General features: G+C 32.1%; 36 protein-coding genes, 2 pseudogenes, 1 riboswitch and 1 other annotated feature (1 of these 40 cut by a window edge). Of the genes and pseudogenes, 16 read left to right on the forward strand and 22 right to left on the reverse strand.

Annotated elements, in window-relative coordinates:
- The 3 genes from COE53_RS13970 to COE53_RS13980 all read right to left on the reverse strand — a co-directional run.
- On the reverse strand, positions 1-135 hold the 5' portion of the coding sequence (locus COE53_RS13970; RefSeq protein WP_069032735.1) for an FMN-dependent NADH-azoreductase. The gene continues 501 nt to the left of window position 1, outside the view; the window shows 135 of its 636 coding nt (coding positions 1-135); it begins with the start codon at positions 133-135; its stop codon lies off the left edge, out of view.
- A gap of 162 nt (positions 136-297) precedes the next feature.
- Positions 298-909, reverse strand: a complete 612-nt coding sequence (locus tag COE53_RS13975; RefSeq protein WP_069032734.1) for an acetate uptake transporter — start codon at positions 907-909, stop codon at positions 298-300.
- A gap of 133 nt (positions 910-1,042) precedes the next feature.
- Positions 1,043-1,924, reverse strand: a complete 882-nt coding sequence (locus tag COE53_RS13980; RefSeq protein WP_069032733.1) for a radical SAM/SPASM domain-containing protein — start codon at positions 1,922-1,924, stop codon at positions 1,043-1,045.
- A gap of 291 nt (positions 1,925-2,215) precedes the next feature.
- Here COE53_RS13980 and COE53_RS24575 point away from each other — a divergent pair, with 291 nt between their 5' ends.
- The 4 genes from COE53_RS24575 (at position 2,216) to COE53_RS13995 (ending at position 5,385) form a co-directional block, all read left to right on the forward strand.
- Positions 2,216-2,320 (forward strand): putative holin-like toxin, encoded by a 105-nt coding sequence (locus COE53_RS24575; RefSeq protein WP_483295410.1) that lies wholly within the window; start codon positions 2,216-2,218, stop codon positions 2,318-2,320.
- Between the two features lie 638 nt (positions 2,321-2,958).
- Positions 2,959-3,218: a binding site (T-box leader), on the forward strand.
- Between the two features lie 65 nt (positions 3,219-3,283).
- A complete protein-coding gene (locus COE53_RS13985) occupies positions 3,284-4,060 on the forward strand; it encodes an amino acid ABC transporter substrate-binding protein (protein ID WP_098948298.1) in 777 nt (258 codons plus the stop codon).
- A 16-nt stretch (positions 4,061-4,076) separates the two neighbouring features.
- Complete coding sequence (locus tag COE53_RS13990) at positions 4,077-4,718, forward strand: amino acid ABC transporter permease (protein ID WP_069032731.1); 642 nt, start codon at positions 4,077-4,079, stop codon at positions 4,716-4,718.
- Between the two features lie 13 nt (positions 4,719-4,731).
- The gene (locus COE53_RS13995) at positions 4,732-5,385 is read left to right on the forward strand and encodes an amino acid ABC transporter ATP-binding protein (RefSeq protein ID WP_025569212.1); all 654 of its coding nucleotides are present in this window, start codon (positions 4,732-4,734) and stop codon (positions 5,383-5,385) included.
- A gap of 495 nt (positions 5,386-5,880) precedes the next feature.
- On the opposite strand, the gene COE53_RS14000 is transcribed toward COE53_RS13995, so the two are convergent.
- The 5 genes from COE53_RS14000 to COE53_RS14020 form a co-directional block, all read right to left on the reverse strand.
- Positions 5,881-6,897, reverse strand: a complete 1,017-nt coding sequence (locus tag COE53_RS14000) for a cytochrome d ubiquinol oxidase subunit II (RefSeq protein WP_025569211.1) — start codon at positions 6,895-6,897, stop codon at positions 5,881-5,883.
- 112 nt (positions 6,898-7,009) lie between these two features.
- A complete protein-coding gene (locus COE53_RS14005) occupies positions 7,010-8,341 on the reverse strand; it encodes a cytochrome ubiquinol oxidase subunit I (protein WP_069032729.1) in 1,332 nt (443 codons plus the stop codon).
- A 400-nt stretch (positions 8,342-8,741) separates the two neighbouring features.
- The gene (locus COE53_RS14010) at positions 8,742-10,070 is read right to left on the reverse strand and encodes an MATE family efflux transporter (protein ID WP_084006785.1); all 1,329 of its coding nucleotides are present in this window, start codon (positions 10,068-10,070) and stop codon (positions 8,742-8,744) included.
- A gap of 59 nt (positions 10,071-10,129) precedes the next feature.
- Entirely contained in the window at positions 10,130-10,498 is a 369-nt protein-coding gene (locus COE53_RS14015; protein WP_025569229.1) for a GIY-YIG nuclease family protein, read from the reverse strand.
- Positions 10,499-10,518: 20 nt separating this feature from the next.
- Entirely contained in the window at positions 10,519-11,274 is a 756-nt protein-coding gene (locus COE53_RS14020; protein WP_069032728.1) for a DUF2087 domain-containing protein, read from the reverse strand.
- A 576-nt stretch (positions 11,275-11,850) separates the two neighbouring features.
- Here COE53_RS14020 and COE53_RS14025 point away from each other — a divergent pair.
- Complete coding sequence (locus COE53_RS14025) at positions 11,851-13,146, forward strand: polysaccharide deacetylase family protein (RefSeq protein ID WP_069032727.1); 1,296 nt, start codon at positions 11,851-11,853, stop codon at positions 13,144-13,146.
- A gap of 84 nt (positions 13,147-13,230) precedes the next feature.
- Here the strand turns inward: COE53_RS14025 and COE53_RS14030 are convergent, their stop codons facing one another.
- Positions 13,231-13,797 carry a GNAT family N-acetyltransferase gene (locus tag COE53_RS14030; protein WP_025569232.1) on the reverse strand — a complete coding sequence of 189 codons (567 nt, stop codon included), beginning with the start codon at positions 13,795-13,797 and terminating at the stop codon, positions 13,231-13,233.
- Between the two features lie 452 nt (positions 13,798-14,249).
- Between COE53_RS14030 and COE53_RS14035 the strand changes: the two genes are divergently transcribed.
- From COE53_RS14035 to COE53_RS14045, 3 genes are all read left to right on the forward strand, one after another.
- Positions 14,250-14,735 carry an RNA polymerase sigma factor SigV gene (locus COE53_RS14035; RefSeq protein WP_029715399.1) on the forward strand — a complete coding sequence of 162 codons (486 nt, stop codon included), beginning with the start codon at positions 14,250-14,252 and terminating at the stop codon, positions 14,733-14,735.
- A 24-nt stretch (positions 14,736-14,759) separates the two neighbouring features.
- On the forward strand, positions 14,760-15,632 hold the full coding sequence (rsiV, locus tag COE53_RS14040) for an anti-sigma-V factor RsiV (RefSeq protein WP_069032726.1): 873 nt from the start codon (positions 14,760-14,762) through the stop codon (positions 15,630-15,632).
- Positions 15,633-15,873: 241 nt separating this feature from the next.
- A complete protein-coding gene (locus COE53_RS14045; RefSeq protein ID WP_098948299.1) occupies positions 15,874-17,919 on the forward strand; it encodes an acyltransferase family protein in 2,046 nt (681 codons plus the stop codon).
- Between the two features lie 659 nt (positions 17,920-18,578).
- Here the strand turns inward: COE53_RS14045 and COE53_RS14050 are convergent.
- Positions 18,579-22,733 (reverse strand): S8 family serine peptidase, encoded by a 4,155-nt coding sequence (locus tag COE53_RS14050; RefSeq protein WP_098948300.1) that lies wholly within the window; start codon positions 22,731-22,733, stop codon positions 18,579-18,581.
- Between the two features lie 375 nt (positions 22,734-23,108).
- On the opposite strand from COE53_RS14050, the gene COE53_RS14055 reads away from it, so the two are divergent.
- The gene (locus COE53_RS14055; protein ID WP_025568692.1) at positions 23,109-24,329 is read left to right on the forward strand and encodes a helix-turn-helix domain-containing protein; all 1,221 of its coding nucleotides are present in this window, start codon (positions 23,109-23,111) and stop codon (positions 24,327-24,329) included.
- 52 nt (positions 24,330-24,381) lie between these two features.
- Here COE53_RS14055 and COE53_RS14060 read toward each other — a convergent pair whose 3' ends face one another.
- From COE53_RS14060 to COE53_RS14085, 6 genes are all read right to left on the reverse strand, one after another.
- Positions 24,382-25,161, reverse strand: coding sequence for a M15 family metallopeptidase (locus tag COE53_RS14060; protein ID WP_069032792.1), 780 nt, complete (start codon positions 25,159-25,161; stop codon positions 24,382-24,384).
- A 675-nt stretch (positions 25,162-25,836) separates the two neighbouring features.
- Positions 25,837-27,411, reverse strand: a complete 1,575-nt coding sequence (locus COE53_RS14065; RefSeq protein WP_025568690.1) for a SagB family peptide dehydrogenase — start codon at positions 27,409-27,411, stop codon at positions 25,837-25,839.
- A gap of 25 nt (positions 27,412-27,436) precedes the next feature.
- A complete protein-coding gene (locus COE53_RS14070) occupies positions 27,437-29,380 on the reverse strand; it encodes a TOMM precursor leader peptide-binding protein (RefSeq protein WP_098948301.1) in 1,944 nt (647 codons plus the stop codon).
- The gene (locus COE53_RS14075; protein ID WP_098948302.1) at positions 29,377-31,323 is read right to left on the reverse strand and encodes a putative thiazole-containing bacteriocin maturation protein; all 1,947 of its coding nucleotides are present in this window, start codon (positions 31,321-31,323) and stop codon (positions 29,377-29,379) included. Before COE53_RS14075 ends, COE53_RS14070 begins: the two co-directional genes overlap by 4 nt.
- A gap of 175 nt (positions 31,324-31,498) precedes the next feature.
- Entirely contained in the window at positions 31,499-31,726 is a 228-nt protein-coding gene (locus tag COE53_RS14080; protein ID WP_025568686.1) for a heterocycloanthracin/sonorensin family bacteriocin, read from the reverse strand.
- Between the two features lie 280 nt (positions 31,727-32,006).
- A complete protein-coding gene (locus COE53_RS14085; RefSeq protein ID WP_025568685.1) occupies positions 32,007-32,489 on the reverse strand; it encodes a hypothetical protein in 483 nt (160 codons plus the stop codon).
- Positions 32,490-32,875: 386 nt separating this feature from the next.
- Here COE53_RS14085 and COE53_RS14090 point away from each other — a divergent pair, with 386 nt between their 5' ends.
- From COE53_RS14090 to COE53_RS14100, 3 genes are all read left to right on the forward strand, one after another.
- Positions 32,876-34,309 (forward strand): BglG family transcription antiterminator, encoded by a 1,434-nt coding sequence (locus tag COE53_RS14090; RefSeq protein WP_098948303.1) that lies wholly within the window; start codon positions 32,876-32,878, stop codon positions 34,307-34,309.
- A gap of 34 nt (positions 34,310-34,343) precedes the next feature.
- A complete protein-coding gene (locus COE53_RS14095) occupies positions 34,344-34,910 on the forward strand; it encodes an HD-GYP domain-containing protein (RefSeq protein ID WP_025568683.1) in 567 nt (188 codons plus the stop codon).
- A gap of 73 nt (positions 34,911-34,983) precedes the next feature.
- Positions 34,984-35,085, forward strand: a riboswitch (purine riboswitch).
- Between the two features lie 102 nt (positions 35,086-35,187).
- Positions 35,188-35,775 (forward strand): xanthine phosphoribosyltransferase, encoded by a 588-nt coding sequence (locus COE53_RS14100; RefSeq protein ID WP_025568682.1) that lies wholly within the window; start codon positions 35,188-35,190, stop codon positions 35,773-35,775.
- Positions 35,776-35,833: 58 nt separating this feature from the next.
- Here COE53_RS14100 and COE53_RS14105 read toward each other — a convergent pair.
- A pseudogene (locus COE53_RS14105) lies at positions 35,834-36,190 on the reverse strand (iron chelate uptake ABC transporter family permease subunit); the annotation flags it as partial.
- Positions 36,181-36,438: pseudogene (locus COE53_RS14110) on the reverse strand (ATP-binding cassette domain-containing protein); the annotation flags it as partial. The pseudogenes COE53_RS14110 and COE53_RS14105, both read right to left, overlap by 10 nt.
- A 202-nt stretch (positions 36,439-36,640) precedes the next feature.
- Between COE53_RS14110 and COE53_RS14115 the strand changes: the two are divergent.
- Both COE53_RS14115 and COE53_RS14120 read left to right on the forward strand, forming a co-directional pair.
- Positions 36,641-37,690 carry an NAD(P)/FAD-dependent oxidoreductase gene (locus COE53_RS14115; RefSeq protein ID WP_069032720.1) on the forward strand — a complete coding sequence of 350 codons (1,050 nt, stop codon included), beginning with the start codon at positions 36,641-36,643 and terminating at the stop codon, positions 37,688-37,690.
- A gap of 68 nt (positions 37,691-37,758) precedes the next feature.
- Positions 37,759-38,421, forward strand: coding sequence for an HAD family hydrolase (locus COE53_RS14120; protein ID WP_025568677.1), 663 nt, complete (start codon positions 37,759-37,761; stop codon positions 38,419-38,421).
- A 176-nt stretch (positions 38,422-38,597) separates the two neighbouring features.
- Here the strand turns inward: COE53_RS14120 and COE53_RS14125 are convergent, their stop codons facing one another.
- The 3 genes from COE53_RS14125 to COE53_RS14135 form a co-directional block, all read right to left on the reverse strand.
- A complete protein-coding gene (locus COE53_RS14125; protein ID WP_069032718.1) occupies positions 38,598-39,992 on the reverse strand; it encodes an amino acid permease in 1,395 nt (464 codons plus the stop codon).
- A gap of 154 nt (positions 39,993-40,146) precedes the next feature.
- Entirely contained in the window at positions 40,147-41,451 is a 1,305-nt protein-coding gene (gene gabT, locus COE53_RS14130) for a 4-aminobutyrate--2-oxoglutarate transaminase (protein WP_069032717.1), read from the reverse strand.
- Positions 41,452-41,674: 223 nt separating this feature from the next.
- Positions 41,675-43,096 (reverse strand): aldehyde dehydrogenase family protein, encoded by a 1,422-nt coding sequence (locus COE53_RS14135; RefSeq protein WP_098948304.1) that lies wholly within the window; start codon positions 43,094-43,096, stop codon positions 41,675-41,677.
- Between the two features lie 448 nt (positions 43,097-43,544).
- Between COE53_RS14135 and COE53_RS14140 the strand changes: the two genes are divergently transcribed.
- Complete coding sequence (locus COE53_RS14140) at positions 43,545-44,555, forward strand: LacI family DNA-binding transcriptional regulator (RefSeq protein ID WP_069032715.1); 1,011 nt, start codon at positions 43,545-43,547, stop codon at positions 44,553-44,555.
- Between the two features lie 181 nt (positions 44,556-44,736).
- Here the strand turns inward: COE53_RS14140 and COE53_RS14145 are convergent, their stop codons facing one another.
- Positions 44,737-45,282: a hypothetical protein gene (locus tag COE53_RS14145; protein WP_069032714.1), complete on the reverse strand. Its 546-nt coding sequence runs from the start codon at positions 45,280-45,282 to the stop codon at positions 44,737-44,739.
- Between the two features lie 312 nt (positions 45,283-45,594).
- Here COE53_RS14145 and COE53_RS14150 point away from each other — a divergent pair, with 312 nt between their 5' ends.
- Positions 45,595-45,945 (forward strand): hypothetical protein, encoded by a 351-nt coding sequence (locus COE53_RS14150; protein ID WP_069032713.1) that lies wholly within the window; start codon positions 45,595-45,597, stop codon positions 45,943-45,945.
- Positions 45,946-46,391 lie beyond the last annotated feature (446 nt).

Genomic DNA, 46,391 nt, shown 5'->3' on the forward strand with positions numbered 1-46,391 from the left:
ATAAAGGTCAATATGTACTACTTGATCATTAGGATGTGCAGCTTTATAACTCTCGATAAAAGCATCACCAACCGCCATACTGTACGAAGTAGACTTATCGTGAGGATGTGCTGTGATATACAATAGTGTCGTCAAACGTATTTCCACCTTTCATTCTTTAACTTATTAAAAGCACGATATTATCATCTGTCATTTCTAACTAAACAATACAAATATTTATAAAAAAAACCTTTACTCGAGTGGTAAAGGTTTTTGTGTTTAGACAAAGTCCAAAATATTTAATTTAAAACTGAATTATTATTTCGCTTTAAATATCCCAAAAGGTTTCCCTACAGGTAAAAATTCTCTTCCAAAGTGACTATTTAAAACAGCTGCAGCCGATCCATAAAATGACATAATTGCTATTCCTAATTCACTATATGCTGCAAAAGTATGTGTAGCTTCTTCCATAAAGCCTAATGTACTTAATGATAACCCAATAAATAAACAATCAATTAATACAAAAATAATAAATAATACCTTATGAGTTTCCATTGCACCGATTGTCATAAAAATTGAAAAGATTAAATATCCTACAAAAGCAAAACCAAGTTGCTTAACATCAGCCGCTTTCATTAATGCTTCTCCAAAAACACCTAATTGGATTAACCAAGTAGTACCAACAGCTAACCAAAAGAATGCATATGCTCCAAATGCTGTTGCTCCAAATACATTATTATGTTTAAAATCCTGGATACTCGCAAATAATTGTGCAATAGCACCTAAAAAAATCGCCCACGGTAATACTAATGAAACACCATCAGTAATTCCTAATTTTTGTGTTGAGGCAACAAGCGTTACCATCGCTAAACCGAATAAACCAATTGCAGATGGATCTGCAGTAGTTATTTTAATTTGTTGTTCTTTCATTGATGTAAATCCTCCTAAAATTTTAAACAGACTAAACTATACTACTATAAAATTTTAGGGATTAATATAGCTTTTTTTCGCTTTTAAATAAGAAAGCACTTTCTTTTAAAAAGAAAGCGCTTTTTACCAAAAATTACTTTTTATGTCGTTTTGCATAACCGCATCTTTTGCATAATTCTTCCACTGCACATCGCCTTGAGAAACCATCATAGATTGCTCGTGCACGCTCAGAATTTAAAATATCTTCTAATGATGTCTCATAAATATTCCCTAATGGAATCTTCCCTTCGCTATCTAAACAACATGGTACTACTGTTCCATCAACTAATACACCGATCTGATCTCTTAAACCATAGCAGAATACATTTTCATCGATGATATCATTACCCATGTCTGGCCATTGGAACTTTTCTGCCATATTTAAATAAATTTTATCGCGCAGTTTAATATTATGTGTTTCCTGAAGTCTTTCACTTAAAGAAAAATCTAAATTTAATTTTTCCTCAAGTAAATTTAATATATCAATATTCAATGAGTTACTTGCTCTTAATTCTTCACTATCCATATTCCAAAGCCTAATTGCACAAATCATATCGCTTTTTTCATTCGCTTCATTAATGAAATTCGTAATATTTTCAATGTAATCGTGCAAATCCTTCGTTAAATCATTCGCCTCAAAACTATGAAGTGAAAAATTGATTTGTCTTAAACCTTTGGATTCAATTAATAAATCCTTTACCTTATTAATTAACGTACCATTCGTTGTTATGTTAACCTTCAAACCATTTTCATGGCTAATATCCAAAAATCTACCGAGCTTTGTATTTAAAAAGGGCTCACCCATCAAATGAAAATAAATATGATCCGTATAAGGTTTAACCGAATTTACAACATGAGTAAATGCTTTCTCATCCAAAAACTTCAACGGTCTCTCCAACGTTGGGCTCGGACAAAAATTACACTTCAAATTACATATATTTGTAATCTCTATATAAACTTTCTTAAATTTTCTCATTCTACTCTCCTAATTTAATTTATCTATATCCACATATCTCGTTCTAAAAAAACTCTAATCCTATCATACAATAATTTTTAAGATATTAATATTTCAACACTCTGTTCAATTTTTACCAACCGAACAGAATTGTAATCATTCTAAAACTTCATGAAATTGTTTAAATTTTATAATTATAGATTCAGTTTAATCTTAATTATTTTATTATAATTAAACTAGGCAATTGAATAGCATAGGGGAATTGGTTTTATCTTCTTTTCTACGCATTTTTGTAGAAAGGAGGTGCTGCCAATGCAAACACTTGAAATACTTACTCTAATCTTCATCGCAATGACTTTTGTCGTTGCATTGATCCAATTAGTAGTTAGTATTATAAACGCAACAAAAAAGAAATAGCCCCTATGCTTTTGCTCGGCATGGGCTACTTCTTAGAACTTACAAGATAAAACCATCTCGGCTTATTAAGTTGCCTAGAACGGGTGTAACAGCACTCGTTCTTTTTTAATATATGTTTATTATATCATACGATTCTTTAGATATACTTTGAGCGCATGAATTTTTTGTTAAATATAAGAAAATTCTTATATCGCTTTTCGTTGCATTGATCCAATTAGTAGTTAGTATTATAAACGCAACAAAAAAGAAATAGCCCCTATACTTTGACTGGGCATGGGCTACTTCTTAGAAAATTTCATAGATAAAACCATCTCGGCTTATTTAATTGCCTAGAACAAGTGTTACAGCACTCGTCCTTAATGATAATTTATCATAGTTTTTAATCGAAATTTATAAAGTATATGTTATTTGTGTGAATTGATAATATTTTACAATTCCAATCAGTTTTATTAGTATTCAATCGACAATTTTCCATATTTCCCGAGAAATTTCCTACCCAAGTTTTGACAAAATCAAAGTTTTTTTAAATAAAATTTGTTGACAGTTGTTTGTAATCTGTAATATTATTTGTTCATCGCAAAACAAACTAGTTTGATTTTATAAAAATTACAGCATTGAACATATTTGAAAATTTAATTTTAAAAGCATTGATGAGAAATAGTAAAAGTATTAAGTTCTTAAACAGAGAGTTCCCGGTTGGTGCGAGGGGCGTAAGACAATATTTTGAACACATCTCTGAGCTGAGCACCGAACCCTTTTTGGTAGTAGACTGTTTCCGGATTCCCTGCACCCGTTATCGTGCTAGAGTATAGCTTAATTGCTGCACTTGAAGAGGTTGGTATCGTGAGGTATCAATAAATAGAGGTGGAACCACGTGAGTAATACTCCCGTCCTCTAGCTATTCATATAGCTAGAGGTCGGGAGTTTTTTGTTTTTCAAGAATATTTTAAGGGAGAGAGTAAAATGAATAAAAAATTAATGTCAGCATTTATCATTTGTATGATTTCAATATTAGTTGTAACTGGTTGTGGAAAAGAAAAACGAAATGCAAACGAAGTAGTTATTGGATTAGATGATACTTTTGTACCTATGGGCTTTAAAGATGATAAAGGTAAGGTTGTAGGCTTTGATATTGATTTAGCAAAAGAAGTATTTAAACGTGAAAATATGAAAGTAACTTTCCAACCAATTGATTGGTCAATGAAAGAGACTGAATTAAAATCAGGAAATATTGATGCAATTTGGAACGGCTATTCAATTACAGATGAGCGTAAGAAAAAAGTAAACTTCTCAGATGCATATTTAAAAAATAGACAAGTTATTATCACCCTAGCAAATTCAAAAATAAAAACAAAATCAGATTTAAAAGGTAAAAATGTTGGGATTCAAGAAGGATCAAGTTCTTTAGATGCAGTTAATAAAGAGAAAAACTTAGTAAAATCATTTAACGGTAGTAAACCAGTATTATATGAAAATAACAACCAAGCTTTAATGGACTTAGAATCAAAACGTGTAGATGTGGTTGTAGCGGATGAAACATTAGCTAGATATTACATGAACAAAAGAGGCCAAAACAAATACAAAATTTTAGAAGATAACTTTGGTGAAGAAGAGTATGGAATTGGCGTTAGAAAAGATGATTCTGATTTACTTAAAAAAATTAACAAACAAATTAGTGCTATGAAAAAAGATGGTACTTACGACAAAATTTATAAAAAATGGTTCGGTACATTGAAATAAAAAGGAGCTTACGATCATGGAACAAATTACATCTTTATTACCTTCCATGCTTGATGGATTAAAAGTAACGCTAGAGGTTTTCTTAATTACTCTAGCGTTAGCAATTCCACTTGGAATCATCATTGCACTTGGAAGACTTTCAAATATTACAGCAATCAAATCAATTATTAGTTCTTATATTTTATTAATGCGTGGTACACCTCTACTTTTACAATTAATCTTTATCTTTTTTGGTTTACCATTAGTCGGAATTGTCTTTGACCGTTTTACAACAGTTATTATTGCATTTGTACTGAATTATGCAGCTTATTTTGGTGAAATATTCAGAGCTGGTATTCAATCAGTTGATAAAGGTCAATATGAAGCAGCAGAGGTTTTAGGCTTGAGTCGCAGTCAAACTTTTAAAAGAATTATTCTGCCTCAAATGACAAAGAAAGTATTACCTCCTGTTTCAAACGAAGTAATTACTCTTATAAAAGATTCAGCTCTTGTATATGTTGTTGGTCTTGATGATATGCTTCGTGTAGCTAAAATCGCATCTAATACAAGCGCATCACTACTGCCTCTTGTTTTCGTTGGTATTATTTATCTACTATTAACAGCAATATTAACAAATTTATTTAAACGATTAGAAAATCGATATTCATATTATAAATAAGGAGAGACTAAATATGTTAAAAGTAAATAACTTAACAAAACAGTTTAATAAACAAACCGTATTAAATGAAGTCTCTTTTGAAGTTAATAAAGGAGAAATCGTTACTCTACTAGGACAATCAGGAGCAGGTAAAACGACAATACTTCGTTGTATAAATGGCTTAGAAAACTTCGATGGCGGATCAATTGAAATAGATGGTCAAATGATAAAATCTAAAAAAGATCTTTTAAAAGTAAGAAAAAACGTCGGACTGGTTTTTCAAAACTATAATTTATTCCCACATAAAACAGTAATTGAAAATATTATTGAAGCCCCTACTCTTGTACTAGGTATGAATAAAGAAGAAGCTAAAAAAAGAGCAATAGATTTATTAAAACAAGTTGGTCTTAGTGATAAAGCAAATTCATTACCAAACGAGTTATCCGGTGGCCAGCAGCAACGTGTAGCGATCGCTAGAGCTTGTGCACTAGAGCCAAAAATTCTTTGCTTTGATGAACCTACTTCAGCACTAGATCCTGAACTAACGAACGGAATAGCAGAGATTATGAAAAAATTAGCAAAAGAAGGTATGAGCATTCTAGTCATTACTCATGACATGGAATTCGCAAATAATGTTTCAACTCGTACGCTACTTGTAAAAGAAGGAAAAGTTTTAGAAAGTGCATGAATGTAGCGGGAACAAGGTTATATTTTAAACTATTTGCTTAGATTCACCCTTTTTACTAATAAAACTTTATAATACAAACGTATTACTATGTAAAATCGACTTCATTTTAGGTGAATTTAGCATGTTATTTGCAGATTCACCTTTTTTATTTGCAGTTTTGACATTTTTAATTGCAGTTTCACTTAATTTAACTGTAGTTTTGCCTTTTTTATTTGCAGTACCATCCGTTTATTTGAAGTTTTCCTTTTTTTAATTGCAGTTTCACCTTTTTTATTTGCAACCTTTCCCTTATTAAAGTTTCCAACAGCCTATTTAGCGATTTATCAACATAGAAAAAGACGCCTAAATAAAAAATGTTGGCGCCCCCACTCTACTCATTATTCAATGAAAAAATTTACTAATAAAAGATAATCCCATAATAAAAGCTACAATAAAACACAAAAGCACAAGCCGCTTTTCATGTTTATTAGAAGAGTGCATTTCATCTCCCCCACTTTACTTTTTGCCTTGAACATACTCTGCATCAAATAAAAATAGTTTAAATAGGAACAATAGCGATGGAACTAATAGTAGTAACCCTAAGACAAATACAGTTACTAGCATGGTACCGGATGTTTGATTAGTGTATCCATTGTATATCGTAATATATGGATCTAATATATATGGCAAGTGCGCCGCCCCGTAGCCGAAAAAAGCAAAGAAGAATTGGAGCATTACAAATATAAAGGCTGTACCGTAATTTCGTTTTAGTAAAATTAATGAAGATGCTATTAAAAAACAAATTAATGATAATAAAAACATCCACCAATAATGATTAACTATATTTTGATAAAACCTATTATTATTATCTCTTAATCCAACAAAAACAAGAAAACTTGATAGGATTGTTGGAGCGGTCCAATATAAAGCATATTGTCTTAATATTTCCAGCGCACTTTCATCTTTCGCTTTACTTGCGTAATAGGTTAAAAATGTTGCACTAATATATAAGACTGAGATGATTGCAATGATTACTACACTCCAAGAGTATAAACTTGTTAATAAGTTTTTAGCTAAAAATTGAACGACTCCGTTTTTTTCAACTATATACCCTCCTCCAGAAATGGTCAGAACCGTACAAAGTGAAGCGGGAATCAATAGGCCAGTCGCTCCATATAAAAATAAATAAACCTTGTTTTTCTTTGATCCATAGTTAGAAAATGCATAAAATGAACCTCTAATTGCCAATAGGACTAGTGAAATACTCCCTGGGATTAAAAGAGCCGTTCCATAGTAAAATGCAACACTTGGAAAGAAACCTATAATGCCAACAAAGAAAAATACAAAAAATACATTCGTTATCTCCCAAACAGGTGATAAATATCTACTAATCAAATTATTTATTAAGTGATCTTTTTTCGTTACTTTTCCATAATAAGCAAAGAATCCAGCACCGAAGTCAATTGATGCTATAATGATATATCCATATAGAAATATCCATAAAACGATTATTCCTAATAACTCAATATTCAATGTTCACCCTCCAATTCATGGCTTTGTTCAAATTCAAGTAATACTCTTTCAAGCTACAACATTTACTTATTCGTAACTTACCGAGAGTTTTTTGATTGAAATTTATCAGAGCCTATTTTTTTAAACGATATTGAAGTTCATCTTCGGGTGGATTATGGATGAACATTTTTCGAATAACGATTGTACAAAAGACTCCTAAAAAAACATACAATACAAAAAATAACCAAAACATACTACCTAGTCCTTGGGCAGTTGTAGCTCCCTCTGAAACCTTCATATATCCTCTTAATATCCATGGTTGGCGGCCAATTTCAGCAATCATCCATCCAAGTTCGATATTGATCATCGCTAATGGGCCAGTCAGCGCTAGTCCACGTAAAAGCCATTTATTATGCATCCAATTTTTCTTTTTAATAGAAAACACAACAAATATGAAGGTCATCGAAATAATTAAGCCGACAAATGTCATCTTAATATCAAATAAATAATGTATGAACAAAGGTGGCGTCTCATCTTTTGGAAATTCATTTAAACCAGTTACTGGTGCATTAAAATCTGAGAAAGATAAAAAGCTTAACAGTTTAGGAATTCGAATTTCATATTTTACTTCATGTGTTTTATCATCTAGTGTTCCGAATAAGACAAAATCTGCGCCTCTTTCTGTCTCAAAATGCCATTCAATTGCTGCTAGTTTTTCTGGTTGATATTTAGCAAGGAATTTTGCTGAAACATCTCCTGTTACCCCTGTTAAAACTGCAAAAATTAATCCTAATGTTGCTGCTAATCGAAGCCCTTTTCGTGTGTATTCCGTATTCTTCCCTCTCAATAATTGAATAGCGGCAATTGACGTTAAAATAAGAGCAGATGCAACATATGCAGTAACAATTACATGTAATGTTTTAGAAGGAGCAGCTGGATTAAACATAGCGGCAATCGGATCGACAGTTTTAATTATTCCATTTTTCAAAGTAAAACCTTGTGGAGTATTCATAAACGCATTTACCGTAGTGATAAAAAATGCCGACAAAGTTGAACCTAATATAACAGGTAAAATGATCAACCAATGGTAAATAGGTTTTTTAAATCGGTCCCAAGTGTATAAATAAATCCCTAGGAATATTGCTTCAAAAAAGAAAGCGAATGTTTCCATAAACAATGGAAAACTAATTGCTTGACCCGCGATTCTCATAAAGCTCGGCCATAATAAGGATAGTTGTAGACCAATACATGTTCCAGTTACTACTCCAACTGCAACGGTAATTGTGTAACCTCTTGCCCATCTTCTTGCCATTAATGTGTAATGTGGATCCTTTTTTAAGATTCCTAACCCTTCTGCAATTGCGATCATTAAGGGTATTCCTACACCAATTGTTGCAAAAATAATGTGAAATACTAGTGTCATACTTGTTAGTAATCTACTGAGTGTGACATTATCCAAGTCCATTACGAATCCCCCCTATAATGTAATATCTTATTGTCTAATGTAATTAATTATTCTAATCAAACGACCGATAATGTTACGATTTTATGAACACAATCAGTAAAATTGCATTTTAATTTGTATCTATAAAAGTATGTTCCTATAACAATAAAGGTATACGGTATTTCTGAAGGGAAAACAAATAACCACAAGGAATCCCCTTGTGGCTTCAGACTGTTGACAAACGCTCGCTTTCTTCGTTACTTCGCCTGTCTGCGGTGCTCATTACCGTTTAGGGTAACTCCGCTCCTCACCAGGCTTCGCGCCTCGAAAGACAAGCGCTTGCAATCAGTCTGAAAATCAAGTTTAAAGTACTTTGTCTACACACTGTAACCACAAGGAATTCCCTTGTGGTTTTTTCAAATTAATTGACTAAACGGACTATACGTTTCTTTCTCCATGAAAATTTATAATATAAAAAGTTTAATCCAAGCCCAACTATAAAAGCTGCCGGGTAACCAAACCAAATTCCTTTCATTCCGAGACTTGTGTAATGAGATAAAAGATAGGCTACAGGTACTTCAATACACCATATTACAAATATACTAATAAGAGTTGGCCACAGTACTGCTCCACTAGCTCGCATTGTAGACGATAAAATAAATGAATGTCCGAGTATTAAATATCCCCATAACGTAATCATTAATAAACTATTCGCAATTTGTACAGTACTATCATTCGTTAGAAATAAACTTAAAATAGGCTTTGAGAAAAAATAAGTGAGTAATACTACTATGCCACCTAGCACATAGTTAAGTAATAATCCTATTTTAATAACTTGGTTTAATCGATTAACCTGATTTGCTCCTATTGACTGAGCAGCAAAAATTGATACTGCGATTCCAATACAAATAGATGGCATTTGAACATAACTTACTAACTGATTTACTACCCCATAGGATGCAGTAGCATCTGAGCCATATTGATTAACAAAAGTAATAACGGCAATCTCAGAAATCGAAAGAAATACCATATTAATACTGGTTGGAATACCTAGTTTTAAAATTAGTTTTAAAAGTTTTGGGTCCATCTTCAAATAGTTTCTTATTGAAGTATCAAGTCGTAGGGGATGATTGGTTTTGTGTAAGTATATGAATAGAACTATACTTGTCAGAACCGTTGAACCTACTGATGCATATGCTGCCCCATATATTCCTAACTTCGGTATACCTACCCAACCAAATACTAATGGCGGTAAAAGTGCAACATTTAAAACTGTACTTAATATAAGAAAATAAAATGGTGTTTTCGAATCTCCAATACCTCTCATTAGAGTTGTATATACCATATAGATAAATAGCACGGGAATCGACCAAAATAAAATAGAAGCATAATGTGTACTTACATGAAGAATATTTTCAGGAGTTCCTATTAAACTCAAAAGTTTTTCAATAAAAATATTGCCGATTATCGCAAGTACTACAGAGAGGATAAGAGTAAAAGTAAGAGTCGTTCCAACAATAGCTTTTACTTTTTCTTCAAGCTTTGCACCATGTGCCTGACCGATTAAAATTGAACTACCAGAGCCAATTCCAATAATAAATGATACTAAAAAGAAAAAGATCGGAAAGAAAGCTGAAATTGCAGCTAAAGCATTTTCCCCTAACCAATTTCCTACTATAATCATGCTAAAAACCTGGCCAATAGACTGCATAATATTACTTAAAAGTAATGGAATTAAAAACATAATCATTGGGCGTAATAAAGTAAATTTTACTTTTTTTTGCTCCTGAGGATTAATCTCTGATGTAATCAAGTTTGATCACCCTTGCTACTATATGTGTTATATCCTCTTTCACCATATGGTTGAAGTTTTTCTAACCATTTTTCCTCTAGTCTTTTTAGATCTCCCTTTATACCTAATGGACTAATATCTTCTTCCTTTAAAATTTCTAATTCCTCAAATATAAATGACTCTTTACCATATTCATTCCATTCTTGTTGCAGAGCTTTATTTGTACAAGACCCTGCCTCTAATTCAAATTTCTTTCCATTAATTGTTTTTAAATTTTTAGTACTTACTATAAATACTTTTTGATTTTTTATATTTTTAATTTGATAAATACCTGCTTGAACTTTCGTTTCTTTATATTGCATTTTTAATTCTTTTTTTCTACTCATTTTTACCAACCTTTCTTTTCCTAAGCTTTTAACCAATAACTACTTCCATCCGACTTTCGATCAATAAAGCCATATTCAATTAAGTATCTTCTTAACACGACATAATCAGGGTAAATAGCTGTCAGAACTTCATTAATCTCTTTTTCTGTATAAGTTTTATTTGGTGAAAATCTTTTAACGATTTCTCTTAGAACAACAAGTTTTTGCTTTTCTTTTAAAGGAAATTTTTTTAATGATCCATCTATGCCTTCTGGAAAGTATTTTTTTAAGGTTTTTTCCATTTCATCTTCCGTAATGTTATAGCGTTCATCGACCATTTTTGCTGTTTTATGAAGTGGTAAAAAACTTGGCGCATGCTGATCCTTTTCTTTTAAAAGCTCCATCATGACAAGAAATAATTTTGCTTGTCTTTCCTTTTCCTTTAAAACAAACCGATGATTCCTAATCGTAGAAGCGCTTCCGATACCAGTTTCTTTTTGAATATCTGTATCACTCTTCCCTTGATAAAAAAGACGTAGAAGATGATTTTGATGCTCAGTTAATCCTGTTAGCTTTTTATCCAGTTGGATTAAATAATCGAAAACAGAGTCATGACTTTGATCTATATGAACTTTCATGTATTTTTCGGCTTCATATAAAATGCCTGAATCTTGATAGATAATTCCTTTTTCAATTCTTTTACTACATAGTAAACATAAATAATGATTTTCCTCTTCGATATATCCTTGTTTTAATTCTTCTATATCGGCATTCCAAAAAACATCTAAATTTTCCACTTAATAAACACAACCCTTTTTTGTTTATTACTTACCAAACATTAATTATAAATGTTTATTTATTTACAAACATAATATGTTATTGTTTGCAAAATGTCAATTTTACTAATCAATAACTTAAGTTGTTTATACTTATATAATTCATAAAATAAAGTATGTCTAAAACGTCCATTTAAAATGTTGGAACAGTTAATTTACAAAAAAAAGCACCTAAAAGGTACTTTTTTCCTAATAAGGTGCCATTTCAATCAATTAAAAATTTTAAATTGATTCTTTCTATCCTTTTCAACCTTATTCTCTTATTCCATAGGGACTAATTTCAAATCTTCAATTGACAATTTATTACAGTACTTTACAATTAAAATGTAAGGTAAATTTAATATTCGACACATTTTAATCGAATTAAAAAAACTGTCCTCAATAGGGATAATCTTTACTAATTATTTTCCTTTTAGATTAATATATTTTAAGAAAAACCGTTGAAATAGGTATGACAAAAGGTATATTTTTACGTCAGTCTTTAACGTTTAAGAATAAACGCAAATGAGTAATTTCTTTATAAGATCGGAGGAAGTTATGTCAATTTACAATGAAAAACTAATTGAGCTTTTATCAATCGAACAAAAATTCGATAAATCCTTTTTGCATATCAAACTATTATTTAATCAAGAAATAGAACTTCATTGGGAAATTGACAACGAAACGGCCAATCTTATGAAATCAAAAATTATTTTTGATGATAACTATAAGTTTAGCCTTTCTTTATGTAGTAATTTGGATGAAGATAAAAATCAGTTTACTAGTTTTGTAACTAAATCAAACAATAATGAGAGTGAAAAAATCTACTTTCCTTGTTCAGAAGAGTTTCATCTTCAACTTCACTCCATAAAAAATATGAAAGATCTTAGGATTTTAATAGATCTACCATATTTATCAATTAGTCGATCCAGTTCAAAAAAAGAAAAGAGTAATTCAAAACGTTATAAACTTTATGGTTGGCTTACTGTTGCTGCTATTAGTATTCTATCGATTAGTTTAATAGCTTATAAGAGTCAAACTTGTAAATCAGAATCTTTATTTTGCGGAAAAAAACCAGCAAAAGCTGAAAGTGTTTCAAAGGCACAAACGATAAAAACTCCAGCGAAACAAATAAAACCAAATCAGGATAAACAAGATCCAAATAAAACTGCTATTAAAAATGTATCTCAACCGAATGTGCACACAAATGAACCAGATGTTAGATATGCAATTAAGCAAGAACCTAATAAACCCGTTCAATCTATTTATCCGACTGTAAAATTAAACAATGTAGTTAGCTATAGTATCCCACAAGGTAGTGTAGCCATTACTTTTGATGACGGCCCCTCAAAGTATTCGAAGGAAATAGTAAATGTTTTAAAAAAATATAAAGTTGGCGCTACTTTTTTCTACATCGGAGATAACGTTGTAAGATATCCTGAAAATGTACAATATGCATATTCTAACGGGTACTCAGTTGGAAGCCACTCCATGCACCACGATGACTTCATAAAACTATCTTATAAAAATCAAGAAGATGATCTGGTTAGAACAAATAACTTAATAAAAAATATTACAAAACAAGAAACAACCCTTTTCAGACCACCATACGGTGCAAAAAACCAAGCAACTATTGAATTAATGCAAAAACATCAATTTAAAATGGTTTTATGGGATAAAGATACTGAAGATTGGAAGAACCGCAATACAAATACAATTATAAATTACGTTAAAAGCCACACTGAATCTGGAAGTATCATTCTACTTCACGAAACGAAACCTTCTTTAGATGCTTTACCACAAATTATTGAATATCTTCAATCAAAAAATTTAAAAATTGTAAGTTTAAATTAGAAAAGTAGTCGCTAATAGCGACTACTTTTTTATTCAAACGTTTGTTTAAACTTTAAACCATTTGCTTCTCTATTTTTCAAGCTATTATTTAGAGTAATACTTTTCATTCGTTAATTCAAAAGTATATGAATGTATATCTTCTTCATTAGTTGTTCCCCTATTTACCAAGCCTTTATTAATAAATTTATTTCTCTCTAAAATTTGGATTGATTTTTGATTTTCTGACTGAACAATTCCTTCAATGACTTGTAAATGAAGTGTATTAAATCCATATGCTAACACTGCTTTTAATGCCTCTTGCATGATTCCTTTTCCTTGAAGCTCTGGTGAAAGTTCATATCCAACTTCCCCTTTCGATTGCTCAACCGAAAAATTCCACAAGCAAATTGTACCGATTAATTGATCACTTTCTTTAAAAGTAATTCCCCAAAGAACCCAATCATTACGTTCAATTCCTTCATTAATCATTTTTATATATTGAAGTGCTTCATCTACTTCTTTTGCGATCGGTCTGTTAATATATTGGGACACTTTTTTATTTGAACGTAATGCAAATATTTCATATTGATCTTCATTATTCATTTGTCTTAAAACTAATCGGTTCGTGTTTATTTTTGGAAATGGGTTAAAACTATAGTGTTCTTTAATCATATATCCTCCAACTAAGTTAGTAAGATTAGTACAGTTTGCAGACTCTTATTTCTATTATCTATAATCTCAATATGTAAATAAATAGCTATTTTACCCACTTGATTCATTTGTACTATCAGCAATTTCAAATAAACCGACTATTAAAGAGCAAAATTTTAAGATTTTTTGCTTTTTTTGTTTTGGTTCTTTTTATGCTTTATAACGCCAGTTGCTTAGAACAGAAGTACTCCTTGGCTCTTTTTTTTGATTAATTGTCTATAGTTTGTTTACGAATAGGTATGCCATCTGTATACTACTAACTTAGGCCAAATTTCCATTAAACGGTTAGGCTAATTTTATAGTAAAAATTTCCTTAAATATTTTTTACTTTTTATAAAACTTTTTCGAATAGGTATACGTCTTTTATAATGTGTACCTTCTTAGATACGTATCTCAAAAAAGGAGCTCTTTAAATGAAGGGGAAGTCTAACTTAGAAAAGGAACTTGTAGATTTTATTATTAATAATAAAGATGATTTTTATCGGTTAGCTTATAGCTACGTTAAAAACTCAGAAGATGCGGTGGATATATTACAAGATTCTATTCATAAAGCCATTTCCTCAAAAGATAAATTAAAAAATGAACAATCTTTAAAAAGTTGGTTTTATAGAATTGTAGTAAATACATCATTAGATTTTTTAAGAAAACAAAAAAAAGTAACTGTAATGGATGAAGAAACGATTGAGTTATATTCTTCAGGACAGGATGATAATTATACAGATATTGATTTAGAAAGATCATTAGAATCTTTACCTACTAAATATCGGGCTGTAATTGTCCTCAGATATTTCGAAGACTTAAAGATTGAAGAAGTTGCTGAAATTTTACAGGAGAGTCCAAATACAATCAAAACTCGTTTATATAAAGCTTTAGAAATACTCCGGATTAAAATGAAATGAATTTATTTTTGGGAGGCCAATTAGTTGGATAAAAAATTAGAAAAATTAAGATCGGACTATAAAAATGTCCCTATCCCTGATAATTTGGACATTATTGTTAAAAAAGCAATTAAACGTTCCATACAAAAAAGATTCCCTCTAAAGTCAATTACAGGTTTTTTTACTGCTGCGCTATTTGTTTTATCAATTAATACTAGTTCGACTTTTGCAAAGACATTATCAAATGTTCCAATACTTGGAAATGTTGTTAATGTACTAACTTTTACTGAATATACTGTAGATGAGCCAACCTATAAGGCAGATTTAAAAGTCCCAGCCGTTAAAAATTTAAAAAATAAAGATTTAGAGCAAAGCTTAAACAAAAAATACTTAGAAGAAAATAAGAAGCTATATGATCAATTTATGAAAGAAACAGAATCTGTAAAAAAAGATTCTGGTGCACACTTAGGAATTGATAGTGGTTATGAAGTTAAAACAGATAATGAGGACATATTGTCGATTGAAAGATATGTTGTTAATACTGCTGCTTCTTCCTCAACAACTATGAAATTTGACACAATTGACAAGAAAAAGGAAATTTTATTGTCATTACCTATTCTTTTTAAAGATAAATCATATGTAAAAATAATTAGTGAAAACATTAAAGAACAAATGAAAGAGCAGATGAAAAAAGATGGAAGTAAGGTATACTGGATACCGGAGGCAAATCTTGACTATTCAATCGATCCTTTCGTAAGCATTAAAGACAATCAAAATTTTTATATAAATAAAGATCATAAGCTTGTTATTTCATTTGATAAATATGAAGTTGCCCCTGGTTATATGGGTGTTGTTGAATTTACAATTCCAACTGACGTTCTTTCAAAAGTTTTAGTTGGGCATCATTATATTAGATAACTTTTAAACAAACGAATAAAAGAGCCACTCTTAATTGATTAGATTTGGCTCTCTTTTAAAAATACTTTAACAAAAAGCCAAATATATAAAGAAGGCTGACATAAATAGTTAAATTAGGGGAAGGGGAAATTAGTAATGAACTTCGCGGTTCAGACGGTTAAGAAATTAAATTTTATAAAAGCTCAACATTTGTTCGAAAAAGAAATCGTTTATGAGGTGTTTAAACGAAGAGGTTCTGCTTATGTCTAATACTAATAAACCGTTTCGTTATATGGCTGGATTAGACGGGCTTAGAGCATTAGCAGTTTTATCGGTCATTGCATATCACTTAAATTTTCCTTGGGCTTCTGGTGGGTTCCTAGGTGTAACAGTATTCTTTGTACTCTCAGGTTATTTGATTACTGATTTATTAATTGCCGAGTGGAGTACAAATCAAAGGATCGACTTAAAAAGTTTTTGGTACCGCCGCGCAAAAAGGCTTTTACCAGGAATGTTCACCTTACTACTAATCGTCATTGCATTTATTTCATTATTCAAATCATCAATGATCGGAAATTTAAAACAAGATTCTGTAGCTGCAATATTTTATTACAGTAATTGGTGGTATATTTTCCATCATCTTTCGTACTTTGAGTCTTATGCAAATCCATCAATATTAAATCATTTTTGGTCGTTAGCAGTTGAAGAGCAATTTTATATTATTTGGCCAATTCTTACTTTATTAGGCTTAAAATATATTAAAAATAAAGATCGCCTATTTTTATATACAATAGTTGGTGCAATCATTTCTGCATTACTGATGGCTATATTATTCCATCCGGGTAGTGATCCTAGTAGGGTCTATTACGGTACTGATACGAGAGCTTTTTCTTTATTAATAGGAGCATCATTAGCATTAGTATGGCCTAGCCGAAAACTTACAAATAATGTTACAACCTCTGGAAAGATTTTAATTGATCTAGTTGGGATTACGGGTTTACTTATTTTTCTACTTATGGTCGGTAAAACAAATCAATATGATAGTTTCCTTTATCGCGGAGGAATGTTCCTATTGTCTATTTCTGCTGCAATGCTAATCGCAGCACTCGCTCACCCTACAAGTAAGATTGGTAGATTTCTAGCAATGAGACCGTTAAAATGGATCGGATTACGTTCATATGGAATCTATTTATGGCAGTACCCTGTAATTATTTTATTATCCCCTAAGGTTAACACTGGCGATATTTCACTTTTTAGAGCAATTTGTCAAATTACATTAATATTTGTTCTTGCAGCACTTTCCTATCACTATATTGAAGATCCAATTAGAAAAGGTAAACTAGGTATACTTTGGAAGAACTTCCTAGCAGGAAATATTAATTTAAAAGAATTCTTTTATAAACATATTGTTATCATAAGCACGTTTATTTTACTATCTGGTATCGCAAGCTTTGGACTATCTGTTCTTCCTGATGCCAAAGATGTAAAAGCAAGCTCAGAAATTGAATCAGTTCAATCCGTATCAAAGCAATCATCTGAAACTGTTAAAAACGATACTAAAAAACCTCCTTCAACAACTATAGTTGATCACGATAAACAGGTAACTAAGCCAATTCAGCAAAATGATGATGAAAAAACAGTAAATAATGAAGTAAAAACAGAAGAAAATAAAGATGTAAAAACAGAAAATAAAGATGAAAAGCCAGTTACTGACAATACAAATAAGCAAAATAATAATGGTCAAACAACTGAAGATTCTAAACCAGGTGTAAATAACAATCAAACTCCAAATACTAATAATAATAAACCTGCTGAAACGAATAAGCCGGTTGTTTCAAACAATAGTGTATTTATTATAGGAGATTCTATCGTTATTAATTCAATTCCTGAACTTAAAAAAACATATCCATCTCTTTCGGTTAATGCTAAAATTGGAAGACAATTTACTGAAGCATCTGCAATTATTCAACAAGCAAAAAGCACAAATTCGCTTGGGAGTACTGTTGTCATAGAGCTAGGTACAAACGGTCCGTTTACCGTAAAACAAATGTCTTCTCTTATAGAGTTAATTGGAAAAGATCGAAAAATTTTATTTGTTAACACGCGAGTACCTAGACCTTGGGAATCGTTTGTTAATAAAACTTTAAGGGAAGGTTCAAGTAAATACCCAAATACTAGAGTTGTAGACTGGTATAGTGCTAGCGCCAATCATAATTCATATTTTTCTCCGGATGGCGTTCATTTAAAACCAGATGGTGCAAAAGTATTTGCGTCATTACTAATAAATGCTATTGAATCTTGGAAGTAACGCCGGTTGAATTAGAAACATGGTAAAAGAACACAAGTCAAACTTGAAGTGCACCCCGAATGTTAGGGGTGCATTTTTTTATAACTAAATTTAAATAATCTAATTAAAACAGAGAAAAGCCACAAGGTAAATTCCTTGTGGCTTTCACGCTGTTGAAAAACAACCTTCAATTAAATTACCAAATTTTCGTAAAGGGGTAGAGTGATGTTGATTTCCANNGTCTCAGCCTTCCCGCTAATCCCATAGGAGTCGAGCATCCCTCCGTTCCAATCAACTTATTCATAAAAAAAAGTCTGCAATAAATTCTAATCAAGAAGCCTTTACTTAGAGTTATCTAACAGTTGTTTATAAATCAGTTTGTAGGTCGATTTATATCGAATATTAATTAAACTAAACAAATCAATTGAACTTATTTTTCTAAAAATTAGCTCTTAATTTTTTACTTCTGAAAAAATCTTTTTTAGTGTTATTGGAATCATAAAATTAATCAAACATATTAACATTTAAATACATTAAAAGATCATCCAAAAAATGATAACTTCTTCATTAATATATGTTCATTTAATGTCCGTTTTCCCTATTGACAATTTTATATTTCAACATTCTAAAAGCCACAAGGTAAATTCCTTGTGGCTTTTTATCGGAAAAGTTCTTGCACTCTAGTTAAATTTCTTTTTTAATTCTTCTAACGTTAATTTACCTGCTTTTTCAACTGGTTTAATAGATGTTGGGAAAAATGGGTTTGTTGTCATGAAGTTCTTTTCAACATAATTGAAGTCCTGGATATCAACTACTCCATCTTTATTTAGATCTTCCTTCAACTTATCGCCAGTTTCCTGAGCTTTATTTGCAATAAGCTTTGCATCATAAATGTCGATTACATTGTCACCATTAATATCTCCTGCTGCTGCAGTATCAGTATAAGCGAAATAGTCTATACCTTGAACTTTTCCATCTATTACTTTACTTAATTTAATTTTTCTACTATATTGATAGTGTCCTGGAATGTTAACTACGAATGTATAATCATCCTCAGTTGCTGGTATATCAAAGATCGTCATATAGCCATTTTCTGAAATATCAGCTTTATATTGTTTACCGTTTTTATCTACAACATATGCTTTTACACCTAACGTCGAATAATCTAAATCGTAGTTATAAAAGTTAACTGCTTCACCGTGGAAATACCCTTCTAAAACTGAATGTTGGGCGATGAATTTAAAGCGATTAGCATATGTCGGTAACTTAACCTTATTACCTTCATTTGTTTGATATGTTGACTCTTGATAATAAAAGCCACTTTCCCTCATATAGTTAAGGTCGCTCACAACCTTTAAATTAATATCTAATAAATCAATATTCCCATTAATTTTTACTGGTAAATTCGTCTTTTTATCCTTAATATCAATTGAAAATGTCGTAATACTTGACCAAGTATCCTTTGTTATTTGTGGTTTTCCAATGCGTATACTCCAATTATTTTTCTTCATTAACTCATCTAATTGTTTCGATTGCTTTACACTCATAACTTTGTAATAGTTTGGTATATTTATTGTCGCATTGGCACTTGTTAAGTCCTTTGCATTGTGAATCGTAAATGTACTTGTAAACTCTGAACCTAAAGTAACTTCCTTAGAATCTGTATTAATTGTTGAATATCGCTCACCTTTATTCATAATCGTAAAATCTGGGAAAACCGGATTTCCTGCTGATGCATAATCATAAGTATAAATTGCTACGTTCGTAGGATAATTTGCGTACTCTTCTGGTAATACACCAAATTTAAAGTCACCATTTTTAGTTGGGAAAAATTGTGCTGTCGGCCATGAAGAATCCTGATAAGCATAAACTGAGTTTGCTTCCTGAGTTAAATCATGTCCCCTACTTTTTAGATAATCAATTGTATCGTCGTATACATTACCGTGGACCCAGTAAGCTTTGTAGTCTTTACCATCCATTGGGTTTGTTTCGGTTGTCAAATCTGCATCGGAAATTTCATTAATGCCTGTCTTTTTATCAAATACTACTTTTGGAGGTGTATTATCAATTACCATATCATTGTCTACTTTATAGGTTTTTCCATCTGCATCTGTACCAATATAAGAAACAATATATTTGCCCTCATCCAATGATTCATACTCTAAAGATAATGGCTTATTTGGGTCACCTGTAAATAATTTTACATCACCTGAAAAGCCGTACATGATTAAGTAGTCTGTATCAACATTTGCACCATCTAAATCGAAAGTACCATACAGACCAATTGGCTTGCCAGATAGATCGCTAACAACGACATCGATTTTTTTCATTTCACTGTTTAATCTTATTGTAACTGGTGTAAAAGGTAGAATATCAGGATGGAAGTTACTTAAGTCACTTGTAATTGCATTTTTAAAGAAATCAACCTTTGCAAAGCCACTTGTCGTATATCTCACGTGGAATGGTATTTGGTACTCTTGTGTCTTTGATTCATTTTCTACATAAATATATCCTTCATATATGCCAAACTCAGCAGATTTTGGTATTGTTACTTTGGCATTTATATTGACACTCTCATTCCCATTAACAGTTACTTTTGAAGGTAAATCAAGTTTTACACTATTTTTACTAGCATCCTTTGAAACGTCATCGATCGTTAAAAATTCTACTCTTGTATGATATGTTTCATTATTATTACTTAAATTTTTAATACTAATTGATGTTGTTCGATTTTGTTCCTCACTTGTTTGTGTAATACTTCCGAAAGGTAATGAACCTGATACATCATCAATTTGATTTTTAAACCCATTTTCATCTAATGTGTACGTTTTATTTTGTACTTCTACTAAAGTCGTGTTATGAACTGCCTCATAAGCATCTACTCGTCCAGCTCCAACTTCGTTTACATTATATGTTCTTCCTTTTAATGGATCCGCTGTATTCATAAGTGCTGCTTTTACATCGGCAACAGTATATTCTGGATGAGATTGTAGTAATAATGCAGCTACACCCGCAACATGCGGTGTAGCCATTGAAGTTCCATCCATACTCGCGTAACTAGTGGTGTAATCCGTTTCTTCCCCAGGATTATTAATATATTCTGGCACCGTTGAGAAAATAGAAACTCCTGGTGCCACAACATCTGGTTTAATATCAAAATTATTACTTACAGGTCCTCTGGAACTAAAATCTGCTAAAACGTCACCAGATGTCATATTTGACTGTAAATCTGTCATTTTTAGTTTAACTTCCGGATTTTTATTGAGTTCATCAACAATGCTTTTCCCTTCCTCTTGACTCATTTTAAAGGTCGGTACATATCCAAAGTTTTCACCTAAGAAGAAAGGAATCTCTTCTTCTATATTGTTATAAATTAACACTGCTACTGCCCCTTTTTCATGAGCACGGCGTATTTTTTCATCAAAAGATAAAGTACCACGTGATATTAACGCCACTTTGCCACTTACATCTTTATTTACATAATCCTCTTTTGCACCGATTCCTACATCTACTACATTCAATTCTTTATCAAGAATACTTAAATAATCTTTTCCTAAACCGTGAGCCATTAACTCATTTTTAACTGAAACATCCCCTATACTCGTCTGTACAGTTGGTATATCTGTAGGAACATCGCTTGCTCCAACAGTAATAGCTAACGGTGATGAACCAGGAGAACCTAAGGACCCTGGCGTAGGACCTGCGTTACCTCCTGCTACAACGGGCACTACTCCTTGCAAAGCTGCATTATTAATCGCTACTGCTGTAGCATCTAAAGAATAATTATTACTATTTCCTAAAGAAAGATTAATCACATCCATGCCATCTTCTACAGCCTTTTCTATACCAGCAATAATCCAAGAATCATATCCTGAACCATAATGCCCTAAAACGCGATATGCATATAAATCAACATTTGGTGCAACGCCAGTCATCGCATAATCAACATTATTTCGTGGGTTTGATGCAATCGTACCTGCAACATGCGTTCCATGCTCAGTAACAAATGGACGACCATCAATTTCTGCCGGCTCACCAGAAGCAACAAGATCTGCAGGTGTAGACTCCATTGGATCCGAGTCATTATCTACAAAATCATAACCACCTTTATAAACATCCTTTAAATCCGGATGATTGTAATCAATACCCGTATCAAGAACTCCTACTTTAATCCCCTGTCCATTTATATCCTCGTTATGTAAACGATTCACACCCATAAGTGGTAAAGCTGGTGGAACGCTTTTATTTTTAGCAGAAGAATTAACAGAAAGCTCATTGATTGGTACACTAACTTTATTATCCTTCCATACTCGTTTCACAACACCTATTTGAAGAAGCAAATTTATTTGATCAGTCGGAATAGTCATTGCCACTCCATTAAATACATTTTCAAATGATTGTTTAATATGAAACTGATTTGTTTTCTCCTTAGCTTGCTGAGTTATTTCTACTTTTTCGTTTTTCTTATTCCATAATTCCGTTAATCGCTTTTTAAAGAATGCTTGTTCACCTTTAATTTTTTCTTTCTTACTTTTAGATAACTCTTTTAATTTCCCATTTTGACCATTTTCAATTGGTGAAGTTTTTAGTTCAACAATTATATTTGCAGTTTTATCTTTTAAAGATAATAAACTAGGGTCGATCACAAAGCCTTCTTGAGGAGTTAAACGCTTAATCGATTGTCTTTGCTCATCTGTCAGTCCCTTTAAGATTGATTCAACAGAGTTCGAAGTTGCATAAGATTTTTTTTGAGGCATTAAATAAGATGTAAAAAAGCTTGTAGTTAATACACTTGTTACCATTACGTTTAGCATTTTCTTATTTCTAATCTTCATTTCGATGCGCTCCTTCTACTAGATTAAGTTAAAAAACTAGCTCTAATTCATTCCTCCAATTAAAAAAATGATGTAAAATTAGAGTTAGAATAATTAGATAAATCTAATAATTTAATTGTAATTTAGCAATTTTTCGTGGTAAATGGGGGTTATTTCAGTCCAAATTTTTGTTTATAATCCTTTTTTCGACATTAATCATCATAACTTTTTAGAATTAAAGTCACATATTTTACTAAATTTATTGAATTATTGATTGTGTTTGAATAGAAAGTCATTAAAATTCAATAGAAATTTTTATAATAAACTTGGGGGAATCGATGGTTTTCTACTGCTCAAACTATTAATATAAAGGTTTACAAAAGGGAGAAATTTGTTATGTATGAGGGGAAAATCATAAAATATTATCGAGAAAAATCTCAGATGACACAGGAACAGTTAGGGAAAGGAATTTGTTCTAGTACGCATATTAGTAAAATAGAAAGATCTCAAACAGAATATGCAAATGAAATTATAGCCCTACTATCGGTTCGACTTGGAATAAAAATCGAAAATGAGATTTTAAAATTAAAAAATATTAAGATGCGTATAAATAGTTGGCAGCAGTCTATTGCAATGCAGCTAATTGACGAAATAGAAGAAATCAACTTAGAACTTGAGCAAGAAGAGTTAATTCAAATTTCAAATTATGTTAATCAATATAAATTACTTCGCATCAGATATTTATTAATGAAGAATTTAATGAATGAAGCAAAAGAACTCATTAATGAAATAAAAAAAATAAAGCACAAATTATCGCCTTATGAAGTAAATCTTTTTAGACATGTTCAAGGTATTTATCACTTAACGAATCATGAACCTTTACTTGCCATTCAAGTTTTAAAGAAAATTAATAATGAAGAATATGCAAATGAGGAATATTATTATCACTTAGCTTCTGCTTACCATTCTAACGATTTACCTGTTATGGCTTACTTTTATGCTGATAAAGCCCGACAGTATTTCAAAAGTATTAATTCTTATCTTCGGGTTATCGACTCCGAAATGCTTATGCTTATACAAATTAAGGATAATGAAGAATTTTCAGAGACGATTAAAAGATTTGAAAACTTAATCCAAAGCTGCGAAATTTGTAGATCATCAGACCGAAAAGCAAGGGTATATCATAATTTAGCCTTTGAATATTATCGAAGAAAAAATTATGAGTTAGCAAAAAAATACTATTTTGAGTCTATGAAATTGAAGGATACCAATTCTATACCATATTTACTTTCCCTAGAAGGCTATATACGAAGTTCCTATTTTGGAGAACTATTACCTAAAGGCGAATTACTACAGTATGTAGGTAAAGGATTTGATATTGCTTCCAAAAAAAATGACAAACTTTTTATCAATTTATTCATCTTATTAGACTTTTTAATCTTAGAAAAAGAACAAGAATACCACCAATTTTTGGCGGAGCATTCATTACCATTTTTTAAAAAACTAGGATTCGCTTATCTAATCAATCATTCGGAAAAAGAATTGTTTAACTATTATTTTAAACGCAAACAAACCCGTAAAGCACTAGGTATGGCAAATACTTTAATCAATCAGTAATAGATAGTAAAAGGCATGTCTCATATTAATGGGACATGCCTTTTTGTTATTATTATTTTTTAGCTGGCATCGCTTCTTCAAGTGCAAGATGATTCGTATATAAATAAGTAGCGTAATCTTTACCAACATATCGAATATGCCATGGTTCATAGTGATATTTTGTTATATCTACTTTATCTTCTGGGTAACGAATAATAAAGCCGTATTCATGTGCATGCTCTGCTAGCCATGTTCCTTCAGGTGTTTTGGCAAAACCTACTTCTAAAGCATTACCAAATGCCGGTGATGAAACATCTATCGCTAGTCCAGTTTGATGTTCACTCGTTCCTGGGTATGCACTGAATGCCTTAGTCCACGCCTCACCGTGTACAGAAATATAATTATTGTATAAAGCAACTTGTCGATCATACGAACGGTATCCAGAAATTGCTGTTAATGTATAGCCATCCGCAGCTGCACCAGCAAATAACTTCTCTAATGCATGTCCAGCTTCACTTCTCATTCTAGTTTTTTCTTTTACTGCCCCATTTAGTGGTATTGATGGATAGATAAGATCGTTAGGTTCATAACCATCTGGTAACTTTCGATCTTTATTAACTAAAACTAAATTTGAATCAACGTTTAACACTTCTAATAATCCAGATTCGTCTTCTTTTGTAGTTTTATAATAATCTGGAAAATTTAGTACAATGTCATTTTTAACCTTAGCATCCTTTTTAATCACAATCGTTTTAGGTTCTTTGTTTTGTTCATAAAGAGTACCTGCAACTCCAGCTACTAAAACTAAGGAAATTGCGATCCCTATAATTGGTTTTTTTCTACGATTTTTCATAGCTCTGGACAATGGTTTTCTCCTCCTATAATTTCTATACCTTTTATCGTTTTTTTAATTGTTTGTTTGTCGTAAGTATTTGATAGATGATTAATAAAGTTATTTTTTATTCTAGTATCGTCACGAATTCTTTTAATCAAACTACTAATAATCAACGTTTAAGATTAAACAAAAGCTAACGAGAAAAATAGTTAAATTTGTTTTACTAAAAATAGACGATTTAATTATACAAAAAGTTTTATAATCTGACATTTTTTTTAATTATATGTTATGTTAATAAATAGTATTTAAAACAACTTTAAAGTTTTTTTAATATAATTTAATAAAGTATAATCTTTAGGAGAATATTCACTAAAAAGACTGATTCATCTAAGAATTTACACACTGAAGTATAAAATAATAAACCTTCTTTTCGGAAGGTTTTTTTATATTTAAATAACAACAAAATTAATTATACTATATAAATTTAAGTCAAAAGTACTATTCATTCTAATTTCCGAGACTTTTGTATGTCGAATAAATGTCGATTGAGTATTTAACCCATGCCACTATTGGGTTTTGTGGATTCAATTTGCTTAATTACACCGTCAAATAAATATGTTATAAACTGGAACAAAAAAAAACAAGAATACCCAGAAAGTATTCTTGTTTTTAATTTAAACTTTTTAAGTTTTATTAACTATGCAAATTTCCTTTTAACCAAGGCCGATTCCGATAATGACCTATTGGAATTTGAATTAAACTTGTTTTTCCTATTTCGTCTAATTGATATAGCTCATCGCATAATTTCACATTATATCCAAGTAGTGGATGCCCACCTAATCCTAATGCTGATGCAGCTATTAGTAAACGTTGAACCATTATGCCAGCTTCCATCTGTTGGATTCGATAGCCTCTATAACTATGAGTCGATTTTATATGCTCCATATTTCCCACTACATGTATACAAATTGGTACTTGGAATAAATTAACGGTATGGGCATTCATTCCATATTGGAGTTGCATACGATGATCGCCTAATTTAGTTTGTACTAGCGTATGGGTATGATCATCATAATAATAAGCACCATTGTTAATGCCTTCAACGTTATACAAACATAAATATAATTTTGGACGGTTATTATTATTTTTAAAGGATCCATCTAAATCATTTATATATGAGAAGGATGCTGTTGCCTCTTTCAGTAGTGTTGCTAGGTTTTTTTGACTAATAGGTCGAAAAACAAAGTCAAGTTCAGGTGAAAACCGTTCTTTACATATAGTAGCTAAATCATAAGATAGACGACCCACTTTAGGTAATATTATTCGATTCCTTTCATCTAAATCATCAACAGCTTCATCAACATTTCTAAATGTTTGAGTCGATTCAATCATCGATACTTTATTCAGTTTAATTAGCATCGGGAACTCTTTAATCTTTTTCGATTTTACTAAATATTTATGAGAAACTGTTTGAAGCTCTTTACTTAAATCGATAGAATTGTAATGTTTACTTTTTACATTACCTTTTGAAATTAAGGTAGATTCTTCATTAGAAAGTGGAATGACTCCATATACACTTTCCTCACGTTCGTTTATGCCGATTAAATGGTTGATCGCTTGATCTAGAAACTGGTAATATACTCCCGCTTTAAACCCAAATCGTTTTGCCATCTCTATAATCTGACCAATTAGCACACCGCAATCTAACCCTTGAAGGCGATATGAAAAGTTATTGTATTTAAAGAAATTTTTCCAAAACATTGTTGAAATAAAAATAGTACCAAAACACTTTGGAAGATCACATCTATTTCCTAAAGCTCTTGATACATAAGAATCAAAATTTCCTTCTCTTAATAATACTAAGCAATGTCTAGCAACATCATAATGATAAATCCCTGAAGAGATTTGGTCAGACTTAAGATATAAATATATTTCATTCGGATACAGTCCTCCACCAGAAGGGATGAATCTTCGGTTTGAAGACATCATATTAACCATTTCGTTGGAACCGGAAGTTATTGCTGTTTGAGCAACCTGTGCTACTCCATATACATACCATAGAAAGTAGCCTATTTCGTCTAAATTCGGCTCAATTAAGTCCCTTTTTTCTTTTAATGATAATGGAACGTTAAGAGAAAGTGGAATAGTAGGTAAATCTTTATAAAGCTTATAAGTTAGTGGGGCATCCTCCCAATCTACTTCCCAATCCGATTGATTTGTCTTTTCAATATCAAAATGAAGATTGTGTAGAAATGTTTGTAAACTCATCCAAAATGACCTCCTAGAACACCACTTATGGGAATGGGTGCGGATATGGATTGAGCTGCTCCGGCTTTAGCGGCTTCTTCGTATAGCCCAATTTAACAGGAACTTTTAACACTCGATCAAGTCCATTCAATCGTTTTAGATGATTGCCGAATGTCATAGGCAACATTCCTGGAATTAAGACTTTTACACAAGATAATCCATTTCTTTTGATTTCAGGAGTAGTTTGATCGACTACAATCACATCAAGATTTAATTGTTTAAATACTTGTAGAATATCCTTTAGATCATTCGTCAAATCCAGATGGTTTGTATCCCACTTAAATTCTTCTTCAAAAGTCTTTAATGGGCGGTTATCATCTAATAAAAACTTCAGACGTTCCTCTGCTTGACGCAACCCATATAACATTCCATGATCATCCATTTGTTTAACGAGATTATTGTCTAAAAGCATTTTCATATTTTTAGCATAATTTTCTTCAAACTTTTTATCTAATGTTAGCATCATTCCAGCTAATTCATGTACTGCGCTTTTAACTGCCCGAACCGGATCAAGATGAGCACCTGCTGCACAAATAAGATTTAAACCATGTTCTTTACGGTTTTTTGCAATGGCAACAATACTTGGAATTCCATTCTCCATCGTCGAATTAAATAAGTGAAGATCGTATCCGCCAACCAAACGCATGCGCTCAATCATTAAATCGAGTTCTTGGTCCTTAGCCGATTTTGGATCAAGTCGAGGAAGGGGCAACTGAGCATACCAAGTCATTAAGAATGAATCCCGTTCAACAATTTCCAAAATACCGTAGAATATAGCTTCTTCTAAACTGCCTCCTAATGCACATCCATTGGAAGTTTCATACACAAAACCGTGTCCACATCCTAGACTATAGTATGAAAGCAACTCTGGTACAAGAATAGGCTCTTCCTTCATAAATGAATAGCCCCATACCCAATCAATCTTCCGTTTAGGATTAAACTTCTTAAATGGAAAACGCGGCAGAGCATATTGCTCATTCGAATGAGTACCGACAATTTCAGGATTAATTGCATAATCTTTTACGTTATTATAACTATCATGTACGACCGTTTTTTTCCCTCTTGGAGTGAGGCCGCAATACCTTTCTAACCCTTCCAAAATGGCAGTTAATTCACTAGATTCATATGAAAGTGTACGTCCCGCTGTTCCTTCATCCCCTTGGAGTAACGGTAGGTTTACGACTACATCTGCAAATGGCGTGGTTAGATCAAATGCCTTTCCATTTAAAAATCCAGTCTTTTGACCTAAATAGTCATTAACTAACACTTTTTTTAATTCATCCATTGAGCGACTACGATAGCTAGTTGGAGAAACTTTCATACTAGGCTCAAGTGAGATAATAGCAGAATCAGAAGTATCGTCTTCTAATTCACCACAAATTGGACATAAAGGATTCGGTAAAAAAAAGTGATTAGAGCTCTTGAGTGTTTTCATATTTAGTAAAAAAATACGTTCCTCTAGACGAGTTTCTTTACCATTCATAAATTTTTCTACTTCAGCTGAAATTAAGTAAGCCATTTGTAAAAGTCCCGTTCTTGTACCCCATACATCATCCGATACTCCATCACCTTCTACTAACTGATAATCTATTTCTAGCATTTCTCTGCGCTCTCTACCAGCCATTAAACGTCTAAAATCTGCACACTTTATACATCCTTTTTGACCTGGATGTACTAAAGGTCCGATTACACCCTCCCCAAATGATACACAAGCACGTAACCATGGAACTGTTCCGATCCTTAACTTTTCATCTGCTTTTTCATAAATCTTAGGGTTCCATGCATCATCCAAAATAAGTATTAAACTAGTATCCTCGGAAATCTGAAACTCTAAATCTTTCTGTAGAACTACTTTATATTTGTTTAAAAGAATTTCGGATGTGTACTTACTTAATAATCCCTCTCCAAAAATGGTAACCGTTGAAATCAAGTTGAGCTCACCTCTCTTAACAAGACACCATAAACTCCCGCTAGTTCATCTACATTAATCGATTCAAGCATAAACTCCAATGTTTGTAATTCCATATTTTTCTGTTTTAAAATATCTATAGCCGCGATTAATAAATCAGTATGTTGAGCACGATTAGATTGAGAAATAATCATTTCGGGTATTTGCTTTTCTTCCACTATAACTAACGAACTTTGAATAGCTGTTGATGCAATTAATTGAATCTTATTTTGTGACTCCTTTAGAACTTGTTTTAGTGCATCTTGTAAGGCCATTGTTATATTTAATCCAACACTTCTATACCAGCCTTTTTCTGTACCAACCCAGACTACTGGAAAGCCACATATCTCTTTTCCTAATGCTATTTTTGGAGATTCATGTATTGTATTTAATGTTTGTAAATAAAATTGAGCACAATTATCTTCAATTTTTATCGCTTTAATTTCTTGAATATGATTTTTATGATCACTCGTTTGTTTATTAAGCTCTTCAGACAAATATTTTTGTAGTGCTCTACAAATACTTTCTGAAAAAGTTTGACCAGTAGCGATTGCGATGTATTCCCCAGGTTCAATACACTCTACAACATCAGACTCAGAATTCTTAATAAGTTGACTCGCTATTTGAGATACATACATTTCAACTCCAGTAAGTCCCGCCTCTCTTCGTGCTTCTTCATGAGTTAATTCAGTACAAATCGTACTCGTTAATAGTTTTACTGGACCTTCTGTCAGAGGATCTACTACTTGTATCCGACATTGAGCTAATGGAAGTTGATTTAATTCGCCCTCATCCCAAACGTGAAATAATCCAGTTTCTTGTGAATTGAACTGCCCTAAGTAAGTTATTAACTTACTTAGATCTCCTCTAGGTTTGTTTTGCTCTAACTTTTCCTCAAAATTATGAACTATTTTAGCTTTCGCTTTTCCAGTCACTAGTGGATGAGGTGAGAATGAGTGCCAACTGCCCTCTAACGTCTCTTGGTTAATAATATAAACCTGATTATTCTTTTCTGTTTCGCGTGACTTTGTAATATCCTTAAATAACTCGAACACCATTATATTTGCCAACATTGCTGATGTCATCAAAGACAATGGTTGGTTGGTTCCTTCTTCACAGAGTATGTTTTGATGCACACTTCTCCATGCCGACTCGAAGCAAGCTTCAGAACTTGATGTCACTAGTGGCCCGGCCATACAAATCTTTTGCGAAGAAATTGCTGGGATAAATCTCTTTTTCTCTCTTTTACAAATCTCATTGAGCATTTTAAGTTCATAAACATGATCATCTTCTGATACATACAAAATCGAATCAAAAGTAGAAACAATCTCTTGTAATGAAAGCTTCTTTCTCTTAATTAATTCAACTTCGACTTCATGATCTGTCCTACGTGCGTTGTCTACAATTTCTTTTATTCGTTTTTTATCTGTATTTTCAGTATTCGTTATTAAAAGATGGAATTTCGCTAACCCCGACTCTAATAATGCTGAAACTAGCGAAGTGACAATTGTTCCAGAACCAATTGCCAATATCTTGGATTGACGATAAGTTTGAAAACGATAGGAACCAGAATCCCCAAAACAATTTAAAAACTCAATTTGACTCGCATACTTATTTAGAATATCTTCAGATAATTGATGTGGATGATCCTTACTTATGTCTCGTGCAAAACCATTTTTATATAAAGTCTCACCAATTTCATAAACTCGATCTCGGTATTGGTCTGGCAAACCATTTGTTAAACTTCCTATTGAGTGTTCACCGTTAAACATAGGAAGTAACTTTTCGATCCACTGATAAACAGAAGCACCTTCCATACGAAATGAACTTAAATTATTCCTAAAATAGACACCTCCATTCGAATCAGGTACAAAAAAAGTATCTCGATTAACCTTTAGCCGTGTAGATGGATTCAATTTTGACATCCTTTTCAACCCCTTCGATCCAGTGAGTTGTACATTGAATAGCATAAATACTTTCTTCATAATCCTATGTATTTTATGTATTCCTTATGTCATAACATAACTAGTAAAACCCCTACATAAATTAAGTAGGGGTTTATTGTCTAAATGGACAAATAGTTTTTATGAAACATTACAATTAACGGTGACAGCGACCGCAGTGACCGCAGCCTCCGCAACGGAAACAGCCTCCACAGCCTCCACATCCAAAGCAACCTCCACATCCAAAGCAACTAAAAAAAGGGAAAATACCAAAGCACATACGTACATCTTGAGTTTGATACTGATTATAATCCCATGGAACTACTTGACTTGATTGAAACTGTCCAACGTTTAATTCTTGAAGCTCTCTTTGAAAATCATACATTTTTATAACCTCCGACATAAAATTTGAAAGCGAATAAAAACATAACGTACTTATAAAAAATAAATACGATTCCCTAATTTGAATCTACTAAAACGCAGACTCTCAACAACAAAATATGTCGAGTGCTTGGGCATTGTTACCGATTCAATTGCCCAATTTATTACTCATTAGTACAATTTTGAACTGATTGAAAGTGCAAAAAAACCTCACATCAAAAGTGAGGTTCTTTGTACGTCTTTCATTTTTTTCTATACTTTTTCATCATTAAAATCAGTATTCCTTAATCTTCATTAAGTTTAATGTTATTAAGGGGTGAATATGAAAATACATTCTTTTTAATTGCTTTTTTATTTCTCCTGATTTCTTTTCCAAAAATTAATTTCGCTGGCTTTATTTTAAGTACTTTGAATAGTATGAGGTATAGTAATAATAGAAAATCAAAAATGAAAAGTAAGTCCCCTATCATAAAAAACGAGAATATTGTATTGGAGATTTCTTCAGTTTGATCAAGAGTAGAAAATACAAACACAGCATATCTTTCATAAACCGTACAGATTAACAATATAAATCCAACCACTAATGAAGTAAAACTATAACCAATAGATCGTTCTCTTTTATTGAATTCTAAAAAGATTGGAAGTAAATATAGCAAAACAACAATAAAAATACTAAATAATAATCCTAATAAAGTAATTCGGCTATGTAACATAGACTGAACTAGCAAAAGTTTTCCTAGGATAAAAAAAAGTAACACGATCCCCATCAATTCCCTCCTCATCTCCCCATTTAGAGGAACAGCCATGATCACATCCGTTTACAAATTAAACGGATTCCTTTTCAAAATAAATTATAGCCTTGCTTATTAACGTTTCAAATACTCTTTTTTACCGTTTTGATAGGTAAAAACAGATAATATATAAAAATTCATGAGTAGATGTATGCCCTTCGGTAGATATAAGAAGATTGCAGATTAATAAATATTTATTACCGTTTTTAACGGTAAAAATAGTCATATGCATATTCATCATCTAAGTTTAAAATAATTTTGAAAACATTATCTCAACAACACTTTTTGTGATTGTTATCACAAAATTAGTTAGTTTATTTATGTTAGTAAAAATATTAATTTAGATCAAAGTAGGAGATGAGATGGATAAGGCGAGTATAAGAAGATTACACTTAATCGATATTTTAAGTAGTCAAGAAAAATGGTTCAAAACAGAGGAGCTTGCTAAAAATTTAAATTGCACTGAGAAAACAATTCGAACTGATATACAAATTATCAATTCCACATTCCCAGAAGGATGGCATATTGAAACGATAAAAGGAAAAGGTATTTATATAAATAATCCAATTAATTCATCGCTTGATCAAGTTCGTTCACTTTTTGTTAAGAATTCTTTATCGCTTCAGGTAATCATGTTTATTCTAATAAAAGAAATTGAACACATTAGTGATTTAGGAAAAGTCTTATATACGCATCACAATACTGTTTATAAAATTCTCGAACGAGTAGACAACTTATTGAAGTCGTATAATTTAATTTTGAAGCGTGCACCACTTGAAATTGTAGGTAATGAGTTTCAAAAAAGAATCTTATGCTGTGACGTATTGTATGGTCTATATTCCCATACTAATAAATGGCCTTATGATTCTCTATCGTTTTCTATTATAAAAAAAGTAGTGACAAAATCAGCAGAAAAAAATAATTTATTTTTATTTCCACCTACTCTAGATAAATATATTTATTATGTTGGTACGATGCTTCAAAGAATTGACCGAGATATACAATTGGATTTAAATCCTTCTAATAATATTAAGGATTCAAAGTTTTTTTCAGTTGCAACTGATATTTGCATACAGCTAGAAAATATTTATAAAGTATCAATTCCATTAAATGAACTAAACGCTCTTTCTATAATGATATCTGCATCCCCTTATTTTTCTAGCGATAATGAACCTCAAGATAAAATTATAAGTAGCTACCATAATAAATCAGAAAAACAATATATAGAATTACACGAGCTCGTTACGATGCTCGAAAAAAAGCTTAGTATAAAATTACATGATCATAATGATTTTATTCTCACTCTTCAAAAACAATTTAAAGCATTTTCCCTAGTTCTTTTTTTAAACGGTAGAATTGAACGATCTTCTCTCATTTCCGAATACGTTAAAAAGCGTTATCCAGAGTTATTTTATAAAGTAAAAACTGTATTTCACAATTGGTGCAATTACTTTTCATACCCAGAAGTAAATAATGAAGTAATTGCTAAAATCACATTAAATATTCAAGCAATCATCATTAAATTATCATTAGTGAAAAAAAGGGTACTACTGTTAAGTTCTGAAGGTTATGGTGTAAGACAGTATATAACAACTAAACTCATAAAAGAATTTAGAGATAAAATACAATTTGTTGAACTCCAAAACGGCGAACTGAGTCCTGAAACGATTAGTGAATTACGTTTGGACTTTATCATTGCTGATTTTCAAATTGATATCGAAATTGTTCCAATTGCGGTAATTAGTTCTACTCTTTCACAACGCGATATTAATCATATCGCCCATTTATTAAAATAAATTTTATTTTGAATAAGCATTCAAAGGTGATTTTATGATAAAAGAAAGGTCAACATTCGTCACAAATGAGCTAGTTGAACTATTAAGGCAGCTTGATCATGATACTTTTTTACACGGGATGCGTGTAGGTGAATTATCTTATAAATTCAGTAGATATTTAGATCTCACTTTACGTCAAACCAATCAATTACATTTTATTGGTTATGTACATGATATTGGTAAGCTAAAAATACCAAATTCAATTGTTACAAAAAGAGGTCCTCTTACTGATTTCGAGTGGAATCTAATGAAGAATCACACAATTTATGGGCATGATTTATTAAAAAATTTATCATATCATAATGATATTTTAAATGCTGTACGTTATCATCACGAAAATATTGATGGGACCGGCTATGAAGGCTTATATAGTAACGAAATTGATTTTAATTCGAAAATAATTAGAATAGTTGATAGTTTTGATGCATTAACCCATGATCGTTCTTATAGAAAAAAATGTTCAATTGAAATATCGTTAAAAAAAATTCAAAAACTAAGTGGTACCGTTTATGACCAGGATTTAATAAAGGAATTCACCAAGTTTATTTGTAAACTGTATTAAGTAGTATTCAATAATGCTAATAATTTACACCTATTAATTGCTAGACCAGAATCTATTAACATGTTATAGTTTCATTAAAATTATAAATTTCACTCGTATAATAGTGAGGATATGGCTCACAAGTTTCTACCGGTTAACCGTAAATTTACCGACTATGAGTGGTAACACATCAGACATTTTAGCTCTAGCGAATCAAAGACTCAAAATGTGTTACTTCACTCATTTTTACAGTGAAGTACATGTTTTGAGTTTTTTGTTTAGATTAAGGGGGATCATTATGGAATTATTACTAAAAAAAATTGAACAAGAAGGAATCGTTTTAGCAAATGATGTATTAAAAGTGGATGCTTTCTTAAATCATCAAATGGATCCTGTTTTAATGAAAGAAATTGGAGAAGAATTTGCGCGTTTATTTTCTGAAGAAAAAATAACAAAGGTAGTTACTATAGAATCTTCAGGTATCGGACCTGGGCTAATGACAGCACTTGCTTTAAATGTCCCTCTAGTTTTTGCACGTAAGAAAAAGTCGATCACAATGCAGCAAGATGTTTATACTGCTAAAGTATATTCATTTACAAAAAAAGAAGAAAATGAAATTTCAATTTCTCATAAATGGTTAGAAGAAGGCGATAAAGTTTTAATAATAGACGACTTCTTAGCAAACGGACAGGCAGCTCTTGGATTACTTTCAATCATGGAACAAGCGAAGGCAGAAACAATTGGATTTGGAATCGTAATTGAAAAATCATTCCAAGATGGCGGAAAGATTCTACGTGATCGTGGTTATCGAGTTGAATCTCTTGCTCGTATTCAATCTTTAAAAGACGGACAAATTAAATACTTCAATGAAGAATTAACTGTTTAAACATAAAAAAGACATTGTATGAACGATTTGAGTTGTTCACAATGTCTTTTTCTCTTAATTAAGCCTTTTTTAAAATTAAATATACAAAGTAAGGTCCACCGATTAAGGCTACTATAATCCCTGCTGGTATTCCTTCTGGATCGACTAAGTTTCTTCCGATTATGTCGGCAACTAATAGTAATAATCCACCAATTAATATTGCAATGGTTATATATAATTGATTTCTTGGGCCAACTAAACTCTTAGCAATATGTGGTGCCATTAATCCGATAAACGCAATTCCTCCTGTTACTGAAACAGCAGATGCTGCTAATGCAACTGCTGCTAACATTAAAACAATTCTTTCCTTTTCTAATGAGACCCCTACCCCGATTGCAACAGGCTCATTTAAATTAAGAAGGTTTAAGGTGTTTGAGGAAGAATCGCCATTTTTTTAGCTAGTATTTTAGTATTCTTTGAAGCAATGTTTTCTCCATCTAAAATAATCGTTCCGGATTGATGAGAGATTATTCTTGTAACCGCCTTCAAAAGAGTCGATTTACCGCAACCATTTGAACCGATGATTGTTGTAATTTGTTTATCCGGAATTTTTATATTAAGGTCTTTTACAAGAGAACGATCACCATAACCAATGGTCAATTCATTAGTATATAACCGAACCATAAACGGACCTCCATTCATTTAATATTCAAACCGTTAATGATAATGATAATTATTATCAATTAATGTTACTAGGTTAATATAAGTCCATTTACTAATATTGTCAATATTAATTTTTAGTGAAATCATTGAAAAATTCTCATAAATGGTTTATATTTTACTGAGAATGATAATCAATGACAGAATCTTCTGGAGTGAGAACATAATGAATATGAACGATCTTTATGATGTAACAGTAATCGGAGGAGGTCCTGCTGGACTTTACTCTGCCTTTTATAGTGGTTTACGAGAAATGAAAACAAAAATTATAGAATTTCAATCTGAATTAGGCGGTAAAGTTCATTGTTATCCTGAAAAGGTGATTTGGGATGTTGGAGGACAACCACCAATCCCTGGCGAGAGATTTATCGGACAAATTGTTCAGCAAGGATTAACGTTTGATCCGACTGTTGTGTTAAATGAAAAAGTAGACACAATCACTCGTGACGATAATGGCATTTTTGTTTTACATACAGCTTCAGGCCAAATACATTATTCTAAAACAGTTATTGTTGCAGTTGGAAGCGGTATATTAAACCCAACAAAACTTCAAATAGATGGTGCAGAAAGATTCGAGGTTTCAAATTTAAACTATACAGTAAAATCACTTAAACATTTCCAAAATAAAACTGTAATCGTTTCTGGTGGTGGTAACTCTGCAATTGATTGGGCTAATGAGTTAGAGCCAATTGCTAAGAAAGTTTATTTAACTTACCGAAAAGATGCACTAAAAGGTCATGAAGCACAAGTCTCCCAATTAATGAATAGTTCAGTTGAATGTCTTTTCAATACATCTATTACGAAACTAATTGCTGGTGAAAACCATGAAGAAATAGAAAAGGTTGAACTGACAAATAATGAAACTGGTGAAGTATCTCATTTGGCAATTGATGAAGTAATCATAAACCACGGTTATGAACAAGATACTTCTTTATTAAATAACAGTGAAATAAAAGTAGAAATGATTCAAGATTTCTATATTAAAGGGAATACAACGAGTGAAACTTCGATTGAAGGGATTTACGCAGCTGGAGATATTCTTATGCATGAAGGAAAGTTGCAATTAATTGCTGGTGCATTTCAAGATGCCGCAAATGCTGTTAATAAAGCGAAGCAATATATTCAACCAGAAGCTAGTGGATCAGCAATGGTTTCATCTCATAATGAGGTATTTAAACAACGAAATCGTGATTTAATTAAACAGATGATGAACTAAAAAACAACATCTCTTTTTTCATGTTAAACTATAGGAAACTTATGTAGATTAGACTGAGAGTGGTTTATATGAATTTAAAGTATAAATGTATCATTTTAGATCATGATGATACTGCCGTAATGAGTACACCTGAAATTCACTATCCATCCTTTGTAGAAGCAATTAAAAAACTTCGTCCAAATGATGAACCTATTTCTTTTGAAGAGTTTGTTGGATATTGCTTTGAACCTGGGTTTCATTCTTTATGTACAGACATAATGAAATTCAATGAAGCTGAAATGATCGTTCAACAAGAAATTTGGCAAAGCTATACTTCATCCTCAATCCCCGACTTTTACGAGAAATTTCCTGAAACAATAAAGGGTTTTAAAGATCGGGGCGGTATTATAACCGTAGTATCTCATTCTGAGAGAAGCAGAATTGAACGAGATTACTTGCAGCACTGCGGTTTTATCCCAGATGCAGTCTTTGGATGGGAACTGCCTGAGCATCAAAGAAAACCATTTCCTTATCCGATTAAAGAAATATTGAGACGTTTTAACTTAAAAGAATCAGACGCATTGATGTTAGATGACCTTAAGCCAGGTTTGGAAATGGCTAAATCCTGTCACGTAGACTTCGCAGCTGCAGGTTGGTCACATGCCATTCCTGAAATTAAACAACAAATGAAAAATGAATCAAAGTTTTATTTTGAAACGATAGATGAATTTAGCAAATTTTTACTAGGTTAAAGCAAAAAATAAACTACTCTAAAAAAAGACGCATCATTTTTAATATTGTTGTGTTAGTTTTAAGGAAATTTCCATAAAAAAGAAGACCGTCAATACACGGTCTTCTTTTTTAATTTTCTAATGCAATTAATTAGAAGCGCTTTCATATCAATTACAATTTTTGTTTCTTTTTATCATCAACTAGGTATATTAGTCCGCCTGCTGTTTGTATCAACTTCTTCTTTTTTTCCAATTTTAAAAATAAAGAAGGAAGAAATCACTAAAACTGTAATTAATGAAGTTAAATAGAACTGAGAGCGAAGATCATCCATAAAGTACATCGAAAAATAGATGACGATCATCGCTAGTATAGTAATGTAAGTAACATATGGGAAACCCCACATTTTTAATCGTAACACTTTTCCCGTTTTCTCAGCTTGTCTTCGCTTTATTACATGCGATACTGCAATAACAATATACACTAGAAGCGCAATTGAACCTGATGCATTCAAGAGAAATGAAAAGAGTTTATCAGGTGAAATAAAGTTAAAAATTGCAGCTAAGAAGGCGAAAGCTGAACTTGCCCATACTGCCCAATACGGTGATCCACCTTTATTTACTTTTGTAAAGATTCTCGGAGCACTTCCTTGCTGCGCCAAAGAATAAAGCATTCTAGAATTCGTATAAAGTGCTGAATTCAAACAAGAGAGTACTGAAAAAAGTACAACCACCTTCATGATTGTTCCAGCTCCTGGAATCCCTAAATTGTTTAGCAACGTTACATATGGGCTACTTAATGATTTTGCATCGTCCCAAGGCATTAATAAAACTAAAATAGATACTGACCCAATGTAGAACAATGCTACACGCCAAACAACAGTATTAATGGCAGTAACAACAGATTTTTGAGGATCTTTTGATTCACCAGCAGCAATTGCTGCAATTTCAGACCCAAAGAAAGCAAACATAACTGTCATAAAACCACCTAATATTGCGCTTATACCTTTCGGAAAAAATCCGCCATGCTGTGTTAAATTTGATAATCCCGGAGACTGAATCGTAGGGATTAATTTGAATAAAATTGCAAGACCTAATATCATAAACGCTGAGATCGCCACTACCTTTGTAATGGCAAACCAATATTCAAACTCTCCAAATGTTTTCACTGATAAAATATTGGTAAGTGTAAGTACAAATGTAAGAATTAAAGCCCATCCCCATAATGGGATACTTGGGAACCATGAATTCATTATATTTGCACCTGCAATCGCTTCAATTGCAATTGTAATTAACCAGAAAAACCAATACAACCAACCAATCGTGTATCCTGCCCAAGGGCCAATCGACTCTTTTGCATACGTTGAAAACGAACCACTTACTGGGTTCTCAGCAGCCATTTCTCCTAACATTCTCATAAGGAGTGCAACTAATAATCCCGCTATTACATAAGCAACAATTGCTGAAGGACCCGCACTATGAATAACATTCCCACTACCTACGAATAAACCTGCCCCTATAATTCCACCAATTGAAATCATTTGAATATGACGGTGTTTTAGATTTTGTTGTAAACCATTGTGTTGTTTCTCCATATTCACCCTATCCTTTTTTTCGTTAATATAAAAATATTTATAAAAACCTTGCAGTAAAAGACTCGAGCAAGTCCTATTAATCTACACATTTGGACGTTACTTTTAAAAAGTTTTGAACAGATGAAAATCTTTAAATGATCAGTTTCAACAAAATTTAGCAGTTAGATAATACGTTTTCTAGAATAGCAAGACCTTCGTTTAACTCATTTTCTGTAATCACTAGTGGACTTAAAAAGCGAATAATATTTCCATCTAAACCTGCAGTAAGTAATAAAAGCCCAGCTTCATTTGCAGCTTTTGCAATTTTTGTAGTAAGATCTTTATTCGGTGTTTTTAATTTTTGATCCGTTACAATCTCTACTGCACACATTGCTCCTAGACGACGGAATTCTCCAATGAAGTTATACTCTAATTGCCACTTTCTCACACGGCTTTCAAGTACCTCTCCAATCCATTCTGCTTTTTCACACAATTTTTCTTCTTCAATGACTTCTAAAACTGCCAATGCGGCTTCACACGCAAGTGGATTTCCACAATAGGTTCCACCTAATTCACCCGGATCAGCTATATCCATTATTTCTGCTTTTCCAATAACAGCACTTAGTGGCATACCACCTGCGATAGATTTAGAAGCTGTCATTAGATCAGCTGCAACTTCGAAATGCTCCATCGCAAATAATTTTCCTGTTCTTGCGAATCCAGTTTGAATTTCATCTGCCACCATTACAATGCCATGTTTTGAACAAAATTCACGAACGTGTTTTACAAATGATTTTGGAGGTATTACAAATCCACCTTCTCCTTGAATCGGCTCCATGACAATACATGCTACAGTCTCGGGTGCTACAGTTGCTATAAAAAATTGATTAAACTGTGCAATAACATCTGCTTCGTATTGCTCATCAGTCATACCGTCTGGCTTACGGTACATATATGGATATGGTGCTTGATAAACTTCAGGTGCAAAAGGACCAAAACCAAGTTTATATGGTTTTACTTTGCTCGTCATTGTCATCGTCATTAAAGTACGTCCGTGAAATCCACGAGTAAATGTGACAACTGCTTGGCGTTTTGTATATTTCCTTGCGATTTTCACGGCATTCTCTACTGCTTCAGCACCACTGTTTAATAAAATAGCTTTTTTTGCAAAATCTCCTGGAGTTGCTTCACACAATCTTTCACAAATTTCAATGTATGACGGATACATAACGACATTGAAGCCAGGATGAATGATTTTTTCTGCTTGTTCTTGTATGGCTGCTACTACTTTTGGGTGTGAATGCCCTACGTTAATGGTTCCTATAGCTGCACCGAAGTCAATAAACTTATTACCTTCTAAATCATATAATGTAGCTCCCTTGCCTTTTACAGCAACTGCTCGATTTCCATTGCTAACGCCTTTTACAACGTATTTATCTCGCTTTTCTTGCCATTCTTTTGTGGATAGTTGCTTAATCATTATTTGATTCCTCCGTTTTTATAAAAATTTTTCTACGATGTTTGTTTTTAATCACTGAATTAATTACGAGCTAATCATAGTAATATGTATAACTTCCTATATGCTCTTTTCAACTTCCAGTATGAGAAACCTATAAACAGTTAAAAACGTGTACCGTCTAAAAAACCGATAAAGCTAAACGGTACACATAAAAATGAAAACAATTTTAAATGATGTCTAAAATTTATCCTTTGTGCCAAATAACGAGTTTCATTTCCGTCATCTCTTCAATTGCATACTTCAATCCTTCACGTCCTGTACCACTTTCTTTTACGCCTCCATATGGCATTTGATCAACACGGAACGTAGGTACATCATTAATAACTACGCCTCCTACATGCAGATCGTCTGCTGCTTTTAGTGCATTAACAACACTATTAGTGTAAATTCCAGCTTGCAGTCCATATCGGGAATCATTTACAGCATCAATTGCTTCTTCAACCGAAGATACTTTACAAATTGAAACAATTGGAGCAAAAACTTCGTTACATGATACTTTCATGTTATTTGTTACATCTAAAATAACTGTAGGTTCAAGAATATTCCCTACCGTTTTGCCACCTGTTGCAATAGTCGCACCCTGCGCTTTTGCTTCTTCGATCCAGCTTAAAGCACGGTCCAAGTCATTCGATGAAATAAGAGATGAAACATAAGTTTCAGGATCTAAAGGATCACCTAGTTTGAGTTCGCTAGCACTTTTTGCAAACTGCGAAACAAATTCATCATAGATTTTTTCGTGTACATATATACGTTGTAAAGAGATGCAGACTTGCCCTTGGTTTGAAAATGCGCCCATTAAGCAGCGATCAATAGCCTTTGTTACATCAATATCCTCATCAATGATTAATGCCGCATTTGATCCTAGTTCAAGTGTTGTTTTCTTAAGCCCCGCTTTTGCTCGAAGTGCAATTCCAACTGAGGAACTTCCTGTAAAAGTCACCATACTAACTAGATCACTTTCTACAATGGCGTCACCTACAACTCTTCCTGGTCCTGTAACAACATTTAATACGCCATCCGGTAGACCAGCTTTTTTGAACAAATCTGCTATATAAAATGCAGAAAGTGGTGTTTGTGAAGCTGGCTTTAATACCACGGTATTCCCTGCAGCAATAGCTGGTCCCACTTTATGCGCCACTAAATTCATCGGAAAATTAAATGGAGTAATTGCACCAATAACTCCAATTGGATTACGAATGGTGTAGCCTATTTTTCCAACTCCACCAACCGCCGCATCAAAAGGAATTGTTTCTCCATGAATTCGTTTTGCTTCCTCTGATGCAAATTTGTATGTTTCAATCGTTCTTATTACTTCTGCTTTGGCGAAAATCAGTGGTTTAGCCGACTCGAGAGAAATTACCTTAGCAGCTTCTTCTAAATTTTCTTCAAGAAGTTGCGAAACTTTCTCTAAAATTGCTGCTCGTTGATGAGCAGGCATTTTGGCCATTACTTCTTTAGAATCATAAGCAACTTGAATTGCATTCTGAGTTTGTAGTTTATTCGCAATAGCAATATCTGCAATTTTTTCTTGTGAATAAGGAGAAAGCAAATCTGAATAATTTTCTGTTTCCACATCTTGTCCGTTAATCCAAATATTCTTTTTCATGTTTCCCTCCATAACTTATGAATACGTATTAATAATAAGCTTCATTTTTAATAATTGTCAAACAATTTTTATTTTTTAGCATTTTATAAATATTTAATTAACATCTATAAAACCTCTCTATATTCTCTAACAAGTTGTGCTTAATGGTGGTTATATGTTGGATCTAGTAAGTTATTATAAAAATTTATCAACAAGTATCTAAACTACGTAATTATTACACACTTATTCAAATTCCTATGAATACGTATACAAAAATTTCGTTAATTTGCACAAAACTTCTAATCTAATTCGATTTTATTTGTTATAATATAAATAGTCACTTGAAAATTCCAAAAATTATGTTGTTTTGGGAGTAACAAGATTTAGAACATCTGCCGTATTCATTGTTTTTTTAATTATTTAACTATTATTTTTAAATTTTATATTATATGAACTTGGAGTGATTTATTTGGTTTCTTCACACGATGTTGCGAGGCTAGCCGGCGTCTCTCAAGCTACTGTTTCTCGTGTATTAAATGGGTCTAAAAATATTAGACAATCAACAGTAGAAAAAGTAGAGAGAGCCATTAAAGAATTAAACTATCATCCGAATTTGAATGCTAGAAATCTCGTAAAAAAGAAAACCAATATGATTGCGTTAATCACAGGACATACTCATGATCCTTTTTACGAAGAATCTACTCGGGGAATTGTATCGATTGCGGCAAAAAAAGGATATAACGTACTCGTATTTTTCAATAAAATAGATAACGATAATATGCTTTATAACCAAGTACTAAGCGCCCCTGTTGATGGAATCATAATGTCTTCTATTTTAATGAATGATTCTATTTTTCCCGTTTTAGAAAGTTTGGAAGGCAAACCGTATGTGACCTTCAATCGGAAGCATTCGTGTGGGACAAACTATTTTGAGATTGATAACGTAAAAGCCGGCGAACTAATAACAAATCATATGATCGAATTAGGTCATAAAAATCTAGCGTATATAGGTGGCCCGCTACAAGCATCTACTTTTCACGGTCGTTTAGAAGGGTTTAAAAAAGAGGCTAATAGACAAAAAATAGCAGTTCGTGATGATTGGATAAAAACGACCGATACAACTATAGAATCCATCGTCCAAGCCTGTAAGGAGTTATTTTCAGGTATTGAATTTCCAACAGCCATAGTCGCTGCGACGGATGCTATTGCATTAATTTGCTTAGATTTCCTACTTAATAAAGGCTTTAAAATACCGGAAGATATCAGCATTGGTGCAATTGATAATATCGAGTTTTCTGCCCATGCATCTATTCAATTAACAACAGTGGGAACTCATTTAAGTCAGTCTCTAGGAAATCTGGCTATGGAACATCTAATTAATTTGATTGAAAATAAAAACAAACAATTAAATTCCGTAACAACTACAATCACACCTCATTTAATTGTTCGACGATCTACTGGAAACCCTAGAATAAAATAGATTTTAAATTTAAAACTATTTTAACAAGTAAATTGAGACGTGTATAACTCACGTCTCCTGTTTCCGCTCCATACTATTACGATAAAACAAAAAGGATTGTCCCCTGTTCAGTACAGAGTCCAATCCTCTTTAGCAGTATAAAACTATTTGTCTAACTTTTTCGCTTCACTTTAAATGTGCTTTACTTCCACACCGTCATATACTTTTTTCGATATTTTAGATCCTCTTCTGTTCCAATCAATTCTAAAGCCTTTTGTTTAATCTCTTCATTCTTAACCGCGTCATAAAGGTTTCTCATACATTGAATAATATCGTATCGAATTAATGTATAGTTCTTCTCTTCTTTGCAATTTAAATAACGATTTTCTAGATGTTCAAGGACGATTGCTCGTTGTTCTGGACCAGCTAAGCCTACTCTCCATATTGACTGTAAAGTGTGTCTTGCGGTAACGAATTTTGGATCATATGTAACTTGCCAAATTTCTGGAAAATCATTTAGCATTCTCTTCTCTGGATCGCTGATCGCTAAATTTGAGAGAAATTGTGCAGCTCTTGACCTTTTGTGATTTCCTTTATGCGTTAGATCCGATTTTAATCGATCCCATACTTCATATGACCAATCCACTTTCTCTTTTGTAACGGAAATAATGTAGTTAAAGGCTTCGAATTGCAAATTCTTGTCTGTTGATTCAAGGTTTTCGAAATAAGTTTGTACTTGTTGATCCATATACGTACCTCTTTGAGAATAGTAAATAATTCTTTTATCTAGATGATATCATTCCCTAGCATTTACTTGCTATGAAAAAAAATTATCTTATCGTTTAATTTTTTACGATTTTTACTAATACTAAGCATACCCATTATAAGTCAGTATACTTAAAATCACGATAATTGTTGCATTATCTATTTAATTAAACGTTTGTTTAGTTTTTAAAATAAGTGGTTTGGGTAAAAAGTACAACGATATATTAATAATTAAATTAAACTAAATGAACGATTTTCAATCCCGGATCGTATAAGAATTAAGGAGGGATTTTTTATGAAAACAATATTATTTGAAGAACACAAATTAATTATTACACTTTCTAGTTTCGAAACAATATTAGGGTTAAAACATTCAATAGAAGTTCCGTATAGTGATATCAGTGATGTTTCTCTTGAGGACATACATGAATTTCTTTGGAAAATATACGGTACACACTTAGGCGCATCTAAATATGGACATTTTAAAAAAGACGGAGTGAATTATTTTATTGCTACAAGTACTAATAAGGGAAATTTAGTTTTAACTTTAAATAACCACAAATACGATAAAATCATTTTAGAACTAGATCACGTTGATGATGTTTTACAGCAAATACAAAATACGTTACGTACTTATGTTAAATAACTTAAATAAGACTGTCTTTAAAGGACAGTCTTATTTAAGTGTGTTGAAATATAAAATGATCAATACGGAAAACGGGCATCAAATTGAACTTTATGATGACATTTTCATTTTTCGGATGATTTATTAATGGTTTTTAAATGTTAATATTTTGAGCAATTTCATGATTCCAATAAACACTAGTCATGATTTTTTTCAGAAGTTAAAAATATTATGTGCTAATTTTTAGAAAAACAAATTCAGTTAATTTGTTTAATTAAAGTTCGATATTAGTTGACCTACAACCTTATTAATACACAACATTAGGATACTCTAAGTAAAGGCTATTTGATTAGGATTTATTGCAGACTTTTTTTGATGATTAAGTTGATTGGAGCGGAGGGGTGCTCGACTCCTATGGGTTTAGCGGGAAGGCTAAAGACCCCCCAGGCTTGCCGAGGAGGCTGAAG

The organism is Bacillus sp. AFS029533, from assembly GCF_002585125.1.
GTDB classification, from domain to species: Bacteria; Bacillota; Bacilli; order Bacillales; family Bacillaceae_G; genus Gottfriedia; species Gottfriedia luciferensis_B.

Coding starts and splice junctions, on each gene's coding strand:
- COE53_RS13980 (WP_069032733.1), bottom strand. CDS start 1,924: ATGAGAAAATTTAAGAAAGTTTATATAGAGATTACAAATATATGTAAT.
- COE53_RS14035 (WP_029715399.1), top strand. CDS start 14,250: ATGAAGGGGAAGTCTAACTTAGAAAAGGAACTTGTAGATTTTATTATT.
- COE53_RS13975 (WP_069032734.1), bottom strand. CDS start 909: ATGAAAGAACAACAAATTAAAATAACTACTGCAGATCCATCTGCAATT.
- COE53_RS14025 (WP_069032727.1), top strand. CDS start 11,851: ATGTCAATTTACAATGAAAAACTAATTGAGCTTTTATCAATCGAACAA.
- COE53_RS14050 (WP_098948300.1), bottom strand. CDS start 22,733: ATGAAGATTAGAAATAAGAAAATGCTAAACGTAATGGTAACAAGTGTA.
- COE53_RS14095 (WP_025568683.1), top strand. CDS start 34,344: ATGATAAAAGAAAGGTCAACATTCGTCACAAATGAGCTAGTTGAACTA.
- COE53_RS14115 (WP_069032720.1), top strand. CDS start 36,641: ATGAATATGAACGATCTTTATGATGTAACAGTAATCGGAGGAGGTCCT.
- COE53_RS14005 (WP_069032729.1), bottom strand. CDS start 8,341: ATGGACTTGGATAATGTCACACTCAGTAGATTACTAACAAGTATGACA.
- COE53_RS14080 (WP_025568686.1), bottom strand. CDS start 31,726: ATGTATGATTTTCAAAGAGAGCTTCAAGAATTAAACGTTGGACAGTTT.
- COE53_RS14090 (WP_098948303.1), top strand. CDS start 32,876: ATGGATAAGGCGAGTATAAGAAGATTACACTTAATCGATATTTTAAGT.
- COE53_RS14145 (WP_069032714.1), bottom strand. CDS start 45,282: ATGGATCAACAAGTACAAACTTATTTCGAAAACCTTGAATCAACAGAC.
- COE53_RS14150 (WP_069032713.1), top strand. CDS start 45,595: ATGAAAACAATATTATTTGAAGAACACAAATTAATTATTACACTTTCT.
- COE53_RS14030 (WP_025569232.1), bottom strand. CDS start 13,797: ATGATTAAAGAACACTATAGTTTTAACCCATTTCCAAAAATAAACACG.
- COE53_RS14120 (WP_025568677.1), top strand. CDS start 37,759: ATGAATTTAAAGTATAAATGTATCATTTTAGATCATGATGATACTGCC.
- COE53_RS13985 (WP_098948298.1), top strand. CDS start 3,284: ATGAATAAAAAATTAATGTCAGCATTTATCATTTGTATGATTTCAATA.
- COE53_RS13990 (WP_069032731.1), top strand. CDS start 4,077: ATGGAACAAATTACATCTTTATTACCTTCCATGCTTGATGGATTAAAA.
- COE53_RS14135 (WP_098948304.1), bottom strand. CDS start 43,096: ATGAAAAAGAATATTTGGATTAACGGACAAGATGTGGAAACAGAAAAT.
- COE53_RS14075 (WP_098948302.1), bottom strand. CDS start 31,323: ATGTCAAAATTGAATCCATCTACACGGCTAAAGGTTAATCGAGATACT.
- COE53_RS14015 (WP_025569229.1), bottom strand. CDS start 10,498: ATGAGTAGAAAAAAAGAATTAAAAATGCAATATAAAGAAACGAAAGTT.
- COE53_RS14055 (WP_025568692.1), top strand. CDS start 23,109: ATGTATGAGGGGAAAATCATAAAATATTATCGAGAAAAATCTCAGATG.
- COE53_RS14010 (WP_084006785.1), bottom strand. CDS start 10,070: ATGATTATGTTTTTAATTCCATTACTTTTAAGTAATATTATGCAGTCT.
- COE53_RS13995 (WP_025569212.1), top strand. CDS start 4,732: ATGTTAAAAGTAAATAACTTAACAAAACAGTTTAATAAACAAACCGTA.
- COE53_RS14125 (WP_069032718.1), bottom strand. CDS start 39,992: ATGGAGAAACAACACAATGGTTTACAACAAAATCTAAAACACCGTCAT.
- COE53_RS14085 (WP_025568685.1), bottom strand. CDS start 32,489: ATGGGGATCGTGTTACTTTTTTTTATCCTAGGAAAACTTTTGCTAGTT.
- COE53_RS14065 (WP_025568690.1), bottom strand. CDS start 27,411: ATGAGTTTACAAACATTTCTACACAATCTTCATTTTGATATTGAAAAG.
- gabT (WP_069032717.1), bottom strand. CDS start 41,451: ATGATTAAGCAACTATCCACAAAAGAATGGCAAGAAAAGCGAGATAAA.
- COE53_RS14045 (WP_098948299.1), top strand. CDS start 15,874: ATGTCTAATACTAATAAACCGTTTCGTTATATGGCTGGATTAGACGGG.
- COE53_RS24575 (WP_483295410.1), top strand. CDS start 2,216: ATGCAAACACTTGAAATACTTACTCTAATCTTCATCGCAATGACTTTT.
- COE53_RS14060 (WP_069032792.1), bottom strand. CDS start 25,161: ATGAAAAATCGTAGAAAAAAACCAATTATAGGGATCGCAATTTCCTTA.
- COE53_RS14100 (WP_025568682.1), top strand. CDS start 35,188: ATGGAATTATTACTAAAAAAAATTGAACAAGAAGGAATCGTTTTAGCA.